The organism is Rhizomonospora bruguierae, assembly GCF_018397995.1.
Lineage (GTDB): Bacteria > Actinomycetota > Actinomycetes > Mycobacteriales > Micromonosporaceae > Rhizomonospora > Rhizomonospora bruguierae.
In genome coordinates this window covers 56,055-111,975 of the sequence record NZ_BBQH01000025.1, presented here as the reverse complement: position 1 = coordinate 111,975, position 55,921 = coordinate 56,055, and the positions used below count along the sequence as shown (strand labels likewise).

Genomic DNA, 55,921 nt, shown 5'->3' with positions numbered 1-55,921 from the left:
CCAGTACGTCATCGACCGCGGCTACGGCCTGCGCTTCGCGATCGAGCCGAAGCCGAACGAGCCGCGCGGCGACATCCTGCTGCCGACCGTGGGCCACGCGCTGGCGTTCATCGCCGGCCTGGAGCACTCCGACATGGTGGGCGTGAACCCCGAGGTCGGGCACGAGCAGATGGCCGGCCTGAACTTCATGCACGGCATCGCCCAGGCGCTGTGGGCCGGCAAGCTGTTCCACATCGACCTGAACGGCCAGCGCGGTATCAAGTTCGACCAGGACCTCGTGTTCGGCCACGGCGACCTGCTCAACGCCTTCTTCTTGGTGGACCTGCTGGAGAACGGCGGCGTGGGCGGCGTGCCGGCGTACGAGGGCCCGCGGCACTTCGACTACAAGCCGGCCCGCACCGAGGACTACTCCGGCGTGTGGGTCTCCGCGGCCGCGAACATGAGCACGTACCTGCTGCTCAAGGAGCGCGCGGCGGCGTTCCGGGCCGACCCCGAGGTGGTCGAGGCGCTGGCCGCGGCCCGGGTGGGCGAGTTGAAGGAGCCGACCCTGGCCCTCGGCGAGACCTACACCGACCTGCTGGCCGACCGTTCCGCGTTCGAGGAGTTCGACCCGGTGGCCGCCGGCGAGCGGGGCCTGCACGCGGTCCGGCTCAACCAGTTGGCCGTCGAGCACCTGATGGGCGCCCGTTCCTAGCCACGAGGGGGAGTCGTGACGCTGGTGGCCGGGGTCGACACGTCGACCCAGTCCTGCAAGGTGGTCATCCGGGACGCACAGACCGGCGCGCTCGTCCGTGAGGGGCGCGCCGGCCACCCGGACGGCACGGAGGTACATCCGGACGCCTGGTGGACCGCGCTCGACGCGGCCGTGGACCAGGCGGGCGGCCTGGCCGACGTGGCGGCCGTCGCGGTCGGTGGCCAGCAGCACGGCATGGTATGCCTGGACGAGGCGGGCGAGGTGGTCCGCCCGGCGCTGCTGTGGAACGACACCCGCTCGGCGCCGGCCGCGGCCGACCTGGTCGCCGAATTGGGCGACGGCGACGTGGCGGCCGGCGCGAAGGCGTGGGCGCAGGCGGTCGGCACGGTGCCGGTCGCCTCGTTGACCGTCACCAAGCTGCGCTGGCTGGCCGAGCACGAACCGGAGTCGGCCCGCCGCACGGCCGCTGTCTGCCTGCCGCACGACTGGCTGACCTGGCGGCTGACCGGTTCGCGGGACCCGTTCGCGGTCACCACGGACCGGGGCGACGCCAGCGGCACCGGCTACTGGTCGCCGTCGACCGGCGCGTACCGGCCGGACCTGCTCCGCCGGGCGTTCGGTGCCGAGCCGGCGCTGCCGAGGGTGCTCGGCCCGGCGGAGCGCGCCGGCCAGACCCGGGGCGGGGCGATCCTCGGCCCGGGCACCGGCGACAACGCCGCGGCGGCGCTCGGCGTGGGCCTGCTCCCCGGCGACGTGGTCGTGTCGATCGGCACCTCCGGGACGGTGTTCAGCGTGGCCGACGCGCCGACCGCCGACGATTCCGGCCTCGTGGCCGGCTTCGCCGACGCGACCGGCCACTTCCTGCCGCTGGTCTGTACGCTGAACGCGGCCCGGGTGCTGGACGCGGCGGCGGCGCTGGCCGGCGTCGACCACGAGCGCCTGGCCGACCTGGCGCTGGCCGCCCCACCCGGCGCGGACGGGCTGACCGTGGTGCCGTACCTGGAGGGCGAGCGCACCCCGAACCGTCCGCTCTCGACCGGGGCGGTGCACGGGCTGACCCTGCGCAACGCCACCCCGGCGCACCTGGCCCGGGCGGCGGTGGAGGGCATGCTCTGCGCCCTGGCCGACGGGCTCGACGCGCTGCTGGCCCAGGGCGCCACGGTGAACCGGGTGTTCCTGGTCGGCGGGGGAGCCCGGTCGCGGGCGGTGCAGCAGATCGCGCCGAGCGTCTTCGGGCTGCCCGTGCTCGTCCCGCCACCGGGGGAGTACGTCGCGGACGGGGCCGCCCGGCAGGCCGCCTGGGTGGCCCTGGGCGGCGCCGAGGCGCCCGCCTGGTCGCTCGGCACGACGGCCACGTACGAGGCGGAGCCGGTGCCGGCCGTGCGGCAGCGCTACGCCGAGGCCCGCGACCATACCCTCAACCGCCTCACCCCCTAGCCCAATACTTGTCGATCTTGGACTTGTGGTGCCGGGATTGCTCCGATTGGCGCGTCTTTGTCCCCACGATGAGTCCAAGATCGGCAAGATTGGGGCGGGTCCGGGCCCGAGCGTGCGGCGGGTATTCCCGCCCGTGGCACGCGGCCGGGAGGCGGTGCCGCTACCGTTCAATTCGGATGAGCATTCCGGACCGTGCCGACGCCGCCGTGGAGGAGACTCCCTCGGTGGTACGCGATCGCGCGATCGCGCTGGTCGAGTACCTGCTGGCGGTGCGCGCCCTGGTGGAGAAGCCGGTACGGACGGTGCCGGCGACCGACGCGTACTGGATCGAGGGGCTGCCCGAGCACCCGGCCTGCGAGGTGGGGCCGCTGCGGGCCGGCGGAAGCTGGCTGCGGATCGGCCGTCCGGGCCCGCCCGAGCCGCCGCCGATCCCGCCCGGGCTGGTCCGCCACCTGGTCTGGGACCTGTCCTGGCAGGTGACGCCCCGGCTGGCCGACGAGTCCGACGAGCACCGCCGGGCCGCGCTGGCGGGCTGGCTCGACGCCCAGTGGCAGCCGTGGGCCGAGCGGGCGCAGGTGGCCGCCACCGTGCGTGGGCTGCACGACCGGCTCTACGACCTGCGGTACCGGCTGGACATCGAGGCGTCCCGGCTGGAGCTGGTCTGGGGTCACCTCATCGTGGACGGGTCGATCGGCGGTGAGCGGGTGCGGTACCCGCTGATCGCGACGCCGGTGGCGATCGAGTACGACCCGGAGAGCGGCACCGTGCGGGTGGCGCCGCAGGGCCCGGTGCGGCTCCAGCCGGACGCGCTCGGCGGCCTGGACGACCGCCGGGTCGCCGACCTGCTGGACCTGGGCGGCGCCGGCGGCCAGGTGGACGTGGACCCGTGGGACGAGCAGGAGCGCCGCGAACTGGCCGGGCGGGCGATGCGCCGCCTCGGCCTGGACCCGGTGATCCGCCCGCCCGAGGAGCCGACGCCGCCCGGCGGGGTCGGGGTGCGGGATTCGGCGGTGCTGTTCGTGCGCCCCCGGCAGCGGATGGTCCGCCGGTTCCTGGCGCAGATGCGGGACCGGCTGGTCGCCGCGGGTCGCGGGGGCGAGGCCGGGGCTGCGGCGGCCTCGGTCGGGGCGCTGGCCGGCGTGCTCGCTCACGAGCCGAGCCGGCTGCGGCTGCCGGACGACCAGCCCGCGGCGTGGGAGCGGGTCGGCGCGCGGCTGCTCATGCCGATGGCCACCAACGAGGCGCAGGAGTCGATCGCCCGGCGGCTGGCGGTCCACCGCAACGTCGTCGTGCAGGGGCCGCCCGGCACGGGCAAGACCCACACGATCCGTAACCTCATCTGCCACCTGGTCGCGCACGGCAAACGGGTCCTGGTGCTGGCCCAGAAGGAGGACCCGCTGCGGGTGCTGCGGGACGGGCTGCCGGCGGAGATCCAGCCGCTGAGCCTGGCGATCCTGGGGCGCTCGGTGGACCAGCTCGTCCAGTTGCAGATCTCCGCGCGGGAGCTGTCCGACCGCGCCGCCACGCTCGACCGCGCCGCCGAGCGGTCCTATGTGGAGCGCCTCGCCGCCGAGATCGCCCGTACCGGGGCGGAGTTCCACCGGGCACAGGATGGGCTGCGGGCCGCCGCCGAGCGCGAGTCCGGCACGTACCCGCTGGCGGGTGGGAGCGCGACGGCGAGCGAGGTGGCCGAGTGGCTGCGCCGCCGCGAGCCGGCGGACGGGTTCGTGCCGGACGTCATCGCCCCGGAGGTCGACCCGCCGCTGGACGCGGCCGAGTTCGGCGCCCTCCTCGACCTGGCGCGCCGGCTCCCGCTGGTGGACCGGGTGGCGGCCCTCGCCGACCTGCCCGCGGACGGTGAACTGCCCTCCGGCGAGGCGCTCGCCGCCCGCCGGGCCGCGCTGGCGGAGGCGGAGAAGGCGGTGGATTCGCTGCGGGACCGTGGCCTGGCCGTCGACGCGGCGCGCCGGCTCGGCCCCGGGGCGGTCGCCGAGCTGGGTGCCGCCCTGCGCGCCGCCGCGGACGCCCTCGCCCGCCGCAAGGGCAGCTGGACCGACCGCCTCGGCCGGCTGGTCGCGCAGGACACCTGGCGCGGCGTCTGGGCGGAGCACGCCGCCGCGACCGCCCGCACGCTGGAGGAGCTGGCCCGGCGCGCCACCGCCCTGGCCGGTCACGTCGTGGTGGTCCCGCCCGAGGCCGCGGCCCAGCCGCGCATGCTGCTCGCCCGGCTCGGCGAGCTGCGCAGCCGGTTCGCCGCCGGCCGGCGCCCGAACCGGCTCACCCAGGGCGAGCTGTACCGCCTGGCCGCCGAGTCCACGGTGGATGGTGAGCCGCTGCGCGCGGTGGCGGACGTGGACCTGGTCGTCGCGCAGGTGGAGCGTGGGCAGTTGCGGCAGCGGCTCGCCGCGCGCTGGGCCGAGTGGGCACAGCGCCTGGATGCACCGCTGCCCGGCGGCGACCCGGAGCTGTGGGCGGGCCAGGTGCTCGCGGAGGCGGTTGACGCGCTGGAGTGGGAGAGCCGCCGCTGGCCGGAGCTGCACGCCACCCTCGCGTCGCTCCACCCCGCGGGCCCACGCACCGTGGACGCCCACCAACTCGGCGAGCTGGCGGCGTTCGTGGCGGCGGCGGAGAACGTCTTCCGGGTCGACGATCTGGCGTACGAGCTGGACCACCTCGCCGATCGGCTGCACGCCGCCGCCGGCGACCGCGCCGCCGCCCCGGTGCTGCGGCACCTGGTCGCGGCCTGGGACGCGGCGGACGACGTCGCCTGGGACGCGGCGCTGGCCGAGATCCGCCGCCTGTGGAACCTCCGCCCGGCGGCGCTGCGCTACGCCGACCTGCACGCCCGGCTCGGGGCGGTGGCGCCCCGGCTGGCCGCGGCGATCGACACCGGTTCACTCGGCAGCGACGCGAGCGGCGCCGTCGAGCCCCGCGCCGTCGAGCCCCGCGCCGTCGAGCCCCGCGCCGGCGCCGTCCCGGTGCTCGGCGGTGACGACCTGCTGCGCGGCTGGCGGTGGCGGCAGGCGCAGACCTGGTTCGAGCAGACCGTGCTCGCCGTCGACCCGGTCGCCATCGGGCGCCGCGTCGAGCGGCTCCGCGACCGGATCACGCAGCTCACCGGGGACCTCGTCGTCGGCTCCGCCTGGCTGGAGGTCTCGCTCACCCTGGACGACCGCCGCCGGGCCGCGCTCGCCGACTGGACCGCCGCCCTCCGCAAGATCGGCAAGGGGACCGGCCGCAGCGCCGCGCACTGGCAGGCCGCCGCGCAGCGGGCGATGGCGGACGCCGTCGCCGCCGTCCCCGTCTGGATCATGTCGATCGACCGCGCCCTGGAGCAGTTCACCGGCGGCGAGCCGGTCTTCGACGTGGTGATCGTGGACGAGGCGTCCCAGGCCGACCTGTTCGCCCTGCCCGTGCTGAGCCTCGCCCGTCGCGCCGTGGTGGTCGGTGACGACCAGCAGATCGGCCCGCAGCTCGTCGGCGTGCCCACCGACCGGGTCACCGCGCTGATCAACGCGCACCTGGTCGCGGGCGGCGTCCCGTCGGCGCCGTACTTCGACACCGAGAGCAGCCTGTACGACCACGCGGTGCGCCGCTCCCCGGAGCGCATCCTGCTCACCGAGCACTTCCGTTGCGTACCGTCGATCATCGAGTTCTCCAGCGCGACCTACTACGACAACAGGATCCAGCCGCTGCGCGCCGACGCCCCCGCCGGGATCGGCGCCCCGGTGCACGCCGTCCACGTCGCGGACGGCCGGCGGCGGGCGCTGCCCGAGTACGGCGAGGTGAACGTCGAGGAGGCGGAGGCGCTGGTCACCCGGGTCGCCGCGATCGTGGCCGACCCCGCCTACGAAGGTCGGACCATCGGCGTGGTCAGCCTGCTCTCCGGCAGCGGGCAGGCCGCCTACCTGCAGCACCGGCTGCGCGCCGAGATCGGCCCCCGGGAACTGGCCCGCCGCGACCTGCGGGTGGGCGACCCGTACACCTTCCAGGGCGACGAGCGGGACGTGGTGCTCGTCTCGCTGGTCGTCTCCGCCGACGGCGATTTCGGGGCGTTCACCAAGCGCGACTACCACCGCCGGGTCAACGTCGCCGCCTCCCGGGCCCGCGACCAGCTGTGGCTGTTCCACTCGGTCACCCTCGCCGACCTGCACCCGGACGACGCCCGCGCGATCCTGCTGGCCCACTACCTCAAGCCACCCGCTCCGGCGGAGGTCGGCGCCGCGCCCGAGGGCGACTTCCGGCGGGCGGTCCTGCGCCGGCTGCGGGAGCGCGGCCTGTCGCCGGTGCCCGGGTTCCGGGTCGGCCGCTACCGGATCGACTTCGTGCTCACCGCCCCCGACGGCCGCCGCCTGGCCATCGAGTGCGACGGTGACCGGTACGCCGGCGCCGGCGCGTTCGCTCAGGAACTGCGGCGCCAGGCCATCCTGGAGCGGGTCGGCAACTGCGTCTTCGTGCGCCTGGCCGCCAGCCGCTTCGCCCGCGACCCGGACGCCGCGATGCGCCCCGTCTGGGAGCGCGCCGAGGAACTCGCGATACCCCGCACCACGTAGTGCCGATTGCTCGCGTAGCGGGCTCCGGCGGGCGGGGCCGGTCAGCGCGCCGCCCATGGTGCCCCGCCGGGCGGGGCGGTGGCGCATACTGCCCGGGATGAGCAAATCGGGGCGGGTGCCGGGGTGGGGCGGTGGCGCGCACCGGTTCTACAGCGTGGTCGTGTTCATCGTGCTCGCCTCGCTGGACAACGTGGCGATCGGCCTGGTTCCGCCGCTGTACAAGCCGATCGCCGCCGAACTCGGCGTGCCGGACGCGGCGATCGGGGCGGTGACGGCGGCGACCTTCCTGGTCACGGCGATCGCGGCGGTGGTCTGGGCGTACGCCGGGGACCACACCGACCGCAAGCCGCTGCTGCTGGTGGGGACGCTGATCTGGGCCGGTGGGATGGCGGCGACCGGGCTGGCGCGCAACTACCCGGCGCTGTTCGCGGCCCAGATGCTCGCCTCGGTGGGGCTGGGCGCGGTGGCGTCGGTGGGTTTCTCGGTGGTCAGCGACCTGATCTCGCCGCGCCACCGCGGACTGGTGATGAGCTTCTGGGGGCTGTCGCAGGGCGTCGGCACGCTGGCCGGCACGCTGATGGGCGGCCTGCTGGGCGCGGCGAACTGGCGGCGCCCGTTCCTGACCCTCGCCGTCGTCGGGCTGGTCGCCACCGTGGCGTACCTGGCCACGTTCGACATCCGCCGGGGGCAGAGCGAACCGGAACTGGCCGCGATGGTGGCGTCCGGCGAGGAGTACGAGTACCGGATCAGCCGGGCGGACCTGCCGGTCATCCTCGGCCGGCGGACCAACCTGTGGCTGATCTTCCAGGGGTTGACCGCGCAGGCGGCGTTCGGGTCGCTGGTGTGGCTGCCGGTGCTGTTCCAGACCCGGGCGCAGGCGCAGGGGTACTCGCTGGACACGGCGATCAAGGTGGGCAGCGTGTTCGCGACGCTGTTCCAGTTGGGTGGGGTGCTGTCGATCGTCGGCGGCCTGGTGGGGGACCGCTGGCAGCGGCGCACGCTGCGCGGGCGGGCGATGGTGGCCTCGGTGGGCATCCTCGCGGCGCTGCCGTTCTACCTGGTGCTGTTCTTCGTGCCGATGCGCCTGCACGTGCCGGACGGCGCCGGTAGCGGCTCGATCATCGGCAGCGTGCTGCACAGCGTGGTGACCGAGCCGACGGTTGGGCTGAGTTTCCTCGCGGCGATGCTGGCGATCGCGCTGACCTCGGCCAACTCGCCGAACTGGTTCGCGCTGATCGCCGACGTGAACCCGCCCGAGCACCGGGGCACCGTGTACAGCCTCGGCAATCTGGTCAACGGTGTGGGCCGGGCCGGCGGCAACTGGCTGGTGGGGGTGGCGGCGCGCGGGCTGAGCGGTGCCTTCCCGCCGCCGCTGAACTACGCGGTGGGGCTGGCCATGTTCCAGTTGTTCTTCATCCCGACCGGGATCATGTACTGGCTGGCCTCGCGCACCTCGCCCCGCGACATCGTCGCCGTGCGTGACCTGCTGGCCGCCCGCGGGGCGCAGGAGGAACTCGCCGCCGGTGGCCCCGCGAGGCTGTCACGGGACCACCGGAGCACCGGCACCTGAGTCAGCCGACCCGGCGGTTGGCGCCCGGCCGGGTCAGCGGGCCCAGACGGTGACGTCGGTGGGGACCCGGCCGTCGGCCTCCAGTGGGCCGCTGGCGAGCAGCACCCGCGTCCCCGCGGGCAGCGCCGCCGGCTCCGCGCCGAAGTTGGTCAGCACCAGCACGTCGCCCAGCCGGAAGGTCAGCACCTCGTCCGGTGCCTCCTGCCACGCCAGCGTGCCCTGCCCGAGGCCGAGGGAGCGGCGCAGCCGCAGGGCCGACCGGTACATCTCGTACGTGCTGCCGGGCACCCCGCGCTGGCGGTCCAGCGCGTACTCCGCCCAGCTTTCCGGCTGCGGCAGCCAACTCGCGTCGGTCGGCCCGAAGCCGTAGGACGGGGCGTCCGCCTCCCACGGGATCGGCACCCGGCAGCCGTCCCGGCCGCGCACGGTGTGCCCGGAGCGCTCCCAGGTCGGGTCCTGCCGGTACTCGTCCGGGATGTCCATCGCCTCCGGCAGGCCCAACTCCTCGCCCTGATAGAGGTAGGCGGAGCCGGGCAGGGCCAGCATGAGCAGGGTGGCGGCGCGGGCGCGGCGCAGGCCCAGCACCGGGTCCGGCTTCGGGTCGCCCGGCCCGATGCCGCGCGGGCGCGGCGCGTCGAGCGGCAGCCCCAGCCGGGACGCGTGCCGGATCACGTCGTGGTTCGACAGCACCCAGGTGGTGGGGGCGCCGACCGCCCCGGTCGCCTCCAGCGAGCGGGTGATCACCGCGTACTGGGCCGGCGCCGTCCAGGCGGCCAGCAGGTACTCGAAGTTGAACGCCTGCTGCATCTCGTCCGGGCGCGCATAGGCGGCCATCCGCTCGACCGGCTCCACCCACGCCTCGGCCACCATCATCCGCTCGCCGGGGTACTCGGCGAGCACCCGGTGCCAGTCCCGGTAGATCTCGTGCACGCCGTCCTGGTCCCACATCGGCGGGCGGGGCGCCGCCTCGGTGCCGGGGCCGGAGAGCGGCTCCACCGGCGGCCGCCAGTCGGCCAGGTCGGCCTGTTTGACCAGGCCGTGCGCCACGTCCACCCGGAACCCGTCCACGCCCCGGTCCAGCCAGAACCGCAGGATGGCCCGGAACTCCTCGCGGACCTCCGGGTTGTCCCAGTTCAGGTCCGGCTGCCCGGTGTCGAACAGGTGCAGGTACCACTGGCCGGGCCGGCCGTCCCGCTCGGCGACGCGGGTCCAGGCGGGGCCGCCGAAGTTGCTCTCCCAGTCGTTCGGCGGGTCGTTGCCGGCCGGGCCCTTGCCCGCCCGGAACACGTACCGGTTCCGCTCCGGGCTGCCCGGACCCGCCGGCAGCGCGGCCCGGAACCACGGGTGCTCGCTGGAGGTGTGGTTCGGCACCAGGTCGACGATCACCCGCAGGCCGCGCTCCTTCGCCGCCGAGATCAGCTTGTCGATGTCCTCCAGCCGCCCGAACAGCGGGTCCACGCCCCGGTAGTCGGCCACGTCGTACCCGGCGTCGGCCTGCGGCGAGGGGTAGAACGGGGACAGCCAGAGGGCGTCCACGCCAAGGTCGACGAGGTGGTCCAGGCGGGTGGTGATGCCGGGCAGGTCACCGACGCCGTCGCCGTTCGCGTCGGCGAACGAGCGGGGGTAGATCTGGTAGATGACGGCGCGCCGCCACCACTCGTTCGGCTGGGTGTCCACCGGTCTCGCTCCCGTCGGTGCGTAGGTGCTCAAGCGGCGGCCCCCGGGGCCGCCACGCATTCATCGTGCCTCGCGTTCCGTCAGGGGGCGAGCGGCGGCGCGGTCGAGTCGCGGATGATCAACCGGGTCGGCAGCACCATCGGCGGCCCGCCGTCCGGTTCCCAGATCGCCGGGTCCCGCGGGTCCAGCTCCTGTTCGAGGATCGCCGTGGCGGCCAGCCGGCCCTGCTCCGTGGCGGGCTGGGCGACCGTGGTGAGCCCCACCGCGCCCGCCAGGTCGTGGTCGTCGATGCCGATGACGCTGACGTCCTGCGGCACCCGAAGGCCGGCCTGGCGCAGGGTGGCCATCGCGCCCATCGCGATCTCGTCGCAGGCGGCGAAGATCGCCGTGGGCGGCGGGTCGTGCCGGCGCAGCAGTTCGGCGGCGGCCCGCTCGCCGCCGGCCACCGTGAACTCATCCTCCACGTCCAGCGACGGGTCGGCGGGTACCCCCGCGTCGGCCAGCGCGTCCAGGTACCCGCGGCGCCGGTCGAGGTGGGCGGTGAACGCCAGCTCGTCGGTCGGGTCCCCGGAGATGTGGGCGATCCGCCGGTGCCCCAACCGCAGCAGGTACTCCGTCGCGGTGCGCCCGGCCGCGGTGTCGTCGATCCGCACGCAGGGCCACCCCGGTACCGGGGTCCCCGAGCTGACCGTGACGCCGGGCAGCGCCAGCCGGGTGACCGCGGCGAAGTCCTCGTCGTGCAGCGGCGTGGCGATGAGCATGAGCGCGTCGACCCGGTGGGTCAGCGCGGCGGCGTGGAACAGCCGGCGGCGTTCCTGTTCCCGGCCGCCCAGGTTGTACAGCAGCAGGTCGTACCCGGCCTCGTAGAGCCGGTCCTGGGCGGCCTCGATCACGGTGGCGAAGAACCAGCGGGTGAGCCGGGGCACCACCGCCGCCACCGAGCGGGTCTTGCCACCGGCCAGCCGGGACGCGCTCGGCGACGCGACGTATCCCAGTTGGGTGGCGGCGGACAGCACCCGCGCCCGGGTGAGTTCCGACACGGTCGGCAGCCCTCGCAGGGCCCGCGACACGGTCGCGGTGGACACCCCGGCCAGGCGTGCCACGTCATCGATCCGGGCCATGCGCGGTCCTCCCCAGGTCCGTTTCCGAACCGCCCTGTCCGACCGCGGCGGAACTAGCCCTTGACGCTGCCGGCGAGCAGGCCCCGGACGAAGTAGCGCTGGAGGGACAGGAACACGATCAGCGGCACGACGATCGAGACGAACGCGCCGGAGGTCAGTCGCTGCCACTCGTTGCCGCGGGTGCCGGCCAGTTCGGCCAGGCGCACGGTCAGCGGCGCGGTCTCCTTGGTGCCGCCGGCGAAGATCAGCGCGACCAGTAGGTCGTTCCAGACCCAGAGGAACTGGAAGATGCCGAACGCGGCCAGCGAGGGCGTGATCAGCGGCAGGACGATCGTGCGGAAGATCCGGGGGTGGCTGGCGCCGTCCACCCGGGCCGCCTCGAACAGGTCCTTCGGCAGCTGGGAGACGAAGTTGTGCAGCAGGAAGACGCCCAGCGGCAGGGCGAAGCAGGTGTGCGCGAACCAGACCTGGATGTACTTCTCCGACCCGGTCAGGCCCCACGCCGGCAGCAGCGTGATGCCGCCGAGGGTCACCCCCCGGGAGAAGAAGCTCAGCAGCGGCACCAGCGCCATCTGGAGCGGCACGATCTGCAGCGCGAAGATGCTGATGTAGATCCAGTCCCGGCCCTTGAAGTTCATCCAGGCCAGGGCGTACGCGGCGAGCGAGCAGAACGCCAGCGGGAACAGCACCGACGGGATCGTGATGACCAGCGAGTTGATGAAGTAGCTGGCCAGTTGCCCGGACGAGGAGGACCGGCCGAACAGCACGTCCTGGTAGTTCTGCAGGGTGAACTGCGGATCGGTGAACGCGTTCCACCAACCGTTGCCCTTGATCTGCCGCTCCGGCCGGAACGACGAGACCAGCAGGCCGAACGTGGGGATGGTCCAGACCACCGCGATGACGATCGACGCGGCGGTGGCGATCGGCGAGTTGAGCCGCTTGCGGACCCGCCCGACGGCGGTGCGGGGGGAGTCGGCGGAGACCGCGGCACCCGCGGTGGCGACAGGGGTGGTGGTCGTCATCAGGACTCCCGCTGCTTCCTCAGGTTCCGGATCTGGAAGATCACGATCGGCACGACCAGGATGAACAGGAACACCGCCAGCGCCGAGCCCTGGCCGGTCTGGCCGTAGCGGAACGCCTGGTTGTACATCTCGCTGGCCACCACGCCCGTGTCGTAGTTGCCGTTGGTCATGGTCCGGACGATGTCGAAGACCTTGAGCGTGGAGATCGAGATGGTGACCACCACGACGATCAGCGCGGGCCGGATGCTGGGCAGGGTGACCCGCCAGAACATCTGCCAGGCGTTCACCCCGTCCAGCCGGGCCGCCTCGACGATGTCCGCCGGGATCGCCTTGATCGCGGCGGAGAGCACCACCATCGCGAAGCCGGCCTGGATCCAGATCATCACGATCAGCAGCAGCACCGTGTTCAGCGCGGCGCCCTGCTCCAGCAGCCACTGCTTGGGCTCGCCGCCGAACCACACCCAGATCTGGTTCAGCAGGCCGATCTGCTCGGCGCCCTCGGGCCGGTACGCGTAGACGAACTTCCAGATGATCGACGCGCCGACGAACGAGATGGCCATCGGCATGAAGATCAGCGACTTGGCGACGGCCTCGAACCGGGCCCGGTCCACCAGGACCGCGTAGACCAGGCCGACCGTCGTGGCGACCAGCGGCACCAGCACGACCCAGATCAGCGTGTTGCGCAGCGTGATCAGCGTCTCGCTCTGGGAGAACAGCCAGCTGTAGTTCTTCAGGCCCACCCACGCGGTGCTGCCGCCGTCCATGAAGGACAGGAGCAGGGTGCGGATGGCCGGGATGACCACTCCGATCAGGAGCAGCAGGCCGGCCGGGAACAGGAACCCGGCGGCCATCAGCCACTCCCAGTTGCGCCGGCGGCCCGGGCCCAGCGCCACCGCGCCGCCCACCGCCGCCAACGCCAGTTCGCGCCGCTCGCGTCGGCGGGCGAGCAGGCTCGGAATGCCGTCCAGGATCAGCAGCAGGCCGCCGACGACGACCACGAAGGCCACGAGGCCGTACAGCAGCATCGCGAACTTCGGACCCTCGGCCGCGAAGTCGAAGTCCATCCGCCCTCCCTCGCTAAGGGGTGGTGCTCGTACCGGGGAGTCTCACATCGGGGGTGCGGCGGCCCGGCCCGGCGTATCGCCGGACCGGGCCACCGGTGGTGCTACTTCCAGGACTGCTCGATGAAGTTGAGGGTGTCCTGGGTGCTCTTGCCGTTGATCCAGTCCACCATGCCCTTCCAGAACGTCCCGGCGCCGACCGCGGCCGGCATCATGTCCGAGCCGTCGAACCGCAGCGTGGACTTCGGGTTCTGCAGGATCTCCACGGAGAGCTTGTCGATCGGGTTCTTGACGTTGTTCACGTCCAGGCCCTTGCTGCCGGAGACCCAGTTGCCCAGCTTGGCGCGGCCGTTGGCGTACTCCGGGGTGGCCAGGAAGTTCTGCACCGCCTGGACCTCGGGCCGGTCGGCGAACGCGACGGTGAACTCGCCCGCCGCGAGCACCGGCTCGCCCTGCGCGGGGTCGATCGTCGGGAAGTAGAACGCGAACACGTCGCCGTCCTCGGCCACGTTGGTGCCCTGCGGCCACTGGTTGGCGTAGAACGACGCCTGGCGGTGCAGGTAGCACTTGCCGTCCTGGATGGGCAGGCCGCCCTCCTGGAACGAGGTGGTGGCGATGCTCTTCACGTCGCCGTACCCGCCGTTGACGTACTTCGGGTTCTTCAGGATCGCGCCGGCCTGGTCCACGGCCTTGACCACGGCCGGGTCGTTGAACGGGATCTGGTGCGTGACCCACTTGTCGTAGACGTCCGGACCCCCGGTCCGCAGCATCAGGTCCTCGATCCAGTCGGTGGCCGGCCAGCCGGTCGCGTCACCGGACTCGATGCCCGCGCACCACGGCTTCTCGCCGCCCGCCGCGATCTTGTCGCTGAGGTCCATCAGTTCCTGGAACGTCTTCGGAACCGTGTAGCCCTTTTCCTGGAACTTCTTCGGCGAGTACCAGACGAACGACTTCACGTTCGAGCCCAGCGGCGCGCCGTAGAAGGTCCCGTTGACGGTGCTGTAGGCCAGCCAGTCCTTCGAGTAGTTCGCCTCCGCGGACGCCTTCGTCGCGTCCGGGGCCGCCTTGAGCTTGCCGGCGTCGGCGAACCGCTTGAGCAGGCCGGGCTGCGGGATGAACGCGAGGTCCGGCGCGTTGCCGCCATCCACCTTCACCTGAAGCTGCGCCTCGAACTCGCCGCTGCCCTCATAGTCAATCTTGATGCCGGTGCAGTCCTCGAACTTCTTCCACGACTCCTGCAGCAGGTCGGCCTCCGTGTCGCGGATCGACGCGTAGATCGAGACCGTCTTGCCGTCATGGCCGCTGTACTGCTCGTATGGCGCACAATCCGCCGAACTGGCGTTGTTCTCGGAGCCGCTGTCCCCGCCCGAGCAGGCGGCGGCGCCGAACACCAGACCCAGCACGCTGGTCAGCACGAGAGCGCGACGCCCTCGCGAGTTGACCGCCATGCGGTCCTCCTTCCTGGCCGGCGGTGGGCCCTCCCCGTGCCGCCGGGATTCCCTTGTGGGCGTCCTCACATGTAAGCGCTTGCACTCAGGAGCCGTCCAGTTTCTTGGGCCAGGACACAGTAACGATTCGGAAACCTGGCGGACCGTGAGCGTAGCGCTACGCGTACTGACGGTAGTGACATCGAATACGCTCAGTCGTCGAGGATCGCCGCGAACCGCCGATCGGCCAGGTCCAACTGCGCCAGAATGTGCTCCCGCGCGGCCGCGGACAGCGGCGTGTCCGGCCGCTGGATCAGTTCCCGGAACATCGGCACCAGCGGCCGGTACTTGGCCGCCGAGGAGGCCACCTTCGGCCCCGTCGTGTGGATGACGCCCACGCCGTTGTCCGTGAAGTCCGAGACCTTGATGACCCGCGCCCACGGGTCCCGCGCCAGGCTCGCGGCCAGGTGAACCCGGTACTGCTCGTGCCGGTCCCGCTCCGGGTCGTACTCCGGATTCGTCACCGAACGCACCAGTTCCGCCACCCGGACGCCGAACCGGTCGGCCAGTGCCGCCAGCGCGCCCTCCGTCCGCGCCGACCCGGACGCGTCCGCCGGCAGCCCGGACAACTCCGCCGGATGGTCCTCCACCGCGTCGTGCAGCAGGGCGGCCACCAGCACGTCCACGTCGGTCACGCCGTAGTACCGGATGATCCGGATCGCCACCCGCAGCAGATGGTTCAGGTACGGCTCGCGCACCCGCCGGTCGTCCCGGTGCAACCGCGAGGCCAGTGCCAGCGCCTCCAGCAGTCGCGCCCGCCCCGGCTCGGGGAACGCCTCGATCTCCTGCGCGAACCGGTCCCGCAGCCCCTGCTCGCCGTACACCTCCGTGATCGCGTGCAACGGCATCGTCATGAGGTAGCTGCGCGACATCCGTTCTCTATACCCGATTCCCACCCCACCCGCCGCCCGCCCGCGCCGACCCGTCCCCGGGACGGCGTCGAGGCCGCCACCGGTGCCCGGGCCCGGCAGCCAGGTTGGCGGGGAGGATCGCTGCCGGTCCGCGGGCGCTCCGGTCGAGCGGCCCGACGGGATCGAGAGGGATGAGTGATGAGGGGTCGCGGATGGCCTAGGTGAAGATGCTCACGCCGCCCGGACCGACCAGCAGCCCGACGATGATGAGCACGATGCCCCAGAGGATCTGCCGCCGGAACAGGGCGAGCACGCCGGCGACCACCAGTACCACCGCGAGGATCCAGAGAAGTAGGTCCATGGTCCGTGCAGTACCCGACCGTCTCTTCTGGAAAACCTGGCCGGAAAGCCGCACGGGTAACGAAAGGGGCCGCGCCCACCGACCGCGGCCCTCCAACGTAGACGGTGCTTACGCGGCGGCCCGCGCCCGCGCGTGCAGATGGAAGACGCTGTATGCCTGCTTGATCACCGGGTGGGCCACGTTGCGCACCTTCACCCCGCCCGGGGTCACGCCGCGTTCGCTGCCCATGTGCGCGTGGCCGTGCACGGCCAGCGCGGTCGGCGCCGAGTCGATGGCCTGGCCCAGCAGGTACGAGCCCAGAAACGGGTAGATCTCCAGCGGCTCGCCCAGCAGCGTGTCCGGCACCGGCGCGTAGTGGGTCAGCGCCACCAGCACGTCGCACTCGAGCCGGCGCAGCGCCTCGCTCAACCGGTCCGCGGCGTCGCAGGTGGTCTGGACGAACGCCTTCATCTCCGGCTCGCCGAACGCGCTCGCGCAGCGGCCGGCGAAGCCCCCGCCGAAGCCCTTCGCCCCGGCCACGCCGAGCCGACCGCCGGGTGTGTCGATGACCGTACCCTCGCCCTCCAGCACGGCGATACCGCCGCCCTCGAGCGTCTTCACCACCTCGGGAACCTGGTCGCGGTGGTGGTCGTGGTTGCCGAGCACGGCGATCACCGGCACGCCCAGGTCCCGGAACTCGGTGGCCACGCACTCGGCCTCGGCGGCGCTGCCGTGCCGGGTCAGGTCGCCGCCGAGCAGCAGCACGTCGGCCTTGTCGGGCAGTTCCTCCAGGGCCGGTCGGTACCGGCCCAGCACGTCGCTGTCCATGTGCACGTCGGCGACGGCGGCGACCCTGATCACGACAGGTCCTCCGCCTCGCCGGGCGGCTGGGTGCGGGTGATCCCGATGTCCACCAGGACCGCCACGTCGGGGAACGCCGCGCGCACCTTGCGCTCGATCTCGTCCCGCCGGGCCTGGCTTTCCACCTCGCCGCACAGGACCAGGTTCTGCTCCCGCCGCAGCACGGTGATGCCCTGCTCGGCGAGGTCGACGTCCTCGGTCAGCAGGCGCTGCACGTCCGCCTCGACGTACTCGTCGAGCCGCCTGTTCATGCCACCTCCCTCAGCTTGGACCGGTCCGGTCCGGCGCGGTCCCCGCCGTCGGCGGCTTCCCCGGCGGCGTCGCCGCGGGGCCGAAAGGGCACGACGTCCAGGCGGTCCAGCAGGATCAGGAACGCCTCGGCGTACGGCGAGTGCGCCGTCTCCCGGCGGACCCGGTCCCAGTCGATCTGCTCCCGCAGCGAGCGGGCCAGCGGGAGGCCGCGGGCGAAGTCGCAGTGGTGCTGGGAGAAGCTGAGCAGCTTGTGCACCATCAGCCCGGTCGCGGACAGCACCGGCATGCTGATGGCGTTGACCGGGCGCACCACCGTGTCGGCGAGGGTGGCGTCGGTGACCGGCACCTCCACCGGTCGGAAGATCAAGTCGATCATCCGACCCTCGTCGTAGACCTTGACGAGCCAGTCCTCGGGCGGACGCTCGGCGGTGAAGCCGGCCTCGGTGAGCACCTGGAGGGCGGTCTGGACGTCCTGCTCGCGCAGCAGGAAGTCCACGTCGTGATCGCTGGAGTGCCCGCCGTGCGCGTACACCGCGAAGCTGCCGCCCAGGGCGAACGGCACGTCGGCCTGCTTCAGCACCGCCGCCGCCTTCTTCAGGCTCACGATCAGGCCGTCATCCGGGCTGTCCATGGGCATACCGGTACCCTTCCGCCCCGGCCTTCACACGGGTCAGGCGAGCTGCCCGCGCAACCTCGCCAGGGCCCGGGAGAGCAGCCGGGACACGTGCATCTGGGATACGCCGATCTCGGCGGCGATCTGCGACTGGGTCATGTTGCCGAAGAAGCGCAGGGTGAGGATGCGCTGTTCGCGGTCGTCCAGGGCGGCCAGCGCCGGGCCCAGGGCGAGCCGCAGTTCGGTCAGCTCGTAGCCGTCGTCGGCCCGGCCGATCAGATCGCCGAGTTCGGCGCCGCGCTCGCCGTCGCTGTCGGCGGTGGGCGTGGACAGCGACACCGCGTTGTAGGCGCGGGCGCCCTCCAGCCCCTCGATCACCTCGTCCTCGGTGATGCCGAGGTGGTCGGCCAGGTCGCGGACGGTGGGGGAGCGGCCCAGCCGCTGCTGGAGGTCGGCGCTGGCCTCGGACAGGCTCAGCCGCAGTTCCTGAAGCCGCCGGGGGACCCGGATGTCCCACGTCCGGTCGCGGAAGTGGCGCTTGATCTCGCCGAGCACCGTGGGGATCGCGTACGCCGCGAAGTCCACCCCGCGCCCCGGGTCGTACTTGTCGACCGCCTTGATCAGGCCGACGCTGGCGGTCTGGAACAGGTCCTCGACCGGCTCGCCGCGGCCCCCGAACCGGTTCGCCAGGTGCTGGGCCAGGGGCAGCCAGGATTCGATGGCCCGGGCACGCAGGGCCGCCCGTTCCGGGTGACCGGCCGGCAGGGCGGCCATGGCCACGACCAGGTCCGTGCCCCGGTCGGTGCCCCGGTTCTCCCGGATTCGACCGGTGCGCCCGGTCCCCCTGCGCAGGGTCTCGGCGGGCTGTGTCCGTGGGGGCTGTGTCCGTGGGGGCTCGGTGCGCTGGATCTCGGTACGTTGGGCGATCGTCGCGGTCACGGTGGTACCTCCTCACGTGATCGCGCGGGCACCGGCACGGGTTGGCCGGTGTGTCGCGCGACGTAAGGCCACGTCCCTCGCGCGCGGTGCGTCCTGTCGTACGCGGTGCGCTCGCGGCCTCGCGGGTGGTGCGGTCCCGGCTTCGCTGGTGATGTGGTTCTGTCCGGCCGGAGACGGTGGTCTGCGGAGCGCGGCGGGGGTCTTCGGGCGCCGCCCGCCACCGGACATCGGCCGGGCATGGGGTGCGCGTCGGCCGTATTTCTCCCCACCGTAGACCGTTCGGTGGGCAGGGGGCCACCCGTTCGGGGGAATGGTGCTGGCAGTTTCCTGGGACTTCGGCTCAGGCCCGCCCGTACGCCGGGATCGCCGCGCCGCTGGTCGGCCGGGATTCGTCGCCGGCCAGGAACAGGATCAGCGCCGCCAGGTCGGCCGGTGGGACCCAGCGGGAGTGGTCCGCGTCGGGCAGCGCCGCCCGGTTCGCCGGGGTGTCGACGACGCTGGGGAGGACCGTGTTGCAGCGCACCCCCGCCGCCCCGTACTCGACCGCCACCGCGTTGGCGAAGGCCAGCACGGCCGCCTTGGCGGTCGCGTACCCCGCCGCGCCGGCGAACGGCGCCACCGCGGCCCGGGACGACACGCACACCACCGAGCCGCCGCCGGCCGCCACGAGGTGCGGGAGGGACGCCTGGGTCACCAGGTACGTGGGGCGCAGGTTGAGGGCCAGCATCCGGTCGAACTCCTCGACCGGCGTCTCGTGTACCAGCCCGCCGGCGGCGTACCCGCCGACCAGGTTCACGACGGCGCGGAGCGGGGCGCCGGGGTGACCGGCGGCGACCTCCACGGCCGCCCGGACCGCCGCGGGGTCGGCGAGGTCCGCCTCGACGACCTCGGCGCGGGTCAGCCCGGCGACGGCGGTGGTCCGTGCGGTGCGGCGCGCGGGAGCGACGACCCGCCAGCCGGCTTCGGCGAAGGCCGCGGCGACGGCGCCGCCCAGCCCGCCGGTGGCGCCCGTGACCAGTGCGGTGCGATCGGCCATGCCGGACACGGTACTTCGCCCTGGGCGTAACCCGTCCGCTGAGGGTGAACGGGCGTATGCGGCGGCCCGCCGCCGGGGCACGATCCCCTGCATGCGCCTTCTCATCCTCGGCGGGACCGCCTTCCTCGGGCGGGCCGTCGCAACCCACGCCCTGTCCGCCGGCCACGAAGTGATCTGCGCCGCGCGGGGCCGGTCCGGTTCGGTGCCGCCCGGCGCCCAGCTCGTCCCGGTCGACCGGGATGATCCCGATGGCCTGGCCGTCCTCGACGGTGGCCAGTACGACGCCGTGGTGGACGTCTCCCGCCACCCGCTGCACGTCCGCCGCGCCGTGGCGGCGCTGGCGGGGCGGGTCGGCCACTGGGGGTTCGTGTCGACCGGCAACGTCTACGCCGACGACAGCACGCCCGGCCAGCGGGCGGGGACCGCCCCGCTGCGCGAGCCGCTCCCCGCCGAGAAGGACGACGTCGCGCTGGAACTGGAGAACTACGGTCCCGCCAAGGTGGCCTGCGAGCGCAGCGTCCTGGCGTCCGGGGTGCCCGCCCTGATCGCCCGGGTCGGCCTGCTCGTCGGCCCGCGGGACCCGAGCGGCCGGTTCGCGTACTGGCCGGACCGGCTCGCCCGGGGCGGCGAGGTGCTGGCGCCGGGCGACCCGGCCGACCCGGTGCAGTGGATCGACGCGCGGGATGTGGCGGCCTTCCTGATCGCCGCCGCGCAGCGCCGGTTGGCCGGCGTCTTCGACGTGGTCGGGGCGCCCGTGCCGCGGGCCGAGTTCCTGGCCGGGGTGGCGGCCGGCGTCCGCGGCGAGCGGGAGCAGCCGCGGCTCACCTGGGTACCGCAGGCGTTCCTGGCGGAGCAGGCGGTGAACCCGTGGGCCGGTCCCCGCTCGCTGCCGCTGTGGCTGCCGCTGCCCGAGTACGGCGGTTTCCTGACCCGGGACGCCTCGGCCGCGCTCGCCGCGGGGTTGACCACCCGTCCGGTGTCGGACAGTGCCCGGGACACGCTGGCCTGGCTGGCCGATCATCCGGAGGGTCTGGAACGGGCCGGCCTTTCGGCCGAGGACGAGGCGAAAGTGCTGGCGGAATGGCATGCTCACCAGTCGTGAACGCGCTCGTCACACCGCCGGCGGCTGGCCTTCCTAGCTATCGGGCGCCAGTTGACGCTCGGGCGTGCTGAAAGTAAGTTTCATCCGTGGTGAAAACGGCGAAGGTTTCCGCGAACCGGGACGCGGGCGGGCTGATCGTCCACATCAGCGGCCTGCTCCCGTCGCTCTCCCCGGCCGAGCAGCGGGTGGCGCGGCTGGTGATCGCGGACCCGGCCGACGCCGCCCGCCGCACCATCACCGACCTCGCCACCGCCGCCGAGACCTCCGAGGCCACGGTCATCCGGTTCTGCCGGTCCGTGGGCATGCAGGGGTACCCGCAACTGCGCATCCGGCTCGCGGCCGAGGCGGCCCGCCGGGTGGAGCCGCCGGACGCCCGGGTGGTCGGCGGCGACATCCCACCCGGCGCGGACCTCGCCCAGATCATCGCCACGATCGCCTTCAACGACGCCCGCGCGGTCGAGGAGACCGCCGAGCAGCTGGACCCGGCGGTCTGCGAGCGGGTGGTGGAGGCCATCACCCAGGCCGGGCGGGTCGAGGTGTACGGCGCCGGCGCCAGCGGCTTCGTCGCCTCCGACTTCCAGCAGAAGCTGCACCGCATCGGGCGTACCGCTTTCTACTGGCCCGACGTGCACACCGCGCTGACCTCCACCGCCCTGCTGAGCCGCGGCGACGTGGCCATCGGGATCTCGCACACCGGCACCACCGCGGACACCGTGGAGGTGCTGGAGCAGGCCCGGCTGCGCGGCGCCACCACGGTCGCGCTGACCAACTTCCCGCGCTCGCCGATCACCGAGGTCGCCGACCACGTGCTGACCACGGCGGCCCGGGAGACCACGTACCGGTCCGGCGCGATGGCCAGCCGGCTGGCCCAGCTCACCGTGATCGACTGCCTGTTCGTCGGTGTGGCGGCGCGGAACCGGGCCCGGGCCCGCAAGGCCATCGAGATCACCGCCGAGGCGGTGCGGGGTCACCGGCTCCCGGGCGGGCGGCGGCGCGGATGACCGGGGCAGGCAGCGGCCCCGCCACGACTCCGACCCCGCGACCGGACACCGGCGCGGGGTCGCCGCAACCGCCGGTGGTTCTCGTCACCTCCCCGACGGAGCGGTCCAACCCGCAGACCCGGGACCTGGACCTGATGTCCACCCGGGACGTGGTCCGCCTCATCAACGCGCAGGACCGGACCGTGCCGGACGCGGTCACCGCCGTGCTGGACCGGGTGGTCGACGCGGTGGAGTTCGGGGTCGCCGCGCTGCGCGCCGGCCGCCGGGTGCACTACTTCGGCGCCGGTACCTCGGGGCGCCTCGGCGTGCTCGACGCGGCCGAGCTGCCGCCCACCTTCAACACCCCGCCCGGGTGGTTCTGCGCACACCTCGCCGGCGGTCCGGAGGCGATGTCCCGGGCGGTCGAGGACGCCGAGGACGACGAGTCCGCGGGCGCCGCCGAGGCCGCCGAGTGCGTCGCCGCCGGCGACCTGGTGATCGGGCTGGCCGCCAGCGGGCGCACCCCGTACGTGCTGGGCGCCCTGCGCGCCGCGCGCGTCGCGGGCGCCCGCACCGCCCTGGTCGCCGCCGACCCGACGGCGGCCGCGGCCGGCGAGGTCGACGTGTTCATCGGCGTGGCGACCGGCCCGGAGGTGGTCACCGGCTCCACCCGGATGAAGGCCGCCACCGCGCAGAAACTGGTGCTCAACGCGTTCAGCACCGCCGTGATGGTCCGCCTCGGCCGGGTCTACTCGAACTTCATGGTGGCCGTGGTGGCGACCAACGCGAAGCTGCGCGGCCGGATGATCGCCATCCTGATGGAGGCGACCGGCGCGGGCGAGCGCGCCTGCCGGGAGGCGCTGCTGCGCGCCGACGGCGATCTGAAGGCGGCCCTGGTGTCGCTGCTGTCCGGCGCGGCGGTCGCCGAGGCCCGCGCCGCCCTGGCTCGCGCCGACGACCAGGTGCGCGGCGCCCTGGCGCTGCTCGCCGGTTGAGCCCCGGGCGCGGCGCCGGCCCGCCGCCCCGGAAAGCACCGCGTGCGGGACGTGCGACCGGCTGGCGCGGCGCATGGTCACCCCCGATCCGGGGAATCGTGAACCAAGAGCCGTTGACGTGCGTATGTGAGGGAAAGCGACCGTGCTCACGCAGTGACACAGATCGCAGTGGGACGGGCAGGAAACGGTTACGGTCATGGAACCAGGGCGCGACTACCGGGCGGAGCAGCCCGGATACCCCGATCGCCAGCCACGATGACCGCGGCCGCGAATCCCCCGGCAGTGGGAGCTCACAGCAACCACACAGGCAGTCGTGACAGTTTCGTCTCGCACCGCGGAATCTCGGTGCCACGTCATCTGTTGTTCAGATGAACAGCGCGAGATATCCGTCAACCCGGTCGCAACCCGGCCGACGAGAGCGGATAGAGACGGGGGAGGGGCCGATATGAAGGAGAACACGGTGATGCGGACCGACGAAGTCGCCGAGGAGCGCGACCTGGTCGGAGTCTACCTGCACGAGATCTCCCGGACACCGCTGCTCGACGCCGCCCAGGAGGTTGACCTCTCCAAGGCCATCGAGGCGGGCCTGTACGCCGAGCACCTGCTCGACGCGGATCGGCTCCCCGAGGGCGTGGGCCGGGACGAACTGGAGTGGCTGGTCGCCGAGGGCGAGCGGGCCAAGGACCTGTTCATCCGGGCGAACCTGCGGCTGGTCGTGTCGATCGCGCGGCGCTACGTGCGGTCCGGCATGCCGATGCTGGACCTGATCCAGGAGGGCAACACGGGCCTGGTCCGCGCGGTGGAGAAGTTCGACTACGAGCGCGGCTACAAGTTCTCGACCTACGCCACGTGGTGGATCCGCCAGGCCATCAGCCGGGCGATCGCCCAGCAGGAGCGCACCGTGCGGCTGCCGGTGCACCTGGTGGAGGACGTGAACCGGATGCGCAGCGCGGCCCGGCAGCTCACCCGCGAGCTGGGCAGCGAGCCGGAGCCGGAGCAGATCGCCGCGGCGCTGAACGTGCCGGTGGAGCGGGTCAACGAGCTGATCCGCTGGTCGCAGGACACCGTGTCGCTGGACACGCCGGTCGGCGACGACGGCGACACCAACCTCGGCGACCTGGTCGCGGACCGCGACGAGCCGTCGCCGGAGGAGGTCGTGCTCTCGGCCCTGGAGCGGCAGCGCATCGAGGGGCTGCTCAACCACCTGGACGACCGGTCGGCCGGCATCATGCGGGCCCGGTACGGCCTGGAGGACGGCCGCGAGCACTCGCTGACCGAGGTGGCGTCGCGGTTCTCGCTCTCCCGGGAGCGGATCCGCCAGTTGGAGATCCAGGCGCTTGGCCGGCTGCGCGAGCTGGCCCGGGCCGAGGGTCTGCAGGCCGCGTAACGGCAGCTCACACACATAAACGGCGCGAGGCCGGCACCGCTCGGGTGCCGGCCTCGACGCCTTCCTGCCGCTGGGTCAGCGCACCCGGCCGTAGCCGTATGGCGGCATCATGTCGACCGAGGCGAGCTTCACGGTCTCGCCGTAGGTCGGCGCGTGGATGACCTTCCCGCTGCCCACGTACAGGGCGACGTGCCCGAGGCCGTTGTAGAACACCAGGTCGCCCGGGAGCAGCGAGCCGCGACCGATGTGGGCGACCGTGTTCCACTGCATCGCCGCGTTGTGCGGCAGCGAGTGCCCGGCGGCCCGCCAGGCGGCCATGGTGAGCCCGGAGCAGTCGTACGAGTTGGGCCCGTCCTGCGCCCAGCCGTAGGGCTTGCCGATCGCGTTGTACGCGTACGTGACCGCCACTCCGGCGCTGCCGGCGATCTTCGGGATGCTCCCGGTGTACCGGGAGCCGGACTCGGTGGCCGAACCGTACAGCTTGCGGCGCAGGTCCCCGAGACGCTTGATCTCCTTCTCGATGCTCGCCTTACGGGTGGCCAACTGCTTGATCTGCGCGTCCTGGCGGGCCTGCACGCCGGCCAGCCGGTCCCGCTCGGCGGTGAAGCGCGCCTCGGTGGACGAGTACGCGGTGATCGTCTTCTGCCGGTCGTGCGCGAGGCGGTCGAGGTAGCCGATGCGGCCGAGGAGCCCCTCGGCCGAGCCGCTGGACAGCAGCGCGTTGACCGCGCTGAGGTCACCGGTCTTGTAGGCCCGCGCGGCGATCTCCGCCACGTCGGCCTGCGCGGCATTCACCCGCTGCTGGAGCGGCCCGAGCTTGGCGGTCAGGTCGGCGATCGCCGACTTGGTCTGCTTGAGCTGCTCGGTCAGCTTGTTGTACTGCTCGACCACGCCCTCCAACTCGGTGGAGGACTTGGTGATCTGCTGCTGGATCTCGGCGGGGGACGGCGCGGCGTACGCGACCGTCCCGGGCACGATCAGGCCGGCCGCGACGCTCGTGACGACGAGCGCGCGGAGCAGCCTGCGCGCGGATGGCACGAGGCGTTACTCCTTCTTCCCGTGGCCGCCTACCGGGTTAGCTGACGGGTTCGGGCGGGAAGAACGCCCTACCGCTGGCGCGGATTCACCCCGGTGGAACGATGGGTCCCCGGTTCGTGGCCGGCGTCGCGTGCGGTGTGGACACCGCGGGTGCCGGCCGCTGATTCGGCGGCGCGGGACCGGCGCCACTCCGTACGTGACTGGGGACCGGACTCGCGTCACCCAACCTAACGCCCCCTTCCCGGGTCCGCATCGGTTGACCGGTCCGATTGGCGGCAAGAGACCGGCATCAGATAAATGTCCCCATCACACTCGGTGTCTACTCTGATCCCTCACGGTGACAGCCGCCGACTTTTGGCCGTTCGGTGCGCGCTTACCCGCCGCTCCGGCGACGACGCGGCGCCACCCGTTCGGGTAGTTTCCCCGAGCCGTCCAGATCGGACATGCCCCCGGGGGAGGATGGACATGTCGCTGAGCCGACGCCTGATCCGGGGTGTTGCCGCCGCCGCCGTGCTGGCTGCCGCGTTCACGGGAGTGGCGGTGGTGGTTCAGCGGCATCGGCCGGTGCCGGCCCAGGCGGCCCCGGCCCTGCCGGCGGGCTTCCGCGAGCAGGTCGTGCTCTCCGGCCTCGACACACCGACCAACCTCGAGTTCGCCTCGGACGGGCGCATCTTCGTCGCCGAGAAGCGCGGCGTCATCAAGGTCTTCTCGGGCGTGGGCGACACCTCGCCGGTCGTCTTCGCCGACCTGCGCACCGAGGTCTTCAACGGCGGCGACCGGGGCCTGCTCGGCCTGGCGCTCGCGCCCACCTTCCCCGCGGACCCCCGGGTGTACGTGCTCTACACCCGCAACGCCGACGTGGGCGGCACGGCGCCGAAGTACCCCGACGACAAATGCGCCAACCTCTATGACGGCACGTGCGTGGTCAGTGGCCGGCTCGCGGTGCTCGAGGCGTCCGGCAACACGGGCACGCTGACCGATGTGCGGCTCGACGGCTGGTGTCAGCAGTTCCCAAGCCACTCGATCGGAGAGCTCCGGTTCGGCCCGGACGGCGCACTCTACGTCACCGGCGGTGACGGTGCCTCGTACAGCTCGGTCGACTATGGACAGAGCAACGCCTGCAACGATCCGCCCGGCGGCGCGAAGCTCACGCCCCCGGCCGCGGAGGGCGGCGCGCTGCGCGCCCAAGACGCGCGCACGATCACGGACCCCACCGGGTACAACGGCGCCGTGCTGCGCCTGGACCCGGGCACGCTCAAGCCCAGGGCGGACACCCCGGGCACCGGCGACGAGGCGAAGCGCCGCATCGTCGCGTACGGGCTGCGCAACCCGTACCGGATGGCGTTGCGCCCGGCGGCCGGCGGGAAGGCCGCGGAACTCTGGATGGGCGATGTCGGCTGGAACACGGTCGAGGAGATCAACCGGTTCGCGGTGCCGCCGACCACGGTGACCAATTTCGGCTGGCCCTGCTACGAGGGCCCCGGCAGGCAGGCCGGATACGACGGCGCCGACCTCACCATCTGCGAGAACCTCTACAAGGCCAATGCGGTCACCGCCCCGTACTTCTCGTACCGGCACGCGGACCAGGTGCGCGCGGGTGACATCTGCCCGAGCGGCGGCTCGTCGGTGAGCGGCCTGGCGTTCTACCCGGGCGGCCCGAGCACGTACCCGGCCGAGTACCGCAACTCGCTGTTCTTCGCCGACTACGCCCGCCAGTGCATCTGGGCGATGCTGCCCGGCGCGGACGGCACGCCCAGCCCGGCCAGGATCAGTACCTTCGCCGCCGCGGCCCGCCCGGTCGACCTGGAGATCGGCCCGGACACCCTGCTGTACTACGTGGACCTGGACGGCACCGTGCGCCGGTTCCGGTACTTCGCGGGCAACCAGCCGCCGATCGCCGCGTTCTCCGCCACCCCCGTCTCGGGCGCCCCGCCGCTGAAGGTGGCGTTCGACGCCGGATCATCGGTCGACCCGGACGCCGCCGACCAGAACCTGCTCACCTACGAGTGGGACTTCGACTACACCCCGGGCGGCGCCTTCGGGGTCGACGCCACCGGCCGCACCGCCACCCACGTGTATGCGGAGCAGGGCGTCCACCACGCCGCGCTGCGCGTCAGGGACGGGGCGGGGTTGCCGGACATCGCGGTGCGGGACATCGACGTGGCGGCGGGCAAGCCGACCGCCGTCATCGACTCGCCCGTGCCCACCGACACGTGGGCCACCGGGCAGACGATCACGTTCTCCGGCCGGGGCGTGGACGACAAGGACGGCACCCTGCCGGCCTCGGCGTTGACCTGGCAGCTGGTGCTGCACCACTGCTACCCAGGGGGCGCCTGCCATCAGCACCCCGCCGAGGAGTTCATCGGTGTCTCCTCCGGAAGCTTCGTGGCGCCGGACCACGAGTACCCGGCCTTCCTCGAACTGCGCCTGACGGTCACCGACTCGGACGGGCAGCAGAGCGCGTCCAGCGTGCAGATCAGCCCCCGGACGGTGAACGTGACCGTCACCGCCGACCCCGCCGGGTCACCGCTGACGTTCGGCGGGGAGACCCTGCCGACCCCGTTCATGCGCACGGTCATCGTCGGCACCTCGATCACGGTGAGCGCGCCCACCACTCTGACCCTCGTGGACGGTCGCGTGCGCCGGTTCGTGGACTGGTCCGACGGCGGCGCGCCGACGCACACGATCGTGGCGCCCGAGGCGGACACCGTCGTCACCGCGACCTACCACGAGTGCCGCGGCACCTACGGGCGCGCGTGCGCGGACATCCCGCGCCCGGACCCCGGTACTCCGCCCCGCTAAGTCGATCCTGTGGGTGTCGATCCGCTTCGCGCCGTGCGCCGGGCGTGAAAGACGCGAATGAGTGCCGGGGCTCATACCCCCAAAGCAGGATGAATCCACTACTAGCGACGTGCCAATCAGCCACCTGGCAGATTGCGCCCCTTCCGTTAAGTAGCTTGCACTTCGCACAATGGCAGTAGACCCTCGCTCCCTAAGGGAACGTTCAGGAGGCCGGCCCGGCGTGGCAGCGCCGGACCGGTCGACGCGTCCCAGCCGGATCGGGGCGCGGCCGCCGCGACGCACAAAGACCGGCGCCCCGGTGGCAGCCGGGGCGCTGATCAAAAGACCACCAGTTCAGCTCGCCTCACGAGCCAGATGGAGGCACATCGTGGATGCTACTCGTTCCACGTCAGGCAAACCAGCGCCGGGCAAACCGGCTCCGCCGCTGGTCAACCAGCACCCCAGGGTCGCCGGCGGCTGGCTCATCGTGGCCGACCGCCGCTTCGCCATCACCGAACTGTCCCGGCTGCGCACCGCCCGCGGACCCCGCGACCCGCTGACGATGCGCTCGCTGGCCCTCAGCGTCGTCCTCGCCGGCGCCGTCGGAACCGTGCTGGCCAGTGCGGCCCCGGAGCCGCCCGCCGCCACCACCATCGTCGCGGCCAGCGCGATCGTCCTGGTCCCGCTGGCCATGGCCTTCGTCGGCCACCGCCTGCGTCCCCGTCGCTACGAACTCTGGGCGGACTACCGGGGCATGGCGACCCGGCTGCTGGTCAGCGACAGCGAGCGCCAGTACAACCAGATCTGCCGGGCACTGGTCCGGGCGCGGGAACAGGCCCGCCTCGGCCCCGCGTACGACCCCTGGCCGAGCCTGGACCCATGGAACTCCATTCCCCGCTAACGCCACAGAACCTCCCCGCCGGCGGTTCGCCGGAGCCTCAGCCGGGACGAGGCCGGGGAAGGCGGGCGGGCGAGCCGCCGCCGGCTCAACGCCGAGCCGGCGGCCTCGCCCGCCCTCGCTCAGCCCAGTTCCTGGGCCACCTTCTCGATCAGCTTGCGGGACTCCGTCTCCGACAGTGCCTCGGCGCTCAGCTTGTCGAAGATCCGCAAGTACGGCGCGATCGCGTCCGGCCGGTCGATAACGTCCTCGACAAGGGCGCTCTCGATGTAGACCACGTCCCCGTCGACGGTGGGGTCGGCGAAGCCGAGCACGATGAACGGACCGTTGACCCAGTTGTAGCCCGCGTGGAACGGCAACACCTGGATGCGCAGCGCCCGCCGGTGGCTGATCGTCAGCAGGTGGTTGAGCTGTTCGCGCATCAGGGCCGGCGAACCGGTGACGCGGCGCAGCACGGCCTCGTCGAGGATCGCGTGGATCTCCGGGGGATCCGGCCGGCCCACGACCTCGCGCTGGCGGGTCAGGCGGATGTTGACCTTCGTCTCGATCTCCTCCGGGGCTATCCGGTGCGGGCCGTCCTGCGGCATGATGGCGCGGGCGTACGCCTCGGTCTGGAGCAGGCCCGGGACGTTGATCGGCTGGAAGTAGCGGACCCGCGTCGCATCCGCCTCCAGGCCGATGTACGACGCGTACGAGGGCGGCAGGCTCTCCTTCAGGCCGCTCCACCAGGTGCGCCGCCGCGCGACCCGGGCCAGCCCGACCAGTTCGTCCACGAGGCGCTGGTCGGCGACCTTGTACAACTGGAGCAGGGCCTTGACGTCGTTGGTCGAGATGCTGACGCTGCCCGCCTCGATGCGGATGAGCTTCGACAGGGACCAGTCCATGGCGGCGGCCACCGCCTCCTGCTTGAGGTTCGCCGCCTCCCTGGCGCGGCGCAGCGCGGTGCGCAGGCGGCGCCGGCCAACCGTCGGGCCCTGGACTGCCGACATCGCCCAACCTCCATACCGGCGCTGACCGGGCAGACTGCCACCTGGCAATTTGCGCGCTTCGTTCGACCATACGCCAGCGCCGGAGGTAGGCGAAGGAGTCGCGATCACAACCGGGCAACGGGTAAGGGGAGTCTCCCGCACCGAAATCGCGTGTTTCAGTCCGGTCAGGGGTAACGGGGCGATGGCGCGTTCCGCCGCAGGGGTAACGGGGGCGGTCGCATGGGATCCACCAACCGCAAATTCATACTATGATCCGCACTCGTTCGGCACCGATTGTGCCGTCCCTGCCCGCGAACAATGAATGATCCAGTTCAGGAGCTATCCATGGCGTTGCCCGACAGCACCGCAGCCCGCTGGCGCAAGAGCACGCGCTGCGAGTCCTCCAACTGTTTGGAGCTCGCAGACCTCGGCGCCCACGCCGGCCTGCGTAACTCCACCCGGCCGGAGGTGCAGCTCACGTTCGAGGCGCCGGCCTGGCGGGCGTTTCTCGCCGGGGTGCGGGCCGGGGAGTTCGACCGGCCGAACTGAGGCCGCGAAGCCGCGGAAGAGACGGCCGGCGAGCGCCGTTCGGGAGCGTCCCGGGCGGCGCTCGCAGCCGTTTCCGGTGCGATTACTCGATGGTCGGCGCGTGGCACATTGAGTAACGTGCCGAGGCGACGGAAGGGTGGCTCTCCATGGCCGACGGTGACGGTGACCTGGTCTGGCGGCGGGCGCGGGCGTGCGAGTCGCACGCCTGCGTGGAGGTGGCCGTGACGCCGCAGGGCGTGCGGGTGCGGAACTCCCGGGAGCCGGCCGCGGTGCTGGCGGTCAACGCCGTCCAGTGGCGGCGGTTCTGCGACGCGGTCGCGGCGGGGGAGTTCCGGCTACCCGCGTGAGGCGGTCGCCGGCTCCGGCTCGCGGACCAGGCGGGTGACCGTCCGCTCGGCGTAGAACGACACGAACGGGATCGTCCCGGCGAGCATGATCAGGGCGGTCCGGGTCAGCGGCCAGCCGGCGCGGCGGGAGACGTCGAACGCGGCGGCCAGGTAGACGATGTACAGGAAGCCGTGCGCCGGGCCGACGGTCTGCACGATCGTGGGGTTGCCGCCCAGGTATTTCAGCGGCATGCCGACGAGGACCAGGACGATCAGCACGACGCCGACGACGTAGGCGATCGCGCGGTAGCGGGTCAGGGCAGCGCCCACCGGGGTTCCTTTCTGCGGCAATCAGCCGGGGTAGTCGGCCGGCCTGGCGCCGGGGTTGGCGTTGAGCCAGGCCAGGTAGCGGTTGTAGGCGACGAGTTCGGGGTCGGCGTCGGGGCCGTCGGTGGGTTCGGCGGCGCGCCGGGCGGTGACCAGCGGCCGGCGCGCGGTACTCGGGGCCGGCGCCTGCTCGGGCGGCGGGGCGCCGGGCAGCGCCAGGCGCACCTCGCGGAACCAGAGGAACACGACGAAGCCGGCGAACACCGGCCACTCGAACATGTACGCCCAGCTGAGCGAGTTGCCGCCGGAGGCGCGGGTGAACTGCCACCAGCCGAGCCCGACGCAGCCGCCGGCCAGCACGAGCATGGCGACGTGCCGCGCGATCCACGCCGGGGTCAACAGCCGCCTCATACCAGCGAGGGTACCGGCGCGGCCGCGCGCTCTTACGACGGCGTGTCGTAAACGCATCAAACGGCCGGTACGGGGGTACACCGGCGCATGAGCTATGGGGCGGAACGGGGCTTCTCGGCCCCTCCCGAGGTGGTATTCAACACGGTGTCCGATCCCGATCGCCGCTCAGGTTGGCTGCCGGTCGGGCTGCCCCCACCGGACTCGACCGACGCCTCGCGGATGCGGCTGGAGTGGTCCGCCGGCGGCGCCTCCGGCCGGGGCGGGTACCTGCAGGTACGCGAGGTGCCCAGCGGTGGCGCCTCGGTGGTGTGGTCCCTGGACGACGCGCTCGGCGAGCGGACCCGGGTCGGGCTGCCGCGCGTGCTGGACGAGGCGCTGGCGAACCTGGCCCGGGAGGTGGCGGACAACCTGACGCCCGGCTGACCGGCGCGGGCGGGTGACCCGCGCCACGTCCGGAAAGTGGAATCCCCGCGGGGCCCCTGCCGTTGTGCCCCGTGTCGGTGTGATCCAGTGTCCCCGGGCCTCACCTATCTGCCTTCGCGGAATACCGTCCGGCTGGAGCCGCGTCGTGCCACTCGCCGAGAGGCGACCTGCACACCGACGCCCACGCCGTCCCGCAGCGATGCTGAGGGGCGGCGTCGTGGTTTTCCGGGCCGGTGGTCAGGCCGGCTCGCTGCGGTCCGCCATCTCCCAGGCGTGGTCCAGCGCGTGCCAGGCCATCCGGCGCAGCGCGTACCGCGGTGGCCAGCCCTTGGGCTTCAGCGGCTCGCCGGTGGAGGAACGGTCGAGGGTGGCCAGGATGTCCGCCCGCATCGCCTCGATGGCGGCCCGGTCGGCGATGTCCGGTTCCCTGTGCCGCAGGCCGAGCGTCCGGGCGTACGCCGCCTCCGCGCCGAGCACGTGCGCCAGCATCTTGTCCCGGTCCCGCCCGCCGCCGCGGGGGCCCTTCCGCAACGCGGCCGGCGACCTCGCCGCCGTGTCGTCCAGCGTCTGCCAGGCGGCGCGCAGCAGTGCGATGAGCCGGTGGGCGCGGGCCGCGGTGAGCGGTTCGCGGTCCACGTCGGCGACCACGCCGGGGGCGCCGAAGTCCGTGGTGGCGTTGCCCTCGACCCGTTCGACGACGGTCGGCGCCCCCGTGCCGGGCGGGCGCGCGCCGGCCAGCCGCACCACCTCGGCGTACCGGTCGCGGTACGCGAGCAGGGCCTCAAGCGCCGCCTCCTCGCCGCGCCCCGAACGGGCCCAGCCGGGCCACTCCACGGCCACCGCGAAGACCTTCTTCGCGCCGACCTCCAGGTACACCGGGATACTGGTCGCCATCCGCCGATTATGGACGGTGGAAGACCAGGTCGCGGGCGGGACGGCCGGCGACCTGGGCGCGCCGCTCGAATCGGGTGACCGGGCGGTGCGCCGGGCGCGGCGCGTACCCGTCATGGGCGTTGACCAGGCCCGGATCGCTCGTCAGCGTCTCCAGCATCGCGTCCGCGTACTCGGGCCAGTCGGTCGCGCAGTGCAGCGTCCCGCCGGGCGTGAGCCGGGAGCGCAGCAGCGCCACGTGCACGGGCTGGATCAGCCGCCGCTTGTGGTGCCGGACCTTGGGCCACGGGTCAGGGAAGAACGCGTGCACCGCGGCGAGGCTCTGCGGCGGCAGCCGGCGGACCAGCACGATCGCGTCCTCGGTGGCGATCCGGACGTTGGTCAGGCCGCGCTCCTCGACCCGGGCGAGCAGGGCGGCGACGCCGGGCGTGTGCACGTCGATCGCCAGGTAGTTCCGGTCGGGGTCGGCCTCGGCCATCGCCGCCGTCGCCTCGCCCATCCCGAAGCCGATCTCCAGTACGACGGGCGCCGGCCGGTCGAACGGCGCGGCCGGGTCGGCCAGCCCCGGGGGTACACCGAAGCGCGGCCACAGCCGTTCGATGGTCTCCCGCTGGTGGGGGCCCATGCGACCCCGGCGAGGATGGTAGGTACGGATATGTTCGATCACGATCGGTCAAGCGTACGGGAGGCGACGTGGACGCCAGGGCGGACGACAGGGTGAACGACCGGGACGTGCAGCGGCTCTCGTTCGGCGGCGCCGCCGACCTGTACGACTCGATCCGCCCGTCCTACCCGCCGGAGGCGGTGGCGTGGGCACTCGGCCCGGCTCGCCGCCGGGTGGTGGATCTGGGCGCCGGAACGGGTCTGCTCACCCGGGTCATCGCCCGGCTCGGCCACGACGCCGTACCCGTCGAGCCGGACCCGGGCATGCGCGCCCGTCTGGCGGCGGCGATCCCGGGCAGCACGGCCCTCGACGGGTCGGCCGAGCGGATTCCCTTGCCACCCGGCAGCGCCACCGGCGCCATGGCGGGGCAGTCCTACCACTGGTTCGACCGGGAGGCGGCGCATGCCGAGATCGCCCGGGTGCTCGCTCCGGGCGGGGTGTTCGCGCCGATCTGGAACATTCGGGACGGCTCGGTGGCCTGGGTCCGCGAGCTGTGGCAGGTGATCAGCCCGGACGAGCTGCCCGAGCGCTCCGAGGTCGACGACTTCGGGCCGCTGTTCGCTCCGCCGGAGCGGGCCGAGTTCCGGCACGTCACCCGGCACACGGTGGACAGCCTGGTCGCGCTGGTGAAATCCCGGTCGTACTACCTGACGGCCTCGCCGGAGCGGCGGGCCGAGGTGGAGCGGGCCACCCGCGACCTGGTGGCCACCCATCCCGACCTGCGTGGGCGGGAGTCGTTCGACCTGCCGTACGTGACGAGGGTCTACCGGGCCACCCGCGTTACCGGGTGACGGCCCGCCGGTAGGCGCCCGGGGTCAGGCCGAAGTACCGGACGAACCACCGGTTCAGGTGCGCCTGGTCGGCGAAGCCAGCCTCCGGGGCCACCCGCGCGGGCGGGACCCCGGCCGCCAGCAGATCCCGGGCCGCCCGGGTGCGCAGGAGGCGCTGGTAGTCGCTGGGGGACATGCCGTACGCGGCGCGGAACGACCGGTACACCGCGAAGCGGCTGGTACCCGCCGCCTCGGCCAGCGCCTCGGCGGGCAGGTCGCTCAGGAAGTCGGCGTGCAGCCGCTCCCGTACGGTGTCCGCGATGGACCGTGACGCGGCCCGGCGGCCGGCGGCGGCCCGGACCGGTCGGCTGGCCCGCCGGTGCAGGGCCGCGACCGCCGCCGTCAGCCGCTCGTCCCGCTCCAGCGCCGTCGCGGGGCCCATCAGCGCCGCGTGCAGCCGCCGCACCGCGCCGGCGAGCCGCTCGTCGCGCAGCAGCGGTGCCGAGAACAGCGGCCGGGTGGCGGCGCGGCCCAGGGCCTCCGCCAGCACCTCGGTGACCAGATCCGGCCCGATGTGGACCATCCGGTAGACGAACCCGGCCGGGTCGCCGGCGTGCCCGTCGTGCGGATCGTCCGGGTTGAACGCCATCACCATGCCCCGCCCGCTGGCGTACCGCCCGCCCCGGCAGGTGAACTCCTGGACGCCCGCCTCCGTCACCCCGAACGAGTACGTCCCGTGCGTGTGCCGGTGGTACACGTGGCTGGCGAACCGCGCGTGCATCGCCTCCAGCGGCCGGTCCGGCGAGCGCCGGTAGCGCACCCACTCACCCGCGTCCACCGGCCCATCCTCGCACCGCACCACCGTTCAAGACCCCGCACGGCCCGGCGGCGCACCCTGGCCGTATGCGTTTCGACACCAAAATTGCCATCGTCGTCCGCGCGGACCTGCCAACCTGGCAGCGGCTCAACATGACCGCCTTCCTCGCCAGCGCGGTGGCCGGCGGCCGGGACGGTGTGCTGGGCCAGCCCTACGAGGACGGATCCGGCCGCGCCTACCTGCCCATGTTCCGGCAACCGGTGCTCATCTTCGGCGCGTCCGGGGAGGATCTGCGGCGCACGTGGGAGCGGGCGGTGGGCCGGCCGGTCGGGGTGGCGGTATTCACCGACGAGCTGTTCTCGACGGGCAACGACGAGGACAACCGCGCGGCGGTGCGGGCGGTGCCGGGCGAGAAGCTGGCGCTGGCCGGCCTCGCCCTGCACGGCCGCCGACCCGACATCGACAAGATCGTCAAGGGTCTGTCCCTGCACCCGTAGCGTCATCCCCGCCCGGTGGCACCGGCGCTGCTCCCGCCGGGCGTCGCCGCCGCGCTGACCGGAGCCGCCGTCGTGGCAGCCACGGTGGCCGGGTGCGGGGTAGGGCCCAGATCGCCGTCTGCGATGACGGCTTTCGGGCTGGGGAGCGCGAGCAGGACACAGGCGGTGAGAACGGCAGCCGCGGCGGTGGCCAGGACGAGCGGGCGCAAGCCGAACAGCGACAGCAGCCCCGCGCCCGCGGCGGTGGCGACGCCGGTCGGGGCGAACACGACCATCGTGACGGTGGCTGACACGCGGCCGATGAGCGGGCCGGGGACGGTGCGCTGCAGCACGGTCACCGCGGCGACGATCACCCACGGCAGGCCGACGCCGATCGCCACCCGGCCGAGCAGCACCGCCCACACCAGCGGGACGGCATTGGTCGCGATCCCGGCGCCGAACAGCACCCCGCCGAGGCCCGCCACCACGGCGGCCCGGTACCGGCGCAGCAGCGGTCCGATGGCGAAGCCGCCGAGTACCGACCCGACGCCCTGGGCCACGGCGAGCACGCCGACGAATGTGGGCGCCCGGTGCAGCCCGGCGTCGACCACCGCGTAGAGCGTGGCGGTGCTGGCGCCGGAGAGCATCATCATGATGCCGCCGGTCAGGACGAGCCGGCGCAGTTCCGGCCGGCGCCGGATCTCCCGGGCTCCCGCCGTGATCCGCCGGTCGTGCCCGGTGCGCTCCGGGCGCGGGTCGCCGGTGCGCAGGCGGCTGTAGACGAGGGCGGCGACGCCGAAGGTGGCCGCGTCCAGGAGCGCGACCGCCGGCCCGCCCAGCCAGCCGAACAGCGCCGCCCCGGCCATCGGCGCGACCAGTTTGGTGCCCTCCTGCGCGGTCATGCGCAGCCCGTTCAGATCGCCGAGCAGATCGCCGTCGACCACCGAGGGCAGCAGCGCGTCCTCGGCGGCGCTGGTCAGCACGCCGACCGCGCCGTACCCGATCAGCACCACCCACAGCAGCCACAGGTCGCCGGCCGACCGCACCGCGAACAGGACCGGCAGCGCCGCCGCGAGCGCCAGGTTCGCGACGACCAGCAGCCGCCGCCGACGCACCCGGTCCACCACCAGGCCGAGTACCGGGCCGGCCATCAGCGGCAGCCAGATGCACGCCATGGTCAGCGCCGAGAGAGTGTCCGAGCCGGTCAGGGTCTTGGCCCAGATCCCGGCCGCCAGGCCCATCGCGGTACTGCCGAAACCGGAGATCAGCGAGACGGTGAGGAACGTGGCGGCGTTGCGGTCGCCCAGGACGCGCAGCAGCGGGGTCTGTCGCTTGGTCACGGCGGCAGGCTCGAATCTTGAGCCCGCTCATGTCAAGTCTGGAGAGCGGACCGCACCCGGTGCACGGCGTACCGGAGGCGGCGGCCCAGGCGTACCCCGTCCAGGTCGTCGAGCGCGGCTCCGACCAGGTCATGCAGGGGCCCGGGCGGTGCCTGGGCGGCCAGGTCGAGGCTGGTTCGCGCCAGCCCGACGGGCCCCTCCGCAGCCCCGTGCCGAAGTTGGATGCGGAGGGACTCCACGGCCGCGCGGAGTTCGAGAAGGACACGGTTGTCAACGAATTCTTGACGGCCGCGCTGGCTCCGGGTGAGCCGGAGCCAGCGCTGTTCCGCCGCCTGGCGCGAGCCGAGCCCCAGCGCCCGGGCAACACGCTGCCAGGTGAGCCCGCCCGCGCGCGCCCGCTCGATCGCCCGCCGTTCGGCCCCGTCCAGTTCCGCACGGACCAGGGCGATCGCCGCGAGAGTCTCCTCAAGCGCGGGACCGTCGGCCGGTCCCGGGTCGTACGCCGCCAGGCGGTCCGCGATGACTTGGAGGTCCACCCGCGAAGTCTCGGTCCGCTGCCGCTTCGGTGTCAACGAATCATTGACATAGTTGACGAACGATGGGCTGGAGCCGGGAGCGGCGGGCCGCCCGATCGAACGGATGTACGATCGCGGCGTGGACGTTGTCTGGGCGCGGATCAATGCCGAGGTGGCGGCCGAGTTCGGGCCGCTGGAGGAGCCGCAGCCGACCGGGTGGCCCGAGCACCCGTGGCGGCGCGGCGTGGTGCGCCTGGTTCGCGGCGACGCCCGGCGGGTCGGGCGCGAGCTGCGTCAGGCCGGGTAGGCGGGGGCGGCAAAGCCGGGCGCGGCGGACCCGACCAACGGGCTGGCCCTTGAGCCCGCGACCCGCCGTCGTGCGGCGCCAGGCTCCCCCGGCCAAGCTGGCGGTGGTCGCCGGCCGGGTCACCGCAGCTCGGTGCGCGGTTCGTGGGCGCCGTCCGGGCGGGTGGCCTCGTAGTACAGCCGGTACCGGCCGTCCGGCAGCGGCACGGTGTGGGCCGGCGCCTCGCCCAGGGTCGATCGGATCACAGGGGAGCGGCGCGCGCTGGCCGCGTCAGCGGCGGACCCGCACGACGAGCTTGCCCATGGGCTCGCCGGTGGCCAGGGCGGTGTGGGCGTCCATCACGCCCTCCAGCGGGTACACGCGGTGGATCGGCAGATCGAACCGCCCGTCCGCGACCGCGTCGAGGTAGCGCTGGAGCAGCGCGGCGGGCAGGTCGGCGGCACCACCCTGGTACCCGGTGAGCCGCACGCCGTTCGGGACGGCCACCATGGGTTCGAACTCCGCCAGGGTGCGCCGCCCGCACAGTGACCCGGTGACGCAGACCGTCCCGTGGGCGCGGGTCGCCCGCAGGGAGTCCGGCAGGGTGGCGGGGCCGACCAGGTCCACGGTGCCGTCAACCCCCTCCGGGAACTGGTCCCGGACCTGGGCGGCGATCTCCCCCTCGTCCAGGATGGGGTGCTCGACCCCGCGGGCGGCGAGCGCGGTGAGGCGGTCCTCGCGGCGGGTGGTGGCCAGCACGGTGGCGCCCCGCTCGGCGGCGAGCGCGGCGGCGCACAGGCCGACGGCGGCGGTCCCGCCCCGGATCAGCACGGCGTGGCCGGGCTGCGCGTTCAGGCCGACGGTCAGCGAGCCGTGCGCCGCCTGGAGCATCTGCGGCAGCGCGGCCACCACCTCCCACGGCAGGTCGGTGCCGATCGGCACGACCTGGGACGCGGGGACCATCACCTCCTCGGCGTAGCTGCCGTCGAAGTCCCGGCCCATCCCGCCGAGCAGCGCCACCACCTGCTGGCCCGGTCGCAGCGTGGTCTCGGGGGCGGCCCGCACCACGCCGGCGCACTCCACACCGGGGATGCGCGGGCCACCCGCGTCGTACTCGAGGTCGGCGCGGTTGATGCCGAACGCCTCCACGGCGATGCGCGCCCAACCCGGCGGCGGTTCGGGCACCGGAACCTCGCGCAGGTGCAGCGCGTCCCGCCGGGCGGGGGCGTCGAGCTGGATCGCGCGCATGGTCGCAGTCATCGGACCGATCACATCAGGGTGGATCAGCGGCGCAGCGGGGATCGGCCACCGCTCACCCCCATCGGGCGGTGCCGCGACACCGTCGCGGCACCGCCCGCCCCCGTTGAAGGATGTCGGTCAGTCGCCGCGGCCGCACCGCCGGCACGCGCCGCGGCGGCGCAGATGGTAGGCGAGGGCGGCCGCACCGAGCGCCGGACCCCAGGCCGGCCACAGCAGGATCGGCGCGGTGCCGGCCCAGTCGCCGCCCCCGGTGAGCAGGTCGCGGAAGCCGGGCGCGACCAGCAGCGCCAGGCTCGCCGAGGTCACCAGCAGGGCCACCAGCGCCGCGGGGACCACCGCCAACCCGACCGGTACGCGCCGGCCGCCGAGCCCGGGCGTCCAGCGGGGGAACGTCTCGCCCCAGCGCCGCGCCAGGCCGAGGGTCAGCAGCGCGCCGACCACGGCGAACGCGCCCAGCCCGGCACCGGCCCAGACCGCGCCGCTGTGACGCAGGTCGTCGAGGTTCGCGCGGGACATGCCGAGCGGGATGCCGGCCAGCCAGGCGAACCGGGTCACCGCGTACAGCAGGGGGATCACCGCCGCCACGCCGACCGCCCAGCGGCCCCAGCGGGCGGCGGACGCGGCGGTGGTCCAGGCGCCCGACCCGTCCCGGCGCCCGCACGCGGCGCACCCGCCCGCCGTCCGGAACTGCCAGGCCAGCAGCGCGCGGACCAGCAGCAGGCCGCCCAGGAAGCAGAGTGCCCGGTTCGCCAGCGGCCAGGTGAAGACCGTCGAATAGTCGACCGGCGGCCAGCCGAACGGCGCACCGAGCACGAGCATGGGCGCGTACCCAGCGAGCGTCAGCAGCCGGGCGTCGGGCACCACGATCAGCAGCGCGACGGCGACCGCCCAGCCGTACCCGAGGACCACGGCCCGCACCGCCCGACCGGCGGACTGCCGGCCCGCGGTGGCCAGGGCGGCGACCGCGGCGGCCAGCAGCACCGCGGCGAACAGCGGCGCGCCGACGCCGGGTGGCAGCGGGTGCAGCAGGCTCACCTCGCCGCCCGGGTCGTTGCGGCCGAACGGGTACCCGTGCCCGGTGACCGTCCAGACGAGAGCCATCGTGCCGTAGCCGGCGGCCCACGCGGCGGCGATGTAGCCGCGCCGGTCGGTCCCGCGGCCCGGCGCAACCCGCTCCCGCTCGGCGACCGCGGTCATGGCTCCCCCTCCGGTGTCTCGTGGGCGCTTGGTTGGCCCACGAGCACTGTCTCGTGGTCGCTTGGTTGGCCCACGACCACGATCGGGGAATCGCGGCGCGGTCTCCTCCCGCTGGAACGGGATTCGCCTCCCTCTACCGGGGGAGCCGCCCGGGATCCGCCGGGGCAGCGGTCGGCAGCCGCGCGCTCACCCGCCAACGCCCCTCCCGCGCGCCGACCGCCAACTCGCCGCCGAGCAGATGGACCCGCTCCCGCATGCCCGCGAGCCCGCGCCCGCCGCCGCGGTTCTCGCCGCTCGCCGCCGGCACCGGGTTGGACAGGTCGATCGCCAGCCGGCCGTCCGCCACGGCCAGGTGCAGGGTGACCCGCTCCCCGCGGGCGTGCCGGGCGGCGTTCGTCAGTCCCTCTTGGACGATCCGGTAGCCCTCCCGCGACACCGCCGCCGGCACCCCGTCCAGCGCGCCGTCCACGCGCACCTCGACCGGGACGCCGGCGCGGCGGGCGTCGGCCACCAGGCGGTCCAGACCGATGAGGGTGGGCTGCGGCGCCCGGACGCCGGTGCCGGCCCGCTCGGCGTCGCGCAGGACCCCGAGCACGTGGTCCAGGTCCGCCATCGCGGCGCGGCTCGTCCGCTCGATCGCGGCCAGCGCGGTACGGGCGAACGCCGGGTCCCGGTCCAGCAGCTCCCGGGCGGCGGCCGCCTGGAGCGTCGCCACGGTCAGCGCGTGCCCGACCGAATCGTGCAGCTCCCGGGCCAGCCGGTTGCGCTCGGCCAGCGCGGCCGCCTCCGCCTCCAGCGCCGCGATCCGCTCCGCCGGCGACGGGCCGAGCAGCACCGGCGCCATCAGCGCGGCCAGCGCGCCCAGCCCGGCGACCGCATACGCCAGCCCGACCAGCATCAGCACCCCGATCACGGTCAGCCAGCCCGCGTCGTGCTCGTCCAGCGGGCCGATCCGCAGGCCGGCCAGCGCGCCGCCCGTGGTCAGCCCGAACAGCTGGGCGATGAACACCAGCGCCATCGGCAGCGCGATCAGCAGCGCCGCGCCCACCAGCCCGCCCGCCAGCAGGTGGACCGCGAACCAGAGCGCACCGCGCAGCCGGGTCTCCATCCGCACGCCCGGGCGGCCCGGTGGCGGCTCGGGCAGGTCCACGTCCAGCAGGGCGCGGGCGGCGGCGATCTCCAGCGACCGGGTGCCGCCGAGGAACGCCGGCACCGCCACGATCCCCGTGGCCACGGTGAGCAGCAGCAGCGCCGCCGGCAGTGGCGAGTCCGCGGTGAGCAGGCGGGCGAACGCGGCACCCAGCAGCACATACGGCAGCAGGATCACGCCGCCGAGCAGCAGGTGCACCAGCCGGCGGTAGGTGGCGCCACTGACCAGCGGGGCGAGCGCGGCGCGGAGGGTCACGCCAGCCATTCTGACTGGCACAACGCCGGAACATGATCGGACGGCTGCACCACGCAGCCCTGTTGGCCGCGCCCCGACCGTGAGTAACCGTTAGGTCGCTCGTTCGACCGGCCGTGCGGCCGTCACGGGCGGCGCAGAGCCAGGGACTGGAACGCGAACTCGGTCGGCTTCAGCCGGTGGAAGTCGACGATCACGGCGGTCACAGTAACGGCCGTCCTCAGTGGGCCGCTGCCCTCGGCGGGCCGCCGGGTGCCGCTCAGATCAGCTTGCCGACCGCCTCGCTGATGTCGTTGGGGGAGTTGAAACGGTTGCCCGGCAGCTTCTCCAGCGTCTTGAGGACGTTCTCGTCGGCGCCGTGTTGGCGGGCCCGATCGAGCAGCTTGTTCTTGTCGGTGGGGTAGTCGATCCCGCCGAGGAACTTCTGGAGCTGGATTGGGTTAACGGCCATGCCGCACCCATACCCGGTCGCGGGCGAGGCTCACCAGGAAGGCCGGCTGTTGACAGGGCGGAGGTAAGCAAGCAGGCTCCCTGGATGGGCAGATGGGAACGCTCCCAACCACCACGACTGCCCCGGATCAGGAGTACGACATGACCCTGAGTCGCTTACGCCGTCGCGCCGCCACCGTCCTGATGGCCGCCCTCGCGGCGGTCACCGTGACGGTCCCGTTGGGCGCCACGCCGGCCAGCGCGGCCACCCCCCACGGCACGCGGTTCTACACCCCCGCACCCGACCCGCACGCCGTCAAGCAGATCCTCCGCCTCACCCTCCAGGGCAAGTGGACACTCGCCCTCCAACTCACCGCCATGGCGGCCACCCCGCAGGCGGTATGGGTCACCGGTGGCACGGGCCGGGCCGTCACCAAGTCCGTCCAGGACGTGGTGCGGCGCGCCCAGCTCACCCGCTCGGTACCGGTGTTCGTCGCCTACAACCTCCCGTTCCGCGACTGCTCGCAGTACTCCGCGGGCGGCGCGACAACGGTCGCCGAGTACAAGGCCTGGATCGACGCCCTCGCGGCCGGGATCGGCCGGCAGGAGGCCGCGGTGATGCTGGAGCCGGACGGCCTCGGCATCATCCCGTGGTACACCACCATCAACGGCTCGCAGGACTGGTGCCAGCCCGCCGAGGCGAACCCGGCCACCGCGGCCAGCGACCGCTTCGCGATGCTCAACTACGCGGTGACCAAGCTCAAGGCGCTGCCGAACACCAGCGTCTACCTCGACGGCACGCACAGCGCCTGGCTCGGCGTCGGCGACGCCGCCGACCGGCTCGTCAAGGCCGGGGTGAGCCGGGCGAACGGCTTCTTCCTGAACGTCTCCAACTACGAGACCACCGAGCGGCAGCTCAAGTACGGCAACTGGATCTCCCAGTGCGTGTACTACGGCACCCAGGGTCCGGACTCCGCCCGCGGACACTTCGACTGGTGCGCCAGCCAGTACTACCCGGCGGACCCGAACGACTTCAGCACCTGGGTGCAGACCGACCAGTGGTACGCCGAGAACGTCGGCACCGTGCCGGCCAGCCGGCTGCCCCACTTCGTCGTGGACACCAGCCGCAACGGCCACGGCCCCTGGTCCGCCCCGGCCGGCGTCACCTGGCCGGACCCGCAGACCTGGTGCAACCCGCCCGACCGCGGCCTCGGCCTGCGCCCGACCACGAACACCGGCAACCCGCTCGCCGACGCGTTCCTCTGGGTCAAGATCCCGGGCCAGTCCGACGGCCAGTGCGACCGCGGCACCGGTACCGGCACCGACCCGGCCCGCGGCGGCATCGCCGACCCGGCCGCCGGCGCCTGGTTCGACCAGCAGGCCATCGAGTTGGTGCAGCTGGCGAACCCGCCCATGCGCTGACCCATCGGAGACGGCCCTCGCGGATCCGTCGCGCGGACGGTACCCGCGAGGGCGGTGCGGGAAGGCTTCCCGCGGGAGGTTGCCGGCCGGCAACCTCCCGCGAGGAGGCCCGCGCCACCCACCAGGACATTGATCGGCGCGTTGTTATCGATCGGCTCTTTGGCGGCGGCTCCGTTCGGCCGCGCAGACTGTACGGCTACCCGCCGGTACCTGGACGGCGGCCACGACGTCCGTGACGGTGCGGTCGGGCGGGGCGAGTTCCGCCGGCCACTCCTTCCCCCGGCTGACCCAAAGGGTGGCCAGCCCGGCCGCGCGACCACCCTCGACGTCGAGTACCGGGCTGTCGCCGATCGTCCAACCCCCGCCCAGCAGATCGAGGCCGCACCCACGGGCCGCCGCCTCGAAGATCTCGCGTGCCGGCTTCCGGATGCCCACCTCTCCGGACACCGTCCAGGCGTCGACGCATTGGTCCAGTCCAGTGCGCATGATCTTCCCCAGCTGGTTGTCGACCTGACCGTTGGTCACGATCGCGACCCTCCAGCCGTCGTCACGCAGCAGCGCCAGCGACGCCAGCACCTCCGGGCGGCAACTCACCAACTCCGGCATCCGGCGCCGATACCGCCGCCACGTCTCCTCCGCCGGGGCCGCCAGCTCGAAACGCTCCGTCACCTTGCCGAAGAACCAGTCGCGGGGTACCGCCCCGTCCCGATCCGTAGCGATCAGCCAGGCCAACGCACCGTCCGGCAGTTCGTGATCGGCGCAGAACTCGACCGCCCAGCGCCGGAAGGCCTCCGAACGGTCCACAAGCGTGTTGTCGAGATCGAAGAGCGCCAGTCGCTGCATGGCCAATAACCGTATGGCCCGGACAGTGCCCGTCGCCGCTGCCGCCACCGGCCCGGCGAGCGAGATCTTGGTACGGCCACGCCGATTTTTGCCGATTTTTGGCGAGATCCATACCAAGATCTCGTCCCGGTCCACGGCTCCGCGTGAGGCCGCCACGCCGAGGTCGCGGCCCGGCCACGGACACGCGAGTCGCGCATCTCGTCGACTGATTGGCTGTCCCCGCCCCGGTAGCGCTGTCGGGCTCATGCCGGTTGAGCTGGGGAAACGTGGGTGCGCCCGGCAGGATTCGAACCTGCGACCTTAGGATTAGAAGTCCTCTGCTCTATCCACTGAGCTACGAGCGCCCGGCCCGGCCGGCATGAGCCGGGTCGTTCAGAAAGGTTACCGTCCAGTCCGACGGCCGGACCCGTGTGGGCCGGCCAGTTCCTCCGGCCATCGGTGTGCGCCCCGGGACGGTGACGGAAGCCGCCTGGATCGTCTAGTTTGTCAGCCGTGCAGGTTCGGGGAACCCATTTTCTCCCGCTGCTGGTGTCCGAGGACGATCCCGGCGTCGGCGGCGACCACCTCCTGGACGAGTTCATCCCGGGGCTCGCAATCGCCTACTCCTTCGGCCCGCCCTACGGTCAGCGCCTCGTGACCTGGGACGACCTGGAGCAGTCGCGGATTCCCCGGCGGGCGGTTCGCCGGGAGGCGACCGAGAACCTGTACCGGGCGCTGGACGACGTCGAGGTGCACGGGCGGCCGCCGGCGCTGATGCTCTCGTTCGGCGGGCTGGAATCCAGCGTGCTACTGGCCGACGAGTTCTGGGACCGGGTGGAGCAGGGCGTCCCCGGCGAACTGGTCGTCGGCGTGCCGGCCCGGGACGTGGTCATCATTACCGGCTCCCAGTCGCGGCCGGGACTGGCGAAGGCGCGGCGCGCGGTCGACCGGGTGTTCTTCGCCGGCGACCAGCACCTGCTCAGCCAGGATCTGCTGGTGCGGCGGGAACAGGAGTGGATGCCGTTTCTGCCGGAGGTGCCGGCGGAGCGGGGAAGTACCCCGAGAGCCAGCGGTCGAGTTCGCTGAACGTCCGCCCGCGGGCGGGCTCCCGGGAGAGCACCAGGTCGTGCCGGCCGCCCTCGATGCGTACCAGCGTGACGTGCCGGCCCAGGCGGTGGGACCACCGGGCGATGTGCGCCACGTCGAGCACGGCGTCCCCGGCGTGCGCCGCCTCCGACCATTGCGTGTAGCGGCCGGAGACCGTGGAGCAGGCAACCAGGATCGGCACCCGGATATCCAGCCCCGCGCGCAGTTGGCGCTGGGCGAGGTGGATGGCGTTCACCCAGCCGGCGCGGACCGGGAAGCCGCCGAGGGGCTTCCAGGTCAGGTCGTACAACCACTCGCCGCGGTGCTCGGCGTGCAGGCTCATCCCGTAGACCTTGCTGAGCCCCATCGGCACCACCCCGTACGGCCGGCCCCGACCGGTGCGCCCCACCATCGTCACCAGCGGGCGGCGTACGAACCAGCCGGCGTTGAAGTCGAAGAACGGGCTGTTCAGGAACATGCCGTCGACCAGGTCGCGGTCGCGCCGGGCGTGTACCCAGAGCGGGATGATCAGCCCGCCCGTGGAGTGCGCGTTGACCAGCAGGGTGTCGTGCCCGTCCTCCTCCCGGATGATCCGCGCCGCCTCGTCCAGCTCCGGGTGGTACTCCTCAAGGCTGCGGCAGAAGTTGGGCGTCTGGTGCGGTAACAGGCTCCGGCCGTACTTGCGCAGGTCGAGCGCGTAGAAATCCCAGCCCCGCTCGACGTAGAAGTCGGCCAGGTGGGTCTGGAAGAAGTAGTCGACGAAGCCGTGCACGTACAACACGGCGCGGCGGCTGGGCGTCTCCGCTCGCCGTGAGACGAGCGTCGCCACCACGGGGCCCTCGTCGTCGTGCCCTAGATCGATGACCCGCCGCATGTAGGGGTGCCCCAACAGGTCCGCATCCACGCCACAAACATAGTCGCGCACCGCGGAAACACCGCCAGTTATCCACAGCCCCGGGGTTATCCCCAGATTGATGGTGCACCGGTGGCGCGGGGTCGCCGGATGGGTCCACGCTGTGCGCCGAGTCGACTCGCCACTGACCGAAGCCGGCCCTCCGGGGCCGGTATCCGCACCGGACACTGTGGAGACCTGATGTACGACACGAACGTAACGCTGGTCGGCAACCTGCTGAACGCGCCGGAATGGCGGCGCACGGCGAACACCGGCTCGCTGGTGGCGCACTTCCGCGTGGCGTCCACCGCCCGCCGCTTCGACCGGTCGACCGGCCGATGGGTCGACGGCAACAGCCTGCGGGTGCGGGTCAGCTGCTGGCGGCGGCTGGCCGAGGGCGTCGCCTCGTCGCTGATGACCGGGGATCCGGTGATCGTCGTCGGCCGCCTGTACACCCGGGACTGGACCGACGCCGAGGGCCAGCACCGCACCATGTACGAACTGGAGGCGGTGGCGGTCGGGCACGACCTGGGCCGCGGGCGCTCGCGGTTCGTCCGGAACCGGCCGTCACCGACGAGCGCGATCGAGGACGCGGAGGCCGACTCGATCATCAACGGCGAGGCGACCGAGCTGGTGCCGGGTGGCGAGGCGCCGGTCCGGCGTGAGGAGGCGATGTTCGACGACGAGGACGGGCCGGGTGGCCTCCCCGCGGCCCTGCCCGGCGCGTACGACCCGCTGGCCGGCCTGCGCGCCGACTTCCCGTCCGCCCGGGGCGGGGCCGTGCTGGAGGTCGAGGACCTCGATCCGGGTGCGCTCGACGAGGCGCCGGACGAGGCGCCGGAGAGCGCGTCGTCCGGCGACGGTACCGAGGCGGGCGGCGCGGAGGGCGACGGCACCGAGGGCGGTGGCATGGAGGCTCCCGGTACGGAGGCCGGCGCTACGGAGACGGTGGCGCCGCCCGCGCGAGGGCGCCGGTCGCGGTCGCGCGCCACGGCGGGGGTCTAGCGATGGCGCCGCGGGAAGGCGGTGCCCGGGCGGCCTTCCCGCGGCCGGGTCGGACCGGTCGCGGGCTGGTTAGGCTGCCGGACGGAGGTGATCAGGTGTGGCGCCGGATGTGATCGTGGTCGGCCTGGGCAGCATGGGCGCGGCCGCCGCGTACCAGTTGGCCAAGCGCGGCGCGCGCGTCGTCGGCCTGGACCGGTACCGGCCGCCCCACCGGTACGGCTCGCACGGCGGCGGGTCACGGATCATCCGCATGGCCTACGCGGAGGGCGCCGGGTACGTGCCGCTGCTGCACCGCGCCCACAAGCTCTGGCGCGAAGCGGAGCGGGCGGCGGGGGCGAAAGTGCTGACCCGGACCGGCGGCCTGATCCTCGGGCGACCCGAATCGCCGACGGTGGCCGGGGCGATCGAGTCCGCGGCCCGGCACGGCCTGGCGCACGAGGTGCTCGACGCGGACGAGGTGCGGCGGCGGTTCCCCATGTTCACCCCGGGGGACGGCGATGTCGCCCTCTACGAGGAGGCGGCGGGCGCGATCCGCCCCGAGGTCGCCATCGGCATGTTCCTCGACCTGGCTGCCGGCGCCGGCGCCGACCTGCGCTACGACGCCCCCATCACCGGCTGGCGGGCCGGCAACGACGGGGTCGCGGTCACCACGACGGACGGGGAGATCACCGCGGAGCGGCTCGTGCTCTGCCCCGGCGCCTGGGCCGGTGACATGCTGGCCGACCTCGGCGTACCGCTGAAGGTTCAGCGGCGGATCCAGCACTACTGGGAGTCCGGGGCGGACGAGATGCGGGTCGGTCGGTTCCCGGTGTGGATCTGGGAGTCGGCGCGGGGCGTGGTGGCCTACGGCATGCCGCGGCTGTCCTCCCCGCCGGGCTGGGAGGACCTTGCCCCCGAACTGGTCAAGGTCGCCTTCCACACCGGCGACGAACCGGACGAACCCGGCGAGATCCTCATGCCCACGCTGCCGGAGGAGGTCCGGGCGATCCAGGAGTGGCTGGAGCCACGGCTGCCCCGCCTGCTGCACGCCACGTGGATGTTCGGCCAGCCGTGCCGCTACACCACGACCCCGGACGGGCACTTCGTGCTCGGCCGGCATCCGGACCACGAGCGGGTGGCGGTGGCCGCCGGCTTCTCCGGGCACGGGTTCAAGTTCGTCCCGGTGGTCGGCGAGATCCTCGCGGACCTCACCCTCGCCGGCGGCACCGCGAACGACATCCGGCTGTTCCGGCCGGATCGCTTCCGGACGGTGGCGTGATGCGCCCGGACGCGGTGGGCCTGGTGGCCGGGTACGTGCTGGACGCCCTGGTCGGCGACCCGCGCCGGTACCACCCGGTGGCCGGCTACGGGCGGCTCGCGGCGGCCCTGGAGCGGCGCCTCTACGCACCCACCCGCGCGGCGGGTGCGGCCTACACGGCGGTGGCGGTCGGAGTTCCGGTCGCCGCCGCCCTCGCGGCCACCGTCGCCACCCGGCGCCGGCCGGTCGCGCGGGCGGCACTGATGGCCGGGGTGACCTGGGCGGCACTGGGCGGGCGGAGCCTGCGCCGGGAGGCGAAGGTGATGGGTGCCGCGCTCGGCGCCGGTGACCTGGCCGTCGCCCGCGCCCGCCTCAACCACCTCTGCGGGCGGGATCCGTCCGGGCTCGACGCCGCGCAGCTGTCCCGGGCCACGGTCGAGTCGGTCGCCGAGAACACCTCGGACGCGGAGGTGGCGCCGCTGCTGTGGGGCGCCCTGCTCGGCCCGGCCGGCGTGGTCGGGTACCGGGCGGCGAACACGCTGGACGCGATGGTGGGCCACCGGTCGCCTCGGTACGCCCGCTTCGGCACCGCCGCGGCGCGCCTGGACGACGTGGCGAGCCTGCTGCCGGCCCGGGTGACCGGGCTGCTCACCGTGGCGGCCGCACCGCTGGCCGGGGGGCGCGCCGGGGTCGCCTGGCGGGTCTTCCGGCGAGACCGCGGCGCCCACCCGAGCCCGAACGCGGGGCAGTGCGAGTCCGCGATGGCGGGCGCGCTCGGGGTGCGCCTGGGTGGCAGGAACGTCTATGTCGGACGGACGGAGGTCCGCCCGGAGATGGGGGACGGTCAACCGCCAGGCCCCGCTGACGTCGGCCGCGCCGCCCGCCTCTCCGCCGCCGTCGGTGTGGCCGCCCTGGGCCTCGCCGCCCTGCTCGCCGCCCGCCGGCAAGCCGGGCCGCCGCCGGTTCGAGGCGCCGGGTGCGGGAGGTCGCGATGAGCGGAGGACTCCTGGTGGCCGGCACCACCTCCGACGCGGGCAAGAGCGTGCTGACGGCCGGCATCTGCCGCTGGCTGTACCGGCACGGGGTGCGGGTCGCGCCGTTCAAGGCCCAGAACATGTCCAACAACTCGGCGGTCGCGGTCGACGAGGCCGGTCGGGGTGGCGAGATCGGTCGGGCGCAGGCCCTCCAGGCGGCGGCGTGCGGGCTGCCGCCGCAGGTGCGGTTCAACCCGGTTCTGCTCAAGCCGGGCGGCGACCTATCCAGCCAGGTGGTACTGCTCGGCGAGGCGGTGGACACGGTCAGCGCGGGCAGCTTCCGCAGCCTGCGTCCGCGCCTGTCGGAGACCGTGTTCGAGACCCTCGCCGCCCTGCGCGCCGAGTTCGACGCCGTCATCTGCGAGGGCGCCGGCAGCCCGGCGGAGATCAACCTGCGGGACGGCGACTTCGTCAACATGGGGCTGGCCCGGCGTGCCCAGCTTCCGGCGATCGTCGTCGGTGACATCGACCGCGGCGGGGTGTTCGCCGCGCTGTTCGGCACCCTCGCCCTGCTCGACGAGGCGGACCAGGCCCTGGTCGCCGGGTTCGTCATCAACAAGTTCCGGGGCGACCTGGCCCTGCTCAAGCCGGGCCTGGACATGCTGCGGGAGCTGACCGGCCGCCCCACCTACGGCGTGCTCCCCTGGGCGCTGGACCTCTGGCTGGACGCCGAGGACTCGCTCGCCTACGGCACGGTCCTCGGCCGGCCCGGGCCGCCGCTCGGCGACGAATGGCTGCGGGTGGCCGTGATCCGGCTGCCCCGCATCTCCAACGCCACCGACGCGGAGGCGCTGGCCGCCGAGCCGGGCGTCCGGGTGCGCCTGACGATCGAGCCCGCCGAACTGGCCGACGCCGACCTGATCGTGTTGCCGGGCTCGAAGTCGACCGTCGACGACCTCGCCTGGCTGCGCGCGACCGGGCTCGCCGACGCGGTGCGGGCGCACGCCGCCGCCGGCCGCCCCGTCCTGGGGATCTGCGGCGGGTTCCAGATGCTCGGCCGGGCGATCCACGACGAGGTGGAGAGCCGGCGGGGCACGGTGGCCGGTCTGGGGCTACTGCCGATCGAGGTGGCCTTCCGGGCACGCAAGACCGTCCGGCGGGCCGCCGGCAGCGCCTACGGTGCGGTGCCGGTGGCGGGATACGAGATCCACCACGGGTACGTGTCGAGCGCGGATCCGGGGCTGGCCCCGCTGCTCGCGTACGAGGACGGGCGCCCCGAGGGTGCCGCGGCCGCTCCCGTCTTCGGCACGCACTGGCACGGCGCCTTCGAGTCGGACGGGTTCCGCCGCCGCTTCCTCGCCGAGGTCGCCCGGATCGCCGGGCGGCACGGCTTCCGGGTCGCGGCGGACACCAGCTTCGCCGGCGCCCGGGAGCGCGCCCTCGACCTGCTCGGCGACCTGGTGGAGCAGCACCTCGACACCGCGGCCCTGCTCCGGCTCATCGAGTCCGGACCGCCGCCCAGCCTGCCGTTCGTCCCGCCGGGCGTGCCACCGCTGGGCGTGACACCGCAGGGCGGGAGACCGTCCGGCGTGAAGCCCCCGGGCGTGAGGCCGCCGGCGTGAGGGCTCCGAAGGGTGAAGGCCCTGGGCATGAGGCCCCTGGGCGTGAGGGCGCCGGGCATGAGGGCCCCGGGAACGGGGGAGGTGCAGTCACCATGGGGGACTACGACGACCTGGCCCGCGAGATCCTGTCCCGCCCACCCCGGCTCGGCGGCGTGCGCCTGGTAGCGGTGGACGGCGCGAGTGGCGCGGGAAAGACCATCCTCGCCCGCCGGCTGGCCCTCGCGCTCGGCCGGCAGGGCGTCGAGGCGGTGGTCGTGCACACGGACGACCTGCTGGACGGCTGGGACGACCAAACCAACTACTGGCCCCGGTTGGAGAGCCAGGTGCTCGCCCCGCTGCGCGCCGGGCAGCCCGGCGGGTACCGGCGGTACGACTGGACGGCCAAGCGCTTCGGGGACGAATGGGTTCCCGTTCCCGCCGACCCGGTCGTGATCCTGGACGGGTTCTCGACCGCGCGCGCCGAGATCCGGCCCGAGCTCACGATGGCGATCTTCGTATCGGTCCCGCCGACCGAGGGCCTGCAACGGGCCGTCGCGCGGGACGGGCTGGCGCTGCGCCCGTATCTTGAGCGATGGCAGCGGGTCGCCGAGCGGTACTTCGCCCGGGACCGCACCAAGGAACTGGCGGATCTCGTGGTCGACGGCGGGGCGCGGCCGGCAGGCGTAGACGTGGCGGTCGGGTTAGGGGAGCATCGGCAGTCGACGGCGTGACGACGAGGTGAGGACGGCGGGCGGCACCGGCCGCGGGGGAGGGGTCGACGTGATGAGTGCGGACGAAAGTGGCGAGCGGGCACCGGCACGCAAGCGCGTGACGCTGACCGGCATCAGCTCCCGGGCGTGGGAACACCCGGCCGACCGGGGCGCGCTCACCGCCCTGCGCGAACTGCGCGGCTTCGACGACGTCGTCAAGGCGTTCTTCGGCATGTGGAACGAACGTGGCTTCCGGCTCATGTACCTGGCGGGCAGCGTGCGCGCCGACCACCGCCAGTACCCGCGGGTCTACCGGATCTACACGGAGGCGGCCAGCACCCTCGACGTCGCCGAACTGCCGGAGCTGTACGTCACCCAGTCCCCGTGGATCAACGCCAAGGGGATCGGCCTGGACCGGCCGTTCATCGTGCTGGACTCCGCCGCCGTCACCGCCCTCGACGACGACGAACTGCGCTGCCTGCTCGGCCACGAGATCGGGCACGTGGTCAGCGGGCACGCCGTCTACAAGACGATCCTGATGGTCCTGACCCAGTGGGCACAGAACCTCAGCTGGCTGCCGGTCGGCGCCATCGCCCTCCGGGCCATCATCGCGGCGATGCTGGAGTGGTGGCGCAAGGCGGAGCTGTCCGCCGACCGCGCCGGCCTGCTCGCCGGCCAGGATCCGGCGGCCGCGCTCCGGCTGCTGATGAAGCTCGCCGGCGGCGGCGACCTCAGCCAGATCGACACGACGGCGTTCCTCGAACAGGCCGCCGAGTACGAGCGCGGCGGCGACCTGCGGGACAGCCTCCACAAACTCCGCATCACCGCCTGGGCCAGCCACCCGGTGCCGGTCGCTCGCGCGGCCTACCTGCGGCAATGGGTGGACTCGGGCGGCTACGGCAGCGTCCTCGCCGGCGAGTACCCGCGGCGGGACGGGGACGCCGCCGCCTCGGTGACCGAGGAGATCAAGGCGGCGGCCGACTCGTACCGGGAGAGCTTCCAGCGATCCCAGGACCCGCTGGTCGGGCTGCTGCGCCGGCTCGGCGACGGCGCCACGGACGTCGGCGAATGGGTGGGCGGTGGCGTAGGGCGCGCCCGCGCGTGGATGGCCACCGCCAGCGACGCCGCCGCGCGCGCCGCCGGCCAGCCCGGCGAGGCAGCCCCCACGGAGGGAGCCGGGCAGACCAACGGGAATGGTGCCAGCAGTGGCGAGCACCCGGACGATCCCGGAGACCGGCCGAGCTGACGGCCGCAGCCCCAGGGCGACCGCCGGAACGGTGCCAGCAGCGCAGAGGCCCGCGAGCCCGAACAGCGGTCCCGGCCGGAACTGACCTGGTCGGCAGTCGGGCCCGCCACGCGTGATGATCCGCTGGACATACGATGCCCGCATGACGGCACCCACCCTCACCGAGTCCGAGCTCCGCGCGGCCATCGCCCGTGAGATGCCCGGCGTCCGCGCCGACCTGGAACGACTGGTCCGCATCCCGGGCATCGCGTTCGACGGCTTCGACCACTCGCACCTGGAGCGGTCCGCCGCCGCCGTGGCCGAATTGCTGCGCGGCTGCGGGCTCGAAGCCAAGATCGTGCGGGCGGGTGGCCAACCCGCGGTGATCGGGACGAAGGCAGCGCCCCCCGGTGCGCCGACCGTGCTGCTGTACGCGCACCACGACGTGCAGCCGACCGGCGACCCGGCGCTGTGGGACAGCGACCCGTTCGAGCCGGTCGAGCGGGACGGGCGGCTCTACGGACGCGGCGCCGCCGACGACAAGGCGGGCGTGCTGGCGCACGTCGCCGCGCTGCGCGCCTGGGGCGACGCGCTGCCCGTCGGCGTGGTGGTGTTCGTCGAGGGCGAGGAGGAATACGGCTCCGACTCGCTGGAGGGCCTGCTGCGCACCCACCGCGACGAGCTGGCCGCGGACGTGATCGTCATCGCCGACTCCGGCAACTGGGACATCGGCGTGCCCGCGCTCACCACCTCGCTGCGCGGCGTCATCAACTGCTTCGTCGAGGTGGAGGTGCTGCGGAACGCCGTCCACTCCGGCATGTTCGGCGGCGCGGTACCCGACGCGCTGATCGCGCTGTCGCGCCTGCTGGCGAGCCTGCACGACGACGCCGGCGACGTCGCGGTGGCCGGGCTCGTGTCCCGGCCGGCCGCCGAACTGGACCTGCCCGAGGACCGGCTGCGCGCGGAAGCGGGCATGCTCGACGGCGTCCGGTTCATCGGCACCGGTCGCCTCGTGGACCGGCTGTGGACCAGGCCCGCGCTGTCCGTCCTCGGCGTCGACGCGCCGTCCACCGTGGGCGCCCCGAACGCGCTGATCCCGCGCGCCAAGGCCAAGTTGAGCCTCCGGCTCGCCCCCGGCGACGACCCGAAGAAGGCGTACGAGACGCTGCGCGCCCACCTGGACGAGCACGCGCCCTGGGGCGTCAAGGTGCACCACTCGTTCGAGCACGACGGTAACCCGTGCGTGATCGACGCGTCCGGCCCGCTCTTCGACGCCGCGCGCACCGCGTTCCGCGACGCCTGGGACGGCGTCGACCCGGTACACATCGGCGTCGGCGGCTCCATCCCGTTCATCGCGACCTTCCAGGAGATGTTCCCGTCCGCCACGATCCTGGTCACCGGCGTGGAGGACCCGCACGCGCAGGCGCACGGCCCGAACGAGAGCCTCAACCTGGCCGAGTTCGCCCGGGCCTGCCTCGCCGAGGCCCTGATGTTCGGCCGGGTCGCCGGGGCTTACGGGGACTAGCCGTAACCCGTCCGCGTGTCGCCCGCCGCGTCGCTTGAGAAGTGTCGGAGGGCGCCGGTAATCTATCGAACATGAGTTCGAATGACGCGATCGGGCGGCTCACGCAGGCCGCCAGCGCTCTGGGGGACGTGGACGTCTCCGGGTGGTCGGATGACACCCTTCGTGCTCGGCTGGACGAGCTGTCCACCGTGCTGTGCCGGGTCGACGCGCAGCTCAGCCGGCTGGCGGACGAGGTGCGCGCCCGCGGGTTCGCGGTCACCGAGCCGGTCGTCGAGCCGCTTCCCAAGCGGGTGCGGGCCACCCTCGCCGCAGTGGCCTGACCCGCTCGCCCGCCCCGCCCGGTTGCGCCCGGGCGGGGCGGGCGAGCGTGGGGGATTGTCGGTCCGGACTGGGAGTATGGCGGGGTGCTGTTCGCGGAGGTCGCGGCCACGTCGGCCGCCGTCGCCGCCCGGTCCGGGCGGCTGGCGAAGGTGGAGCTGTTGGCCCGCGCGTTGCGGGGATTGGCGCCGGAGGAGATCGCGCCCGGGGCCGGGTACCTGGCCGGCGAGCTGCGCCAGCGGCAGACCGGCGTCGGCTGGGCCAGCCTGCGGGAGACCCCGCCGCCCGCGGAGCAGCCCAGCCTCACCGTCGCGGCCGTGGACCACGCCATCGGCGAGATCTCCGTGGTGGCGGGCGTCGGGTCGCAGGCGCGGCGGCGGGAGTTGCTGAACCGGCTGTACGCGGCGGCCACCGCCGACGAGCAGCGGCTGCTCACCGGGTTGTTCAGCGGGGAACTGCGGCAGGGGGCACAGGCCGGCCTGCTGGCCGACGCGATCGCCAGGGCGGCCGAGGTGCCGGCGGCATCGGTGCGGCGCGCGCTGCTGCTCGCCGGGGACCTGAAGGAGGTGGCGGTGGCGGCGCTGACCGGGGGCGCGGCGGCGCTCGGCGAGTTCACGTTGCGGGTGGGTCGGCCGCTGGCGCCGATGCTCGCCGCCAGCGCCGCCAGCCTCGACGAGGCGCTGTCGGTCACCGGGGCACCCGCGATGGTCGACGCCAAGCTGGACGGCATCCGCATCCAGGTGCACCGATCCGGGGAGGAGGTGGCGGTGTTCACCCGCAGCCTGGACGACATCACGCTGCGCCTGCCCGAGGTGGTGGCGGCGGTCCGCGCGCTACCGGCCCGGGAACTGGTGCTGGACGGCGAGGCGATGATGCTGGACAAGGCCGGGCGACCGCGCCCGTTCCAGGAGACATCCAGCCGGGCCGCCACGCGCGGGGCGCGGCGAGCCATGAAGAACGCGCCGCGGCCCGAGGCGCCCACCGGCACGGGCCTCACCCCGTACTTCTTTGACGTGTTGCACCTCGACGGCGCCAACCTGCTCGACCGACCCGGCGCCGAACGGTGGTCCGCGCTCGCCGACGCGTTACCCGGCGAGCTGATCGTCCCGCGTACCGAGGTGAAGGGCGTGGAGGAGGCGGCGGCCGCGTTCGCGGCGGCGGTGGACGGCGGCCAGGAAGGGGTGGTCGTCAAGGCGCCGCACGCGCCGTACGACGTGGGCCGGCGCGGCGGGGCGTGGATCAAAGTTAAGCCCCGACACACGCTCGACCTGGTGGTGCTCGCCGTGGAGTGGGGGCACGGCCGGCGGCGGGGCTGGCTGTCGAACCTGCACCTCGGCGCCCGCGACCCGCACACCGGC

55 protein-coding genes, 1 tRNA gene and 1 riboswitch (2 of these 57 only partly in view) are annotated in these 55,921 nt (G+C 73.5%); of the genes, 27 read left to right on the top strand and 29 right to left on the bottom strand.

Annotated elements, in window-relative coordinates:
• The 4 genes from xylA to KJS59_RS14725 all read left to right on the top strand — a co-directional run.
• On the top strand, nt 1-694 hold the 3' portion of the coding sequence (gene xylA, locus KJS59_RS14740) for a xylose isomerase (protein WP_213453434.1). It extends 497 nt beyond the left edge of the window; only the last 694 of its 1,191 coding nucleotides appear in the window; its start codon lies off the left edge, out of view; the stop codon is at nt 692-694.
• Nucleotides 695-709: 15 nt separating this feature from the next.
• On the top strand, nt 710-2,131 hold the full coding sequence (gene xylB / locus KJS59_RS14735; RefSeq protein WP_213453433.1) for a xylulokinase: 1,422 nt from the start codon (nt 710-712) through the stop codon (nt 2,129-2,131).
• A 176-nt stretch (nt 2,132-2,307) separates the two neighbouring features.
• A complete protein-coding gene (locus KJS59_RS14730) occupies nt 2,308-6,684 on the top strand; it encodes an AAA domain-containing protein (RefSeq protein ID WP_249714155.1) in 4,377 nt (1,458 codons plus the stop codon).
• A 97-nt stretch (nt 6,685-6,781) separates the two neighbouring features.
• On the top strand, nt 6,782-8,254 hold the full coding sequence (locus tag KJS59_RS14725; RefSeq protein WP_213453432.1) for an MFS transporter: 1,473 nt from the start codon (nt 6,782-6,784) through the stop codon (nt 8,252-8,254).
• Nucleotides 8,255-8,287: 33 nt separating this feature from the next.
• On the opposite strand, the gene KJS59_RS14720 is transcribed toward KJS59_RS14725, so the two are convergent.
• From KJS59_RS14720 to KJS59_RS14665, 12 genes are all read right to left on the bottom strand, one after another.
• Complete coding sequence (locus KJS59_RS14720; RefSeq protein WP_213453431.1) at nt 8,288-9,991, bottom strand: glycoside hydrolase family 13 protein; 1,704 nt, start codon at nt 9,989-9,991, stop codon at nt 8,288-8,290.
• A 20-nt stretch (nt 9,992-10,011) separates the two neighbouring features.
• Nucleotides 10,012-11,052 carry a LacI family DNA-binding transcriptional regulator gene (locus KJS59_RS14715; RefSeq protein WP_213453430.1) on the bottom strand — a complete coding sequence of 347 codons (1,041 nt, stop codon included), beginning with the start codon at nt 11,050-11,052 and terminating at the stop codon, nt 10,012-10,014.
• Nucleotides 11,053-11,105: 53 nt separating this feature from the next.
• Complete coding sequence (locus KJS59_RS14710) at nt 11,106-12,074, bottom strand: carbohydrate ABC transporter permease (protein WP_213453429.1); 969 nt, start codon at nt 12,072-12,074, stop codon at nt 11,106-11,108.
• Entirely contained in the window at nt 12,074-13,138 is a 1,065-nt protein-coding gene (locus KJS59_RS14705) for a carbohydrate ABC transporter permease (protein ID WP_213453428.1), read from the bottom strand. Before KJS59_RS14705 ends, KJS59_RS14710 begins: the two co-directional genes overlap by 1 nt.
• A 101-nt stretch (nt 13,139-13,239) precedes the next feature.
• On the bottom strand, nt 13,240-14,583 hold the full coding sequence (locus KJS59_RS14700) for an ABC transporter substrate-binding protein (protein WP_213453427.1): 1,344 nt from the start codon (nt 14,581-14,583) through the stop codon (nt 13,240-13,242).
• 191 nt (nt 14,584-14,774) lie between these two features.
• On the bottom strand, nt 14,775-15,494 hold the full coding sequence (locus KJS59_RS14695; protein WP_213453426.1) for an HD domain-containing protein: 720 nt from the start codon (nt 15,492-15,494) through the stop codon (nt 14,775-14,777).
• Between the two features lie 196 nt (nt 15,495-15,690).
• On the bottom strand, nt 15,691-15,834 hold the full coding sequence (locus KJS59_RS14690) for a GPGG-motif small membrane protein (protein ID WP_213453425.1): 144 nt from the start codon (nt 15,832-15,834) through the stop codon (nt 15,691-15,693).
• 108 nt (nt 15,835-15,942) lie between these two features.
• Nucleotides 15,943-16,674 carry a metallophosphoesterase family protein gene (locus KJS59_RS14685; protein WP_213453424.1) on the bottom strand — a complete coding sequence of 244 codons (732 nt, stop codon included), beginning with the start codon at nt 16,672-16,674 and terminating at the stop codon, nt 15,943-15,945.
• Complete coding sequence (locus KJS59_RS14680; RefSeq protein WP_213453423.1) at nt 16,671-16,925, bottom strand: hypothetical protein; 255 nt, start codon at nt 16,923-16,925, stop codon at nt 16,671-16,673. Before KJS59_RS14680 ends, KJS59_RS14685 begins: the two co-directional genes overlap by 4 nt.
• The gene (locus KJS59_RS14675; RefSeq protein ID WP_213453422.1) at nt 16,922-17,557 is read right to left on the bottom strand and encodes a nucleotidyltransferase; all 636 of its coding nucleotides are present in this window, start codon (nt 17,555-17,557) and stop codon (nt 16,922-16,924) included. Before KJS59_RS14675 ends, KJS59_RS14680 begins: the two co-directional genes overlap by 4 nt.
• A 39-nt stretch (nt 17,558-17,596) precedes the next feature.
• Nucleotides 17,597-18,313, bottom strand: a complete 717-nt coding sequence (locus tag KJS59_RS14670; RefSeq protein WP_213453453.1) for a SigB/SigF/SigG family RNA polymerase sigma factor — start codon at nt 18,311-18,313, stop codon at nt 17,597-17,599.
• Nucleotides 18,314-18,818: 505 nt separating this feature from the next.
• A complete protein-coding gene (locus KJS59_RS14665) occupies nt 18,819-19,514 on the bottom strand; it encodes an SDR family NAD(P)-dependent oxidoreductase (RefSeq protein WP_213453421.1) in 696 nt (231 codons plus the stop codon).
• Between the two features lie 91 nt (nt 19,515-19,605).
• Here KJS59_RS14665 and KJS59_RS14660 point away from each other — a divergent pair, with 91 nt between their 5' ends.
• From KJS59_RS14660 to KJS59_RS14645, 4 genes are all read left to right on the top strand, one after another.
• Complete coding sequence (locus KJS59_RS14660; RefSeq protein WP_213453420.1) at nt 19,606-20,616, top strand: NAD-dependent epimerase/dehydratase family protein; 1,011 nt, start codon at nt 19,606-19,608, stop codon at nt 20,614-20,616.
• Nucleotides 20,617-20,702: 86 nt separating this feature from the next.
• Nucleotides 20,703-21,617 carry a MurR/RpiR family transcriptional regulator gene (locus KJS59_RS14655; protein ID WP_213453419.1) on the top strand — a complete coding sequence of 305 codons (915 nt, stop codon included), beginning with the start codon at nt 20,703-20,705 and terminating at the stop codon, nt 21,615-21,617.
• Between the two features lie 74 nt (nt 21,618-21,691).
• The gene (murQ, locus tag KJS59_RS14650; RefSeq protein ID WP_249714152.1) at nt 21,692-22,591 is read left to right on the top strand and encodes an N-acetylmuramic acid 6-phosphate etherase; all 900 of its coding nucleotides are present in this window, start codon (nt 21,692-21,694) and stop codon (nt 22,589-22,591) included.
• Between the two features lie 445 nt (nt 22,592-23,036).
• On the top strand, nt 23,037-23,978 hold the full coding sequence (locus KJS59_RS14645; protein ID WP_213453417.1) for a sigma-70 family RNA polymerase sigma factor: 942 nt from the start codon (nt 23,037-23,039) through the stop codon (nt 23,976-23,978).
• Nucleotides 23,979-24,053: 75 nt separating this feature from the next.
• On the opposite strand, the gene KJS59_RS14640 is transcribed toward KJS59_RS14645, so the two are convergent.
• Nucleotides 24,054-25,016, bottom strand: a complete 963-nt coding sequence (locus KJS59_RS14640) for a C40 family peptidase (protein ID WP_213453416.1) — start codon at nt 25,014-25,016, stop codon at nt 24,054-24,056.
• 11 nt (nt 25,017-25,027) lie between these two features.
• A riboswitch (cyclic di-AMP (ydaO/yuaA leader) is annotated at nt 25,028-25,152 on the bottom strand.
• 329 nt (nt 25,153-25,481) lie between these two features.
• Here KJS59_RS14640 and KJS59_RS14635 point away from each other — a divergent pair.
• Both KJS59_RS14635 and KJS59_RS14630 read left to right on the top strand, forming a co-directional pair.
• Entirely contained in the window at nt 25,482-27,818 is a 2,337-nt protein-coding gene (locus KJS59_RS14635; RefSeq protein WP_213453415.1) for a PQQ-dependent sugar dehydrogenase, read from the top strand.
• 367 nt (nt 27,819-28,185) lie between these two features.
• Nucleotides 28,186-28,698 carry a DUF6232 family protein gene (locus KJS59_RS14630; RefSeq protein WP_213453414.1) on the top strand — a complete coding sequence of 171 codons (513 nt, stop codon included), beginning with the start codon at nt 28,186-28,188 and terminating at the stop codon, nt 28,696-28,698.
• Between the two features lie 119 nt (nt 28,699-28,817).
• Here the strand turns inward: KJS59_RS14630 and KJS59_RS14625 are convergent, their stop codons facing one another.
• Nucleotides 28,818-29,684 (bottom strand): helix-turn-helix domain-containing protein, encoded by an 867-nt coding sequence (locus tag KJS59_RS14625; protein ID WP_213453413.1) that lies wholly within the window; start codon nt 29,682-29,684, stop codon nt 28,818-28,820.
• A 324-nt stretch (nt 29,685-30,008) separates the two neighbouring features.
• Here KJS59_RS14625 and KJS59_RS14620 point away from each other — a divergent pair, with 324 nt between their 5' ends.
• Entirely contained in the window at nt 30,009-30,212 is a 204-nt protein-coding gene (locus tag KJS59_RS14620) for a DUF397 domain-containing protein (RefSeq protein ID WP_213453412.1), read from the top strand.
• A 146-nt stretch (nt 30,213-30,358) separates the two neighbouring features.
• The gene (locus tag KJS59_RS14615) at nt 30,359-30,559 is read left to right on the top strand and encodes a DUF397 domain-containing protein (protein ID WP_213453411.1); all 201 of its coding nucleotides are present in this window, start codon (nt 30,359-30,361) and stop codon (nt 30,557-30,559) included.
• Here the strand turns inward: KJS59_RS14615 and KJS59_RS14610 are convergent.
• Both KJS59_RS14610 and KJS59_RS14605 read right to left on the bottom strand, forming a co-directional pair.
• Complete coding sequence (locus tag KJS59_RS14610) at nt 30,548-30,868, bottom strand: DUF3817 domain-containing protein (protein WP_213453410.1); 321 nt, start codon at nt 30,866-30,868, stop codon at nt 30,548-30,550. The two genes, KJS59_RS14615 and KJS59_RS14610, sit on opposite strands and share 12 nt — an antisense overlap.
• A 21-nt stretch (nt 30,869-30,889) precedes the next feature.
• Nucleotides 30,890-31,276 (bottom strand): hypothetical protein, encoded by a 387-nt coding sequence (locus KJS59_RS14605; RefSeq protein ID WP_213453409.1) that lies wholly within the window; start codon nt 31,274-31,276, stop codon nt 30,890-30,892.
• An 87-nt stretch (nt 31,277-31,363) separates the two neighbouring features.
• Here KJS59_RS14605 and KJS59_RS14600 point away from each other — a divergent pair, with 87 nt between their 5' ends.
• Nucleotides 31,364-31,699 (top strand): SRPBCC family protein, encoded by a 336-nt coding sequence (locus tag KJS59_RS14600; protein ID WP_213453408.1) that lies wholly within the window; start codon nt 31,364-31,366, stop codon nt 31,697-31,699.
• A 237-nt stretch (nt 31,700-31,936) separates the two neighbouring features.
• On the opposite strand, the gene KJS59_RS14595 is transcribed toward KJS59_RS14600, so the two are convergent.
• Nucleotides 31,937-32,593 carry a hypothetical protein gene (locus KJS59_RS14595; RefSeq protein WP_213453407.1) on the bottom strand — a complete coding sequence of 219 codons (657 nt, stop codon included), beginning with the start codon at nt 32,591-32,593 and terminating at the stop codon, nt 31,937-31,939.
• A gap of 7 nt (nt 32,594-32,600) precedes the next feature.
• Nucleotides 32,601-33,215, bottom strand: coding sequence for a tRNA (guanosine(46)-N7)-methyltransferase TrmB (trmB, locus tag KJS59_RS14590; protein WP_213453406.1), 615 nt, complete (start codon nt 33,213-33,215; stop codon nt 32,601-32,603).
• Between the two features lie 68 nt (nt 33,216-33,283).
• Here trmB and KJS59_RS14585 point away from each other — a divergent pair, with 68 nt between their 5' ends.
• Entirely contained in the window at nt 33,284-34,045 is a 762-nt protein-coding gene (locus KJS59_RS14585; RefSeq protein ID WP_249714140.1) for a class I SAM-dependent methyltransferase, read from the top strand.
• Here KJS59_RS14585 and KJS59_RS14580 read toward each other — a convergent pair.
• Complete coding sequence (locus KJS59_RS14580; RefSeq protein ID WP_213453405.1) at nt 34,035-34,862, bottom strand: AraC family transcriptional regulator; 828 nt, start codon at nt 34,860-34,862, stop codon at nt 34,035-34,037. The two genes, KJS59_RS14585 and KJS59_RS14580, sit on opposite strands and share 11 nt — an antisense overlap.
• Before the next feature lie 65 nt (nt 34,863-34,927).
• Between KJS59_RS14580 and KJS59_RS14575 the strand changes: the two genes are divergently transcribed.
• Entirely contained in the window at nt 34,928-35,338 is a 411-nt protein-coding gene (locus tag KJS59_RS14575) for a DUF2000 domain-containing protein (RefSeq protein ID WP_213453404.1), read from the top strand.
• Between the two features lie 2 nt (nt 35,339-35,340).
• Here KJS59_RS14575 and KJS59_RS14570 read toward each other — a convergent pair whose 3' ends face one another.
• Nucleotides 35,341-36,657: an MFS transporter gene (locus tag KJS59_RS14570; RefSeq protein ID WP_213453403.1), complete on the bottom strand. Its 1,317-nt coding sequence runs from the start codon at nt 36,655-36,657 to the stop codon at nt 35,341-35,343.
• Between the two features lie 32 nt (nt 36,658-36,689).
• Nucleotides 36,690-37,193, bottom strand: coding sequence for a hypothetical protein (locus KJS59_RS14565; protein WP_213453402.1), 504 nt, complete (start codon nt 37,191-37,193; stop codon nt 36,690-36,692).
• Nucleotides 37,194-37,311: 118 nt separating this feature from the next.
• Between KJS59_RS14565 and KJS59_RS14560 the strand changes: the two genes are divergently transcribed.
• Nucleotides 37,312-37,479, top strand: coding sequence for a hypothetical protein (locus KJS59_RS14560; protein ID WP_213453401.1), 168 nt, complete (start codon nt 37,312-37,314; stop codon nt 37,477-37,479).
• A 119-nt stretch (nt 37,480-37,598) separates the two neighbouring features.
• Here KJS59_RS14560 and KJS59_RS31790 read toward each other — a convergent pair whose 3' ends face one another.
• From KJS59_RS31790 to KJS59_RS14540, 5 genes are all read right to left on the bottom strand, one after another.
• Nucleotides 37,599-37,724: a hypothetical protein gene (locus tag KJS59_RS31790; RefSeq protein WP_283775780.1), complete on the bottom strand. Its 126-nt coding sequence runs from the start codon at nt 37,722-37,724 to the stop codon at nt 37,599-37,601.
• A 25-nt stretch (nt 37,725-37,749) separates the two neighbouring features.
• A complete protein-coding gene (locus KJS59_RS14555; protein WP_213453400.1) occupies nt 37,750-38,718 on the bottom strand; it encodes a zinc-binding dehydrogenase in 969 nt (322 codons plus the stop codon).
• 117 nt (nt 38,719-38,835) lie between these two features.
• A complete protein-coding gene (locus KJS59_RS14550) occupies nt 38,836-39,915 on the bottom strand; it encodes a hypothetical protein (protein WP_213453399.1) in 1,080 nt (359 codons plus the stop codon).
• A 133-nt stretch (nt 39,916-40,048) separates the two neighbouring features.
• Nucleotides 40,049-41,320, bottom strand: coding sequence for a histidine kinase (locus KJS59_RS31785; protein ID WP_213453398.1), 1,272 nt, complete (start codon nt 41,318-41,320; stop codon nt 40,049-40,051).
• Nucleotides 41,321-41,576: 256 nt separating this feature from the next.
• A complete protein-coding gene (locus KJS59_RS14540; RefSeq protein ID WP_213453397.1) occupies nt 41,577-41,768 on the bottom strand; it encodes a DUF2795 domain-containing protein in 192 nt (63 codons plus the stop codon).
• Between the two features lie 140 nt (nt 41,769-41,908).
• Between KJS59_RS14540 and KJS59_RS14535 the strand changes: the two genes are divergently transcribed.
• A complete protein-coding gene (locus KJS59_RS14535) occupies nt 41,909-43,168 on the top strand; it encodes a glycoside hydrolase family 6 protein (protein ID WP_249714138.1) in 1,260 nt (419 codons plus the stop codon).
• A 144-nt stretch (nt 43,169-43,312) separates the two neighbouring features.
• On the opposite strand, the gene KJS59_RS14530 is transcribed toward KJS59_RS14535, so the two are convergent.
• Nucleotides 43,313-44,146: an HAD family hydrolase gene (locus tag KJS59_RS14530; protein WP_249714136.1), complete on the bottom strand. Its 834-nt coding sequence runs from the start codon at nt 44,144-44,146 to the stop codon at nt 43,313-43,315.
• A 136-nt stretch (nt 44,147-44,282) separates the two neighbouring features.
• Nucleotides 44,283-44,355: transfer RNA gene (locus KJS59_RS14525), tRNA-Arg, on the bottom strand.
• Nucleotides 44,356-44,503: 148 nt separating this feature from the next.
• On the opposite strand from KJS59_RS14525, the gene KJS59_RS14520 reads away from it, so the two are divergent.
• A complete protein-coding gene (locus KJS59_RS14520; protein WP_213453396.1) occupies nt 44,504-45,076 on the top strand; it encodes a DUF1444 family protein in 573 nt (190 codons plus the stop codon).
• On the opposite strand, the gene KJS59_RS14515 is transcribed toward KJS59_RS14520, so the two are convergent.
• A complete protein-coding gene (locus tag KJS59_RS14515; protein WP_213453395.1) occupies nt 44,970-45,980 on the bottom strand; it encodes an alpha/beta hydrolase in 1,011 nt (336 codons plus the stop codon). The genes KJS59_RS14520 and KJS59_RS14515 overlap by 107 nt on opposite strands.
• 189 nt (nt 45,981-46,169) lie before the next feature.
• Here KJS59_RS14515 and ssb point away from each other — a divergent pair, with 189 nt between their 5' ends.
• The 9 genes from ssb to KJS59_RS14470 form a co-directional block, all read left to right on the top strand.
• A complete protein-coding gene (ssb, locus tag KJS59_RS14510) occupies nt 46,170-46,973 on the top strand; it encodes a single-stranded DNA-binding protein (RefSeq protein WP_213453394.1) in 804 nt (267 codons plus the stop codon).
• Between the two features lie 97 nt (nt 46,974-47,070).
• Nucleotides 47,071-48,231 carry an N-methyl-L-tryptophan oxidase gene (solA, locus tag KJS59_RS14505; RefSeq protein ID WP_249714126.1) on the top strand — a complete coding sequence of 387 codons (1,161 nt, stop codon included), beginning with the start codon at nt 47,071-47,073 and terminating at the stop codon, nt 48,229-48,231.
• Complete coding sequence (locus tag KJS59_RS14500; RefSeq protein ID WP_213453393.1) at nt 48,231-49,205, top strand: cobalamin biosynthesis protein; 975 nt, start codon at nt 48,231-48,233, stop codon at nt 49,203-49,205. The genes solA and KJS59_RS14500 overlap by 1 nt, the downstream gene beginning before the upstream one ends.
• Entirely contained in the window at nt 49,202-50,806 is a 1,605-nt protein-coding gene (locus KJS59_RS14495) for a cobyric acid synthase (RefSeq protein WP_249714124.1), read from the top strand. Before KJS59_RS14500 ends, KJS59_RS14495 begins: the two co-directional genes overlap by 4 nt.
• 92 nt (nt 50,807-50,898) lie before the next feature.
• Complete coding sequence (locus tag KJS59_RS14490) at nt 50,899-51,516, top strand: uridine kinase family protein (RefSeq protein WP_213453392.1); 618 nt, start codon at nt 50,899-50,901, stop codon at nt 51,514-51,516.
• A 52-nt stretch (nt 51,517-51,568) separates the two neighbouring features.
• On the top strand, nt 51,569-52,741 hold the full coding sequence (locus KJS59_RS14485) for a M48 family metallopeptidase (protein ID WP_213453391.1): 1,173 nt from the start codon (nt 51,569-51,571) through the stop codon (nt 52,739-52,741).
• A 142-nt stretch (nt 52,742-52,883) separates the two neighbouring features.
• On the top strand, nt 52,884-54,245 hold the full coding sequence (locus KJS59_RS14480; protein WP_213453390.1) for a dipeptidase: 1,362 nt from the start codon (nt 52,884-52,886) through the stop codon (nt 54,243-54,245).
• Nucleotides 54,246-54,316: 71 nt separating this feature from the next.
• The gene (locus KJS59_RS14475; RefSeq protein WP_213453389.1) at nt 54,317-54,565 is read left to right on the top strand and encodes a hypothetical protein; all 249 of its coding nucleotides are present in this window, start codon (nt 54,317-54,319) and stop codon (nt 54,563-54,565) included.
• A gap of 84 nt (nt 54,566-54,649) precedes the next feature.
• Nucleotides 54,650-55,921 carry the 5' portion of an ATP-dependent DNA ligase gene (locus KJS59_RS14470; RefSeq protein WP_213453388.1) on the top strand. Its footprint extends 357 nt past the window's final position, so the window shows 1,272 of its 1,629 coding nt (coding positions 1-1,272); it begins with the start codon at nt 54,650-54,652; its stop codon lies beyond the right edge, outside the window.

Excerpts from the sequence above, each read along its gene's own strand:
- KJS59_RS14730 (WP_249714155.1), top strand. The coding sequence starts at position 2,308 with ATGAGCATTCCGGACCGTGCCGACGCCGCCGTGGAGGAGACTCCCTCG.
- KJS59_RS14725 (WP_213453432.1), top strand. The coding sequence starts at position 6,782 with ATGAGCAAATCGGGGCGGGTGCCGGGGTGGGGCGGTGGCGCGCACCGG.
- KJS59_RS14720 (WP_213453431.1), bottom strand. The coding sequence starts at position 9,991 with ATGCGTGGCGGCCCCGGGGGCCGCCGCTTGAGCACCTACGCACCGACG.
- KJS59_RS14715 (WP_213453430.1), bottom strand. The coding sequence starts at position 11,052 with ATGGCCCGGATCGATGACGTGGCACGCCTGGCCGGGGTGTCCACCGCG.
- KJS59_RS14710 (WP_213453429.1), bottom strand. The coding sequence starts at position 12,074 with ATGACGACCACCACCCCTGTCGCCACCGCGGGTGCCGCGGTCTCCGCC.
- KJS59_RS14705 (WP_213453428.1), bottom strand. The coding sequence starts at position 13,138 with ATGGACTTCGACTTCGCGGCCGAGGGTCCGAAGTTCGCGATGCTGCTG.
- KJS59_RS14700 (WP_213453427.1), bottom strand. The coding sequence starts at position 14,583 with ATGGCGGTCAACTCGCGAGGGCGTCGCGCTCTCGTGCTGACCAGCGTG.
- KJS59_RS14695 (WP_213453426.1), bottom strand. The coding sequence starts at position 15,494 with ATGTCGCGCAGCTACCTCATGACGATGCCGTTGCACGCGATCACGGAG.
- KJS59_RS14690 (WP_213453425.1), bottom strand. The coding sequence starts at position 15,834 with ATGGACCTACTTCTCTGGATCCTCGCGGTGGTACTGGTGGTCGCCGGC.
- KJS59_RS14680 (WP_213453423.1), bottom strand. The coding sequence starts at position 16,925 with ATGAACAGGCGGCTCGACGAGTACGTCGAGGCGGACGTGCAGCGCCTG.
- KJS59_RS14675 (WP_213453422.1), bottom strand. The coding sequence starts at position 17,557 with ATGGACAGCCCGGATGACGGCCTGATCGTGAGCCTGAAGAAGGCGGCG.
- KJS59_RS14670 (WP_213453453.1), bottom strand. The coding sequence starts at position 18,313 with ATGGCCGCCCTGCCGGCCGGTCACCCGGAACGGGCGGCCCTGCGTGCC.
- KJS59_RS14665 (WP_213453421.1), bottom strand. The coding sequence starts at position 19,514 with ATGGCCGATCGCACCGCACTGGTCACGGGCGCCACCGGCGGGCTGGGC.
- KJS59_RS14660 (WP_213453420.1), top strand. The coding sequence starts at position 19,606 with ATGCGCCTTCTCATCCTCGGCGGGACCGCCTTCCTCGGGCGGGCCGTC.
- KJS59_RS14645 (WP_213453417.1), top strand. The coding sequence starts at position 23,037 with ATGAAGGAGAACACGGTGATGCGGACCGACGAAGTCGCCGAGGAGCGC.
- KJS59_RS14635 (WP_213453415.1), top strand. The coding sequence starts at position 25,482 with ATGTCGCTGAGCCGACGCCTGATCCGGGGTGTTGCCGCCGCCGCCGTG.
- KJS59_RS14625 (WP_213453413.1), bottom strand. The coding sequence starts at position 29,684 with ATGTCGGCAGTCCAGGGCCCGACGGTTGGCCGGCGCCGCCTGCGCACC.
- KJS59_RS14620 (WP_213453412.1), top strand. The coding sequence starts at position 30,009 with ATGGCGTTGCCCGACAGCACCGCAGCCCGCTGGCGCAAGAGCACGCGC.
- KJS59_RS14615 (WP_213453411.1), top strand. The coding sequence starts at position 30,359 with ATGGCCGACGGTGACGGTGACCTGGTCTGGCGGCGGGCGCGGGCGTGC.
- KJS59_RS14605 (WP_213453409.1), bottom strand. The coding sequence starts at position 31,276 with ATGAGGCGGCTGTTGACCCCGGCGTGGATCGCGCGGCACGTCGCCATG.
- KJS59_RS14600 (WP_213453408.1), top strand. The coding sequence starts at position 31,364 with ATGAGCTATGGGGCGGAACGGGGCTTCTCGGCCCCTCCCGAGGTGGTA.
- KJS59_RS14595 (WP_213453407.1), bottom strand. The coding sequence starts at position 32,593 with ATGGCGACCAGTATCCCGGTGTACCTGGAGGTCGGCGCGAAGAAGGTC.
- trmB (WP_213453406.1), bottom strand. The coding sequence starts at position 33,215 with ATGGGCCCCCACCAGCGGGAGACCATCGAACGGCTGTGGCCGCGCTTC.
- KJS59_RS14575 (WP_213453404.1), top strand. The coding sequence starts at position 34,928 with ATGCGTTTCGACACCAAAATTGCCATCGTCGTCCGCGCGGACCTGCCA.
- KJS59_RS14555 (WP_213453400.1), bottom strand. The coding sequence starts at position 38,718 with ATGACTGCGACCATGCGCGCGATCCAGCTCGACGCCCCCGCCCGGCGG.
- KJS59_RS14550 (WP_213453399.1), bottom strand. The coding sequence starts at position 39,915 with ATGACCGCGGTCGCCGAGCGGGAGCGGGTTGCGCCGGGCCGCGGGACC.
- KJS59_RS14540 (WP_213453397.1), bottom strand. The coding sequence starts at position 41,768 with ATGGCCGTTAACCCAATCCAGCTCCAGAAGTTCCTCGGCGGGATCGAC.
- KJS59_RS14535 (WP_249714138.1), top strand. The coding sequence starts at position 41,909 with ATGACCCTGAGTCGCTTACGCCGTCGCGCCGCCACCGTCCTGATGGCC.
- ssb (WP_213453394.1), top strand. The coding sequence starts at position 46,170 with ATGTACGACACGAACGTAACGCTGGTCGGCAACCTGCTGAACGCGCCG.
- KJS59_RS14500 (WP_213453393.1), top strand. The coding sequence starts at position 48,231 with ATGCGCCCGGACGCGGTGGGCCTGGTGGCCGGGTACGTGCTGGACGCC.
- KJS59_RS14495 (WP_249714124.1), top strand. The coding sequence starts at position 49,202 with ATGAGCGGAGGACTCCTGGTGGCCGGCACCACCTCCGACGCGGGCAAG.
- KJS59_RS14490 (WP_213453392.1), top strand. The coding sequence starts at position 50,899 with ATGGGGGACTACGACGACCTGGCCCGCGAGATCCTGTCCCGCCCACCC.
- KJS59_RS14485 (WP_213453391.1), top strand. The coding sequence starts at position 51,569 with ATGAGTGCGGACGAAAGTGGCGAGCGGGCACCGGCACGCAAGCGCGTG.
- KJS59_RS14480 (WP_213453390.1), top strand. The coding sequence starts at position 52,884 with ATGACGGCACCCACCCTCACCGAGTCCGAGCTCCGCGCGGCCATCGCC.
- KJS59_RS14475 (WP_213453389.1), top strand. The coding sequence starts at position 54,317 with ATGAGTTCGAATGACGCGATCGGGCGGCTCACGCAGGCCGCCAGCGCT.